General features: G+C 61.0%; 62 protein-coding genes and 1 tRNA gene (1 of these 63 running past the window's edge). 28 read left to right on the plus strand and 35 right to left on the minus strand.

Annotated features, from left to right (window positions below; all coding sequences use genetic code 11):
- A partial coding sequence (locus ACQ7C1_RS24710; RefSeq protein WP_430960162.1) for a hypothetical protein occupies window positions 1-228 on the plus strand: 228 nt, incomplete at its 5' end.
- Window positions 229-488: 260 nt separating this feature from the next.
- Entirely contained in the window at window positions 489-2,429 is a 1,941-nt protein-coding gene (locus ACQ7C1_RS24715; RefSeq protein WP_430960163.1) for a M23 family metallopeptidase, read from the plus strand.
- Window positions 2,430-2,484: 55 nt separating this feature from the next.
- Here the strand turns inward: ACQ7C1_RS24715 and clpB are convergent, their stop codons facing one another.
- The 6 genes from clpB to ACQ7C1_RS24745 all read right to left on the minus strand — a co-directional run bounded on the left by clpB (window position 2,485) and on the right by ACQ7C1_RS24745 (window position 12,004).
- Entirely contained in the window at window positions 2,485-5,085 is a 2,601-nt protein-coding gene (gene clpB / locus ACQ7C1_RS24720) for an ATP-dependent chaperone ClpB (RefSeq protein WP_183705409.1), read from the minus strand.
- 250 nt (window positions 5,086-5,335) lie between these two features.
- Window positions 5,336-6,064, minus strand: coding sequence for a DUF4167 domain-containing protein (locus ACQ7C1_RS24725; RefSeq protein WP_430960164.1), 729 nt, complete (start codon window positions 6,062-6,064; stop codon window positions 5,336-5,338).
- Between the two features lie 343 nt (window positions 6,065-6,407).
- Entirely contained in the window at window positions 6,408-7,268 is an 861-nt protein-coding gene (prmC, locus tag ACQ7C1_RS24730) for a peptide chain release factor N(5)-glutamine methyltransferase (protein ID WP_085779599.1), read from the minus strand.
- Window positions 7,265-8,344: a peptide chain release factor 1 gene (prfA, locus tag ACQ7C1_RS24735; RefSeq protein WP_097601642.1), complete on the minus strand. Its 1,080-nt coding sequence runs from the start codon at window positions 8,342-8,344 to the stop codon at window positions 7,265-7,267. The genes prmC and prfA overlap by 4 nt, the downstream gene beginning before the upstream one ends.
- A 28-nt stretch (window positions 8,345-8,372) precedes the next feature.
- Window positions 8,373-10,640, minus strand: a complete 2,268-nt coding sequence (ptsP, locus tag ACQ7C1_RS24740) for a phosphoenolpyruvate--protein phosphotransferase (RefSeq protein WP_430960165.1) — start codon at window positions 10,638-10,640, stop codon at window positions 8,373-8,375.
- A gap of 89 nt (window positions 10,641-10,729) precedes the next feature.
- Window positions 10,730-12,004 (minus strand): aspartate kinase, encoded by a 1,275-nt coding sequence (locus ACQ7C1_RS24745; RefSeq protein ID WP_011426959.1) that lies wholly within the window; start codon window positions 12,002-12,004, stop codon window positions 10,730-10,732.
- A gap of 294 nt (window positions 12,005-12,298) precedes the next feature.
- Here ACQ7C1_RS24745 and ubiG point away from each other — a divergent pair, with 294 nt between their 5' ends.
- On the plus strand, window positions 12,299-13,045 hold the full coding sequence (gene ubiG / locus ACQ7C1_RS24750) for a bifunctional 2-polyprenyl-6-hydroxyphenol methylase/3-demethylubiquinol 3-O-methyltransferase UbiG (protein ID WP_430960166.1): 747 nt from the start codon (window positions 12,299-12,301) through the stop codon (window positions 13,043-13,045).
- Window positions 13,046-13,118: 73 nt separating this feature from the next.
- Here the strand turns inward: ubiG and ACQ7C1_RS24755 are convergent, their stop codons facing one another.
- The 4 genes from ACQ7C1_RS24755 to ACQ7C1_RS24770 are packed head-to-tail and all read right to left on the minus strand — an operon-like array spanning window position 13,119 to window position 15,478.
- Window positions 13,119-13,547: a DUF1178 family protein gene (locus ACQ7C1_RS24755; RefSeq protein ID WP_430960167.1), complete on the minus strand. Its 429-nt coding sequence runs from the start codon at window positions 13,545-13,547 to the stop codon at window positions 13,119-13,121.
- Window positions 13,544-14,401, minus strand: coding sequence for a carbon-nitrogen hydrolase family protein (locus tag ACQ7C1_RS24760; RefSeq protein ID WP_430960168.1), 858 nt, complete (start codon window positions 14,399-14,401; stop codon window positions 13,544-13,546). Before ACQ7C1_RS24760 ends, ACQ7C1_RS24755 begins: the two co-directional genes overlap by 4 nt.
- A 10-nt stretch (window positions 14,402-14,411) precedes the next feature.
- Window positions 14,412-14,669, minus strand: coding sequence for a glutaredoxin 3 (grxC, locus tag ACQ7C1_RS24765; RefSeq protein WP_085779605.1), 258 nt, complete (start codon window positions 14,667-14,669; stop codon window positions 14,412-14,414).
- 32 nt (window positions 14,670-14,701) lie between these two features.
- Entirely contained in the window at window positions 14,702-15,478 is a 777-nt protein-coding gene (locus ACQ7C1_RS24770; protein WP_430960169.1) for a ComF family protein, read from the minus strand.
- A gap of 77 nt (window positions 15,479-15,555) precedes the next feature.
- On the opposite strand from ACQ7C1_RS24770, the gene ACQ7C1_RS24775 reads away from it, so the two are divergent.
- The gene (locus tag ACQ7C1_RS24775; protein WP_430960170.1) at window positions 15,556-16,440 is read left to right on the plus strand and encodes a methyltransferase domain-containing protein; all 885 of its coding nucleotides are present in this window, start codon (window positions 15,556-15,558) and stop codon (window positions 16,438-16,440) included.
- A 15-nt stretch (window positions 16,441-16,455) separates the two neighbouring features.
- Here ACQ7C1_RS24775 and ACQ7C1_RS24780 read toward each other — a convergent pair whose 3' ends face one another.
- The 6 genes from ACQ7C1_RS24780 to ACQ7C1_RS24805 all read right to left on the minus strand — a co-directional run bounded on the left by ACQ7C1_RS24780 (window position 16,456) and on the right by ACQ7C1_RS24805 (window position 20,582).
- Window positions 16,456-16,623, minus strand: a complete 168-nt coding sequence (locus ACQ7C1_RS24780; protein WP_430960171.1) for a Flp family type IVb pilin — start codon at window positions 16,621-16,623, stop codon at window positions 16,456-16,458.
- An 81-nt stretch (window positions 16,624-16,704) separates the two neighbouring features.
- Window positions 16,705-17,022, minus strand: a complete 318-nt coding sequence (locus ACQ7C1_RS24785) for a hypothetical protein (RefSeq protein ID WP_064697586.1) — start codon at window positions 17,020-17,022, stop codon at window positions 16,705-16,707.
- A 126-nt stretch (window positions 17,023-17,148) separates the two neighbouring features.
- On the minus strand, window positions 17,149-17,562 hold the full coding sequence (gene mutT / locus ACQ7C1_RS24790) for an 8-oxo-dGTP diphosphatase MutT (protein ID WP_085779608.1): 414 nt from the start codon (window positions 17,560-17,562) through the stop codon (window positions 17,149-17,151).
- Complete coding sequence (locus tag ACQ7C1_RS24795) at window positions 17,559-18,365, minus strand: GNAT family N-acetyltransferase (RefSeq protein WP_085779609.1); 807 nt, start codon at window positions 18,363-18,365, stop codon at window positions 17,559-17,561. Before ACQ7C1_RS24795 ends, mutT begins: the two co-directional genes overlap by 4 nt.
- Window positions 18,346-19,587: a bifunctional glutamate N-acetyltransferase/amino-acid acetyltransferase ArgJ gene (gene argJ, locus ACQ7C1_RS24800; RefSeq protein ID WP_430960255.1), complete on the minus strand. Its 1,242-nt coding sequence runs from the start codon at window positions 19,585-19,587 to the stop codon at window positions 18,346-18,348. Before argJ ends, ACQ7C1_RS24795 begins: the two co-directional genes overlap by 20 nt.
- Window positions 19,588-19,700: 113 nt before the next feature.
- On the minus strand, window positions 19,701-20,582 hold the full coding sequence (locus ACQ7C1_RS24805) for a peptidylprolyl isomerase (protein WP_085780207.1): 882 nt from the start codon (window positions 20,580-20,582) through the stop codon (window positions 19,701-19,703).
- Between the two features lie 246 nt (window positions 20,583-20,828).
- Between ACQ7C1_RS24805 and secA the strand changes: the two genes are divergently transcribed.
- From secA to ACQ7C1_RS24820, 3 genes are all read left to right on the plus strand, one after another.
- On the plus strand, window positions 20,829-23,543 hold the full coding sequence (gene secA / locus ACQ7C1_RS24810; RefSeq protein ID WP_430960172.1) for a preprotein translocase subunit SecA: 2,715 nt from the start codon (window positions 20,829-20,831) through the stop codon (window positions 23,541-23,543).
- A 177-nt stretch (window positions 23,544-23,720) separates the two neighbouring features.
- A complete protein-coding gene (locus ACQ7C1_RS24815) occupies window positions 23,721-25,136 on the plus strand; it encodes a lipopolysaccharide biosynthesis protein (RefSeq protein WP_430960173.1) in 1,416 nt (471 codons plus the stop codon).
- The gene (locus tag ACQ7C1_RS24820) at window positions 25,137-26,414 is read left to right on the plus strand and encodes a GNAT family N-acetyltransferase (protein WP_430960174.1); all 1,278 of its coding nucleotides are present in this window, start codon (window positions 25,137-25,139) and stop codon (window positions 26,412-26,414) included.
- Between the two features lie 16 nt (window positions 26,415-26,430).
- Here ACQ7C1_RS24820 and ACQ7C1_RS24825 read toward each other — a convergent pair whose 3' ends face one another.
- A complete protein-coding gene (locus ACQ7C1_RS24825; RefSeq protein ID WP_430960175.1) occupies window positions 26,431-28,059 on the minus strand; it encodes an AMP-binding protein in 1,629 nt (542 codons plus the stop codon).
- Window positions 28,060-28,251: 192 nt separating this feature from the next.
- Between ACQ7C1_RS24825 and ACQ7C1_RS24830 the strand changes: the two genes are divergently transcribed.
- On the plus strand, window positions 28,252-29,232 hold the full coding sequence (locus ACQ7C1_RS24830; RefSeq protein ID WP_430960176.1) for an aldo/keto reductase: 981 nt from the start codon (window positions 28,252-28,254) through the stop codon (window positions 29,230-29,232).
- 65 nt (window positions 29,233-29,297) lie between these two features.
- Here ACQ7C1_RS24830 and ACQ7C1_RS24835 read toward each other — a convergent pair whose 3' ends face one another.
- Window positions 29,298-29,876 (minus strand): TetR/AcrR family transcriptional regulator, encoded by a 579-nt coding sequence (locus tag ACQ7C1_RS24835; protein ID WP_285196097.1) that lies wholly within the window; start codon window positions 29,874-29,876, stop codon window positions 29,298-29,300.
- Window positions 29,877-30,004: 128 nt separating this feature from the next.
- Here ACQ7C1_RS24835 and ACQ7C1_RS24840 point away from each other — a divergent pair, with 128 nt between their 5' ends.
- The 3 genes from ACQ7C1_RS24840 to ACQ7C1_RS24850 all read left to right on the plus strand — a co-directional run bounded on the left by ACQ7C1_RS24840 (window position 30,005) and on the right by ACQ7C1_RS24850 (window position 32,041).
- On the plus strand, window positions 30,005-31,300 hold the full coding sequence (locus tag ACQ7C1_RS24840; protein ID WP_430960177.1) for an MFS transporter: 1,296 nt from the start codon (window positions 30,005-30,007) through the stop codon (window positions 31,298-31,300).
- A gap of 123 nt (window positions 31,301-31,423) precedes the next feature.
- A tRNA-Leu gene (locus tag ACQ7C1_RS24845) sits at window positions 31,424-31,508 on the plus strand.
- A gap of 350 nt (window positions 31,509-31,858) precedes the next feature.
- The gene (locus ACQ7C1_RS24850) at window positions 31,859-32,041 is read left to right on the plus strand and encodes a hypothetical protein (protein WP_430960178.1); all 183 of its coding nucleotides are present in this window, start codon (window positions 31,859-31,861) and stop codon (window positions 32,039-32,041) included.
- 422 nt (window positions 32,042-32,463) lie between these two features.
- Here ACQ7C1_RS24850 and ACQ7C1_RS24855 read toward each other — a convergent pair whose 3' ends face one another.
- The 14 genes from ACQ7C1_RS24855 to ACQ7C1_RS24920 all read right to left on the minus strand — a co-directional run bounded on the left by ACQ7C1_RS24855 (window position 32,464) and on the right by ACQ7C1_RS24920 (window position 39,260).
- A complete protein-coding gene (locus ACQ7C1_RS24855) occupies window positions 32,464-33,561 on the minus strand; it encodes a tyrosine-type recombinase/integrase (protein ID WP_430960179.1) in 1,098 nt (365 codons plus the stop codon).
- Window positions 33,545-33,826, minus strand: a complete 282-nt coding sequence (locus tag ACQ7C1_RS24860) for a hypothetical protein (RefSeq protein ID WP_430960180.1) — start codon at window positions 33,824-33,826, stop codon at window positions 33,545-33,547. The genes ACQ7C1_RS24855 and ACQ7C1_RS24860 overlap by 17 nt, the downstream gene beginning before the upstream one ends.
- A gap of 1 nt (window position 33,827) precedes the next feature.
- A complete protein-coding gene (locus tag ACQ7C1_RS24865; protein WP_430960181.1) occupies window positions 33,828-34,196 on the minus strand; it encodes an HNH endonuclease signature motif containing protein in 369 nt (122 codons plus the stop codon).
- 70 nt (window positions 34,197-34,266) lie between these two features.
- Entirely contained in the window at window positions 34,267-34,863 is a 597-nt protein-coding gene (locus tag ACQ7C1_RS24870; protein ID WP_430960182.1) for a hypothetical protein, read from the minus strand.
- A gap of 3 nt (window positions 34,864-34,866) precedes the next feature.
- Window positions 34,867-35,472, minus strand: coding sequence for a YfbR-like 5'-deoxynucleotidase (locus tag ACQ7C1_RS24875; RefSeq protein WP_430960183.1), 606 nt, complete (start codon window positions 35,470-35,472; stop codon window positions 34,867-34,869).
- On the minus strand, window positions 35,469-35,996 hold the full coding sequence (locus ACQ7C1_RS24880; RefSeq protein WP_430960184.1) for a hypothetical protein: 528 nt from the start codon (window positions 35,994-35,996) through the stop codon (window positions 35,469-35,471). The genes ACQ7C1_RS24875 and ACQ7C1_RS24880 overlap by 4 nt, the downstream gene beginning before the upstream one ends.
- Window positions 35,996-36,247 carry a hypothetical protein gene (locus tag ACQ7C1_RS24885; RefSeq protein ID WP_430960185.1) on the minus strand — a complete coding sequence of 84 codons (252 nt, stop codon included), beginning with the start codon at window positions 36,245-36,247 and terminating at the stop codon, window positions 35,996-35,998. Before ACQ7C1_RS24885 ends, ACQ7C1_RS24880 begins: the two co-directional genes overlap by 1 nt.
- Complete coding sequence (locus tag ACQ7C1_RS24890) at window positions 36,247-36,810, minus strand: DUF1643 domain-containing protein (RefSeq protein WP_430960186.1); 564 nt, start codon at window positions 36,808-36,810, stop codon at window positions 36,247-36,249. The genes ACQ7C1_RS24885 and ACQ7C1_RS24890 overlap by 1 nt, the downstream gene beginning before the upstream one ends.
- Complete coding sequence (dnaN, locus tag ACQ7C1_RS24895; RefSeq protein ID WP_430960187.1) at window positions 36,807-37,958, minus strand: DNA polymerase III subunit beta; 1,152 nt, start codon at window positions 37,956-37,958, stop codon at window positions 36,807-36,809. The genes ACQ7C1_RS24890 and dnaN overlap by 4 nt, the downstream gene beginning before the upstream one ends.
- Complete coding sequence (locus ACQ7C1_RS24900; protein ID WP_430960188.1) at window positions 37,951-38,139, minus strand: hypothetical protein; 189 nt, start codon at window positions 38,137-38,139, stop codon at window positions 37,951-37,953. The genes dnaN and ACQ7C1_RS24900 overlap by 8 nt, the downstream gene beginning before the upstream one ends.
- The gene (locus ACQ7C1_RS24905; protein WP_430960189.1) at window positions 38,132-38,503 is read right to left on the minus strand and encodes a hypothetical protein; all 372 of its coding nucleotides are present in this window, start codon (window positions 38,501-38,503) and stop codon (window positions 38,132-38,134) included. Before ACQ7C1_RS24905 ends, ACQ7C1_RS24900 begins: the two co-directional genes overlap by 8 nt.
- Entirely contained in the window at window positions 38,503-38,808 is a 306-nt protein-coding gene (locus ACQ7C1_RS24910) for a hypothetical protein (RefSeq protein ID WP_430960190.1), read from the minus strand. Before ACQ7C1_RS24910 ends, ACQ7C1_RS24905 begins: the two co-directional genes overlap by 1 nt.
- Before the next feature lie 2 nt (window positions 38,809-38,810).
- Window positions 38,811-39,008 (minus strand): hypothetical protein, encoded by a 198-nt coding sequence (locus ACQ7C1_RS24915; RefSeq protein ID WP_430960191.1) that lies wholly within the window; start codon window positions 39,006-39,008, stop codon window positions 38,811-38,813.
- 72 nt (window positions 39,009-39,080) lie between these two features.
- The gene (locus ACQ7C1_RS24920; protein ID WP_430960192.1) at window positions 39,081-39,260 is read right to left on the minus strand and encodes a hypothetical protein; all 180 of its coding nucleotides are present in this window, start codon (window positions 39,258-39,260) and stop codon (window positions 39,081-39,083) included.
- A gap of 234 nt (window positions 39,261-39,494) precedes the next feature.
- On the opposite strand from ACQ7C1_RS24920, the gene ACQ7C1_RS24925 reads away from it, so the two are divergent.
- Complete coding sequence (locus ACQ7C1_RS24925; protein ID WP_430960193.1) at window positions 39,495-39,743, plus strand: hypothetical protein; 249 nt, start codon at window positions 39,495-39,497, stop codon at window positions 39,741-39,743.
- Here the strand turns inward: ACQ7C1_RS24925 and ACQ7C1_RS24930 are convergent.
- Entirely contained in the window at window positions 39,740-40,453 is a 714-nt protein-coding gene (locus ACQ7C1_RS24930) for a LexA family protein (RefSeq protein ID WP_246828124.1), read from the minus strand. The two genes, ACQ7C1_RS24925 and ACQ7C1_RS24930, sit on opposite strands and share 4 nt — an antisense overlap.
- A gap of 77 nt (window positions 40,454-40,530) precedes the next feature.
- On the opposite strand from ACQ7C1_RS24930, the gene ACQ7C1_RS24935 reads away from it, so the two are divergent.
- The 7 genes from ACQ7C1_RS24935 to ACQ7C1_RS24965 all read left to right on the plus strand — a co-directional run bounded on the left by ACQ7C1_RS24935 (window position 40,531) and on the right by ACQ7C1_RS24965 (window position 45,770).
- A complete protein-coding gene (locus tag ACQ7C1_RS24935) occupies window positions 40,531-40,782 on the plus strand; it encodes a hypothetical protein (RefSeq protein ID WP_430960194.1) in 252 nt (83 codons plus the stop codon).
- Between the two features lie 204 nt (window positions 40,783-40,986).
- A complete protein-coding gene (locus tag ACQ7C1_RS24940; RefSeq protein WP_430960195.1) occupies window positions 40,987-41,463 on the plus strand; it encodes a phage regulatory CII family protein in 477 nt (158 codons plus the stop codon).
- A gap of 211 nt (window positions 41,464-41,674) precedes the next feature.
- Window positions 41,675-41,869 (plus strand): hypothetical protein, encoded by a 195-nt coding sequence (locus ACQ7C1_RS24945; RefSeq protein ID WP_430960196.1) that lies wholly within the window; start codon window positions 41,675-41,677, stop codon window positions 41,867-41,869.
- Window positions 41,866-43,344, plus strand: coding sequence for a Spo0J and IME4 domain-containing protein (locus ACQ7C1_RS24950; RefSeq protein ID WP_430960197.1), 1,479 nt, complete (start codon window positions 41,866-41,868; stop codon window positions 43,342-43,344). The genes ACQ7C1_RS24945 and ACQ7C1_RS24950 overlap by 4 nt, the downstream gene beginning before the upstream one ends.
- A complete protein-coding gene (locus ACQ7C1_RS24955; RefSeq protein WP_430960198.1) occupies window positions 43,341-43,634 on the plus strand; it encodes a hypothetical protein in 294 nt (97 codons plus the stop codon). Before ACQ7C1_RS24950 ends, ACQ7C1_RS24955 begins: the two co-directional genes overlap by 4 nt.
- A gap of 28 nt (window positions 43,635-43,662) precedes the next feature.
- Complete coding sequence (locus ACQ7C1_RS24960) at window positions 43,663-45,534, plus strand: DNA cytosine methyltransferase (protein ID WP_430960256.1); 1,872 nt, start codon at window positions 43,663-43,665, stop codon at window positions 45,532-45,534.
- Window positions 45,531-45,770, plus strand: coding sequence for a hypothetical protein (locus tag ACQ7C1_RS24965; RefSeq protein ID WP_430960199.1), 240 nt, complete (start codon window positions 45,531-45,533; stop codon window positions 45,768-45,770). The genes ACQ7C1_RS24960 and ACQ7C1_RS24965 overlap by 4 nt, the downstream gene beginning before the upstream one ends.
- Before the next feature lie 17 nt (window positions 45,771-45,787).
- Here ACQ7C1_RS24965 and ACQ7C1_RS24970 read toward each other — a convergent pair whose 3' ends face one another.
- Together ACQ7C1_RS24970 and ACQ7C1_RS24975 are read right to left on the minus strand one after the other, a co-directional pair.
- Window positions 45,788-46,135, minus strand: a complete 348-nt coding sequence (locus ACQ7C1_RS24970) for a helix-turn-helix domain-containing protein (protein WP_430960200.1) — start codon at window positions 46,133-46,135, stop codon at window positions 45,788-45,790.
- A gap of 12 nt (window positions 46,136-46,147) precedes the next feature.
- Window positions 46,148-46,390, minus strand: a complete 243-nt coding sequence (locus ACQ7C1_RS24975; RefSeq protein ID WP_430960201.1) for a type II toxin-antitoxin system RelE family toxin — start codon at window positions 46,388-46,390, stop codon at window positions 46,148-46,150.
- Window positions 46,391-46,473: 83 nt separating this feature from the next.
- Here ACQ7C1_RS24975 and ACQ7C1_RS24980 point away from each other — a divergent pair, with 83 nt between their 5' ends.
- From ACQ7C1_RS24980 to ACQ7C1_RS25020, 9 genes are all read left to right on the plus strand, one after another.
- The gene (locus ACQ7C1_RS24980; RefSeq protein ID WP_430960202.1) at window positions 46,474-47,661 is read left to right on the plus strand and encodes a helix-turn-helix domain-containing protein; all 1,188 of its coding nucleotides are present in this window, start codon (window positions 46,474-46,476) and stop codon (window positions 47,659-47,661) included.
- Window positions 47,645-48,301 (plus strand): transcription termination/antitermination protein NusG, encoded by a 657-nt coding sequence (gene nusG / locus ACQ7C1_RS24985; RefSeq protein WP_430960203.1) that lies wholly within the window; start codon window positions 47,645-47,647, stop codon window positions 48,299-48,301. The genes ACQ7C1_RS24980 and nusG overlap by 17 nt, the downstream gene beginning before the upstream one ends.
- 210 nt (window positions 48,302-48,511) lie before the next feature.
- Window positions 48,512-49,048 (plus strand): hypothetical protein, encoded by a 537-nt coding sequence (locus ACQ7C1_RS24990; protein WP_430960204.1) that lies wholly within the window; start codon window positions 48,512-48,514, stop codon window positions 49,046-49,048.
- 125 nt (window positions 49,049-49,173) lie between these two features.
- Window positions 49,174-49,827, plus strand: coding sequence for a MarR family transcriptional regulator (locus ACQ7C1_RS24995; RefSeq protein ID WP_430960205.1), 654 nt, complete (start codon window positions 49,174-49,176; stop codon window positions 49,825-49,827).
- Window positions 49,824-51,842 carry a phage terminase large subunit family protein gene (locus ACQ7C1_RS25000; RefSeq protein WP_430960206.1) on the plus strand — a complete coding sequence of 673 codons (2,019 nt, stop codon included), beginning with the start codon at window positions 49,824-49,826 and terminating at the stop codon, window positions 51,840-51,842. The genes ACQ7C1_RS24995 and ACQ7C1_RS25000 overlap by 4 nt, the downstream gene beginning before the upstream one ends.
- Window positions 51,842-52,042, plus strand: a complete 201-nt coding sequence (locus ACQ7C1_RS25005) for a phage head-tail joining protein (protein WP_430960207.1) — start codon at window positions 51,842-51,844, stop codon at window positions 52,040-52,042. The genes ACQ7C1_RS25000 and ACQ7C1_RS25005 overlap by 1 nt, the downstream gene beginning before the upstream one ends.
- Window positions 52,042-53,499: a phage portal protein gene (locus tag ACQ7C1_RS25010; RefSeq protein ID WP_430960208.1), complete on the plus strand. Its 1,458-nt coding sequence runs from the start codon at window positions 52,042-52,044 to the stop codon at window positions 53,497-53,499. The genes ACQ7C1_RS25005 and ACQ7C1_RS25010 overlap by 1 nt, the downstream gene beginning before the upstream one ends.
- Complete coding sequence (locus ACQ7C1_RS25015; RefSeq protein WP_430960209.1) at window positions 53,492-54,118, plus strand: HK97 family phage prohead protease; 627 nt, start codon at window positions 53,492-53,494, stop codon at window positions 54,116-54,118. Before ACQ7C1_RS25010 ends, ACQ7C1_RS25015 begins: the two co-directional genes overlap by 8 nt.
- An 80-nt stretch (window positions 54,119-54,198) precedes the next feature.
- Window positions 54,199-54,335: the 5' portion of a hypothetical protein gene (locus ACQ7C1_RS25020; protein WP_430960210.1), read on the plus strand. It continues 1,489 nt past the right edge of the window; only the first 137 of its 1,626 coding nucleotides appear in the window; its start codon is at window positions 54,199-54,201; its stop codon lies off the right edge, out of view.

Genomic DNA, 54,335 nt, shown 5'->3' on the forward strand with positions numbered 1-54,335 from the left:
GGCCCGAAGCAACAAACCAGCAATCCGCCAATCCGCTTGAGTTTCTTAAGAACGAGAGACTTCGTCGCCAGCAGCGCCGCCGCCCTCGTCAGTGAGTGGGCTTATAGAGCTAACCCCTTTTCTAAGTCAACAGCGCTTTTCGAAAAAAATCATTTTTCTTTCAAGCCATTGTTTTTTCGGAAGAAGTTTCTGTGGAGCCCGTCGGTGCGGTCATTTTCCGGTTTCTGAGCTGTCTCCACCGAGCCGGAGAAGTGAACATTCGTCGGCTTTTCGTGGAAAGAGCGCCCTTTCGTCTGTCGCGCCCCGACATGATCACAATCTGCTGGTCTTTACGGACACATGATTCACACAGGCAAAATGCAGATAGGCTGCCTTTCCAGTGCACGATTTGACTTCGGTGCCCAAAATATGCACATCTTTCGCCCCAGCCAGGATGGCCGAGACATGCTTCCAGAGACGTCAAATGTAAGGACGCGGACCCGACTGCCATGATGACGGAGAAAATGATGATCCGCTCGTTGGGCAACGAGCCTCCGCTTCTGGCTGACGGCAGGCGTGCGCCTGACAAGCGAGAAGTGTCCCTGCGCTGGCTGTCGGGCACGTTCCTCACCGGCATCACCTCCTCTGTCCTGATGGGCGTCGCCCTTTTTGCCGCACTTGATGGCCGCCAGCAGCTTGCGATTCCTGCCGAGGCCTATGCGAGTGCCGTCGCAGAGGCGCATGTGGACACGAGCGTCGTCCGTGGCGGTCGGCTGATCGCGCCCGCCATCGCCGCAAAACCTTCGGACCGGGCGATCATGGAAGTATCGACCGTTGTCCACGACGGCGAGAAGGAGGTCGTGCGCCGCCAGCCCTTCGCGCATGTGAAGATGACGCTGGCCGCCAACCATGTGGCGACCGAGGACTACCCCGATTTCGATCCCCTGGCGATATTTTCCGCGGACGAACCGCAGCCCGCCCCGCAGAGCCGCACCGGCGCACTCTATGGCTCCGACGTTGAATCCGAAGTCAGTCTGAAGACCGTTCCCTTCCCGACCGCCAAGACCAGTATGAAAATGGCCTCCGGCCTGTCGCTCGAGGAGGTCGAGGAAAACGTCCGCTCCAACGGCTCCGTGCTCACCGACGGCAATACGCAGCTTGCGGCCCTTTATTACGTCGATCCGCGTCGTTTCTCCAACGAGGAAACCGATGTCGATTTGACCGCGGGCCTGTCCGCCCGCGTGCTCGAGCAGAACATGACGGTTTCTGCGCCGGAATCGATCACGCCGCAGACCGAAGAATTCGCCGACGACATCCTTCCGGTGCGCGCGGATACATCGATCGCCAAGGCCCTTGCGGATTCAGGCTATCCACAGCAATATGCCGATGGCATTGCCAATTATATCTCGCAGCAACTCGGCGCCAGCGATCTCGAAAAGGGCGACGTGCTGCGCATCGGCATTATCCAGAAGGGCGAACAGGCAAAGATCATCCGCGCCAGCGTCTACCGCGGCACCCGCCATCTGGTCACCGTGGCCCTGGACGACAAGGGCAAGTATGTGCCGGGCAGCGAGCCGCCGATGCTGGATGCGATCGCCACGGCCTTCGATGACAATACATTCGCTCCGCCGCCTGGACAGAACCTGCCGCGCGTCTATGACGGAATCTATCGTGCCGCCCTTTCCTACGGCATGACCAAGGATATGACCGCGCTGATCATCAAGTTGCTCGCAAGCAACGTCGATTTCCAGGCGCAGCTGAGACCGACCGATAAGCTGGAGGCTTTCTTCTCCGTCGCCGACAGCAGCGGCCAGGCGACCGAGGATTCCGAACTGCTCTACGTCAATGCTCGTTTTGGCGATACGCAAACGCGCTTCTATCGCTTCCAGGATCCCGATGACGGGACGGTCGATTACTTCGACGAGAACGGCAAGAGCATTCGCCAGTTCCTGTTGCGCAACCCGGTTCCGAACGGCATTTTCAAATCCGGCTTCGGCATGCGCCGCCACCCGATCCTCGGTTTCGCCCGAATGCATACAGGCGTCGATTGGGCCGCGCCACGTGGCACCGCGATCATCGCCGCCGGCAATGGCACAGTCGAAAAAGCCGGTTGGGATTCCGGCGGATACGGCAATCAGACGATCATCCGCCATGCCAATGGCTACGAATCCTCCTACAATCACCAGAGCGCCATCGCCAAAGGCGTCGTTCCCGGCGCGAAAATACGTCAGGGCCAGGTGATCGGCTGGGTCGGCACCACGGGAGAATCAACCGGCCCGCACCTGCATTACGAGCTGATCGTCAACGGCACCAAGGTCGATCCGTTGCGCATCCGCCTTCCGGGCGGGAAATCGCTACAGGGCGAGGCGCTGGCGAAATTCGAAGACGAGCGAAAGCGTATCGATACGCTGCTGAACAACCCGACGCCGGAGCAGGTGGCGAGCAAGTAATCTCTAAACGAAATGGCGGCCGAAGCCGCCATTTCTCATTCCGAAGCAAACTAAATTAAGCCGCAGCGCTGACCGTCTGCCGCGTGCTGAACTGCAGCCGGTCCGAGCCGTTCGTCACCTTGACAGTCGATCCGTCCGGCACCTGGCCCGACAGGATCTGCTCGGCCAACGGGTCCTGCACGAACTTCTGGATAACCCGCTTCAGCGGCCTTGCGCCGTAAATCGGATCGTAACCCTTGTTCGCCAGCCAGTGACGAGCGTCCTCGTCAAGGTCGATGACGATCTTGCGTTCGGACAGCAATGCCACCAGCCGCTTCAGCTGAATGTCGACGATCGCACCCATCTCCTCGCGTTTCAGGCGGTGGAAGAGAATGATCTCATCGATGCGGTTCAGGAATTCCGGCCGGAAATGCCCACGCACGACATCCATCACCTGCTCGCGAACCGTATCGCTATCGTCGCCGTCCCGGAGCTGCGTCAGATATTCGGCTCCGAGGTTCGAGGTCATGATGATCATCGTATTGCGGAAATCGACTGTCCGGCCCTGGCCGTCTGTCAGCCGTCCGTCGTCAAGCACCTGCAGCAGGATGTTGAAGACGTCGGGATGTGCCTTCTCGATCTCGTCGAACAGCACGACCTGATACGGCCGTCGGCGTACGGCTTCCGTCAGCGCTCCGCCTTCGTCATAGCCGACGTAGCCGGGAGGTGCACCGATCAGTCGGGCGACGGAGTGTTTCTCCATGTATTCCGACATGTCCATGCGCACCATCGCCGTTTCGTCATCGAAGAGGAAGCGGGCGAGCGCCTTGGTGAGCTCCGTCTTGCCGACGCCGGTCGGGCCGAGGAAGATGAACGAGCCGATAGGCCGGTTCGGATCTTGCAGGCCGGCGCGGGCGCGGCGGACGGCGCGCGACACGGCCTGAACCGCATCGCCCTGGCCGATCACCGATTTTGCCAGCTCGTCTTCCATCCGAAGCAGCTTGTCACGTTCGCCTTCAAGCATCTTGTCGACCGGGATGCCGGTCCAGCGGGAAACGACATGGGCGATATTGTCGGGGCTGACGACCTCCTGCACCATCGCGCCGCGCTCGCCGTCCTGCTTCTCAGCTTCGACCAGTTGCTTTTCGAGATCCGGAATGACGCCGTAGGTCAGTTCGCCGGCGCGCTGGAACTCGCCCTTGCGCTGGGCGATCGCCAGTTCGTTGCGGGCATCGTCGAGCTGCTTCTTGAGATCGGCGGCAAGGCCGAGCTTCTGCTTTTCCGCCTGCCAGCGGGCCGTAAGCGCATCGGCCTCCTCTTCAAGCGCGGTGAGTTCGGTCTCAAGCCGCTTCAGCCGGTCGGCGGAAGCAACGTCGGTTTCCTTCTTCAGCGCCTCGCGCTCGATCTTCATCTGAATGATCCGGCGGTCGAGTTCATCGAGTTCTTCCGGCTTGGAATCCACCTGCATGCGCAGTCGCGCCGCTGCCTCATCCATCAGATCGATCGCCTTGTCGGGCAAAAAGCGATCCGTGATATAGCGGTGGGACAGCGTCGCGGCGGCGACCAGCGCCGCATCGGCGATGCGCACCTTGTGATGTTGCTCGTATTTCTCCTTGAGGCCGCGCAGAATCGAGATCGTGTCTTCGACCGTCGGTTCGTCGACGACGACGGGCTGGAAGCGGCGCGCAAGCGCCGGATCCTTCTCGACATGTTTGCGATACTCGTCGAGCGTTGTCGCGCCGACGCAATGCAGCTCGCCGCGGGCAAGGGCGGGCTTCAGAAGGTTCGAGGCATCCATCGCCCCGTCCGCTTTGCCGGCACCGACCAGCGTGTGCATTTCGTCGATGAACAGGATGATCTCGCCGTTTTCCGCCTGCACTTCATTGAGCACGGCCTTCAGCCGCTCTTCGAATTCGCCGCGGTATTTTGCGCCGGCAATCAGCGCGCCCATGTCGAGCGCCATCAGCTTCTTGTCCTTGAGCGATTCCGGCACGTCACCGTTGACGATGCGCAGAGCCAGACCTTCGACGATCGCGGTCTTTCCGACGCCCGGCTCGCCGATCAGCACCGGATTGTTCTTGGTGCGGCGCGACAGGACCTGGATGGTGCGGCGGATCTCATCGTCACGGCCGATCACCGGATCGAGCTTGCCCTCGCGGGCCTCGCCAGTGAGGTCGCGGGCGAACTTCTTGAGTGAATCGAAGCCCTGCTCGGCACTGGCCGAGTCCGCCGTCCGGCCCTTGCGGATATCGTTGATGACCTGGTTGAGGCCTTGAGCCGTCACTCCCGCATTCTTCAGCGTCGAATAAGTCGAAGCCGAGGTCTCGATCGCCAGCGCCTGCAGCAGACGTTCGACCGTGACGAAACTGTCGCCGGCTTTCTTGGCCGCCTCTTCCGCGGTCGAAAGCACCTTGGCGAGCGGCTGCGCTAAGTAGATGTTGCCGTTGCCGCCTGATATCTTCGGCAACTTGGCAAGAGCCGCGTCATTGGCGAGGCGAGCAGCCTTGACATCACCGCCGGCACGCTCGATCAGCGACGCGGCCATGCCCTGATCGTCGTCGAGCAGCACTTTGAGCACATGCTCGGGTGAAAATTGCTGATGCCCCTGCGCCAGCGCATAGGTCTGGGCCGACTGGATGAAACCGCGCACCCGCTCGGAATATTTCTCGATATTCATATTCTACCTCCATTGATCGCCCTGCCCTTACGAGGCGCAGACCGATGATTGAGATCGACCCCCTGAAAAGGCAGGTCGCGCTTGGCCCGTCTGGGATTTGGGCGAAGCAGTCGAAGAGAATATGGTACGCTGTTCCGGGAGTTTAAAGAGCCCATAAGACGAAAATCCCCGGTACGAAGGCCGGGGATTTTCAAGGAAATTCGAACAGATGGCATAAGTACCCGGCTCTCCCCGAAAGGAGCCAGATCCCTTATTCCGATGCGGCATCCGCCAGAACCGGTGCCTCGGCGGAAGCACCCTCGCCTTCGGAGGCTGCATCGCCGTCTGCGCCGCGACGCGGGCGACGGGGACGATTGCCGGGGCTACGACGACGGGGCTGGCGTTCGCGTGACTGGCCGGCAGAGCCTTCCTCATCCATGGCGACCTCGGCGGGAATGCCTTCGATCTCCGGCTGTGGGCCGGTTCCGTCGATGATTTCGGGCTGGGGTGCCGAGGCAGGCGCCGCAACTGGTGCCGGCGCGGGCTTTGTCTGCGCCTGCGGCTGATGCTGTCTGCTCTGCGGCGGCTGGACGACGACGACATCGTCGCCATCGTTGTCGCTGACATCGATGTCGTCGCTGTCGCGATCCGTCGCGTCGCGGTCATTGTAGTCGCTGCGGTCGTCGCGCTGGAACCGCTCCTGCATCTGCGCCTGAGCGCTGGCAATGATCCGATTGTAATGCTCGGCGTGCTGAAGATAATTCTCGGCTATCACACGGTCGCCGGAGCTCTGGGCATCACGGGCAAGCTGCGCATATTTCTCCGCGATATGCTGTGCAGTACCGCGAATCTTCACATCGGGGCCGGAGCTGTCATAGGTCCGGGTCAGCGGGTTGCCGCCCTTGCGGTTGAAATTGTTGTTATTGTTATTTCCGCCGCCGCCATTGTTATTGTTGTTACCACGCCCTCGACCGCGCTTGTTTTGCTGTCCTGGCCTCATAGATCGTTCACCTGAATTCTCTGTTTGTGATGGATACATGGCACCAACCGCCATGACCGGAAAACCGGGTCAGGACCTTTGTGCCGCGAGCATACTGCGCCTTTGCGCCGACCTGCCGCTTGGTTCTCAAGTCAGTTTGACTGATTCACGCGTTGGGTCGTGTTCAACCGTTGAAACTCTCGTTTAAAAGAGCGGACCCCCGAGGCAAACCAAGTACCGAACGAATCTCGTTCATTCCTATCTGCCCAACACGTGTCCGCAACCTATATTGCTTCCCTGGGAAATCCAAGCCTTTTCTTCGCAATAGCAATAATGTCCCGCCCAATGCCGCAATTATCGCCTTTTACGCGAGCGCGAAAACGAGCGCCCTGTCGTTCTGACCATAATCTTTCACGGATTTGAGGCACCTGAAGCCTTCCGCTTCGAAGATCGCCGTCACATCGTTTCGCTGATCGTAGCCGATTTCCAGTCCCACGACCCCTTCGGGCCTCATGAACCTTGCCGCATCCTTGGCTATGGCTTTGTAAGCGTCAAGCCCATCCGGGCCGCCATCCAGCGCTGCAACCGGATCAAATTTCGTCACTTCAGGAGCGAGATCGTGAATGACATTGGAGGCAATATAGGGCGGATTTGAGACAATCGCGTGAAACGAGCCCTGGATGTTCTCGAACCATCTCGACTGCACGGCCTGAAAGCGATCCTGCAACCCATTTCTTTCTGCGTTTGACTTTGCCGTCCGAAGTGCATCCGACGATATGTCGCTGCCGATACCTGACGCCTCGGGACATTCGCTCAAAAGCGCAAGGCATATCGCCCCAGTCCCGGTTCCGATATCAAGAATATGGAGATGGCGTTGCGCCATTGCAAGGTCCTTCAGATAAGGAAGCACCGTATCGACCAGGATTTCCGTATCCGGACGCGGCTCCAGAGTTTCCGCCGACAAGCCAAGCGGCAGACCATAAAATTCCCGCTCGCCCAGAATACGATGCACCGGCTCATGGCCGAGCCGGCGTTCCACCGCCTTGAAAATCACATCAATCTGCTCAGGTGAAAGCCTCTCAGCCGACCGCGTCAACAGCTCCGTCGACGACAGCTTCAAAAGACCTGCGACAAGCAGCCGCGCATCGGTCGCCGGATCGACAATACCCGCCTCGGTGAAACGACGGCGCGCTTCGGCAAGCGTATCGGCGACCGTAGCGCTCACTGCTGTTCGCCGAGCTGCGCCAGCTGGCTTGCCTGGTAGTCGGCCATCAGCGCGTCGACGACCTCCTCGATCTCGCCTTCCATCATCCGGTCGAGCTTGTAAAGCGTCAGATTGATGCGATGGTCCGTGACGCGCCCCTGAGGGAAATTGTAGGTACGGATGCGTTCGGAACGATCACCGGAGCCGACCTGGCTCTTGCGATCGGCCGAGCGCTCGCTGTCGGCGCGCTGCCGCTCGGCGTCGTAAAGCCTGGAGCGCAGCACCTGCATCGCCTTGGCGCGGTTCTGATGCTGCGATTTTTCCGAGCTGGTGACGACGATGCCTGTCGGCAGGTGGGTGATGCGCACTGCCGAGTCCGTGGTATTGACGTGCTGGCCGCCGGCTCCCGAAGAGCGCATGGTGTCGATGCGGATGTCTTCCGGCCGGATCTCGATGTCGATCTCCTCAGCCTCCGGCAGCACCGCCACCGTTGCGGCCGACGTGTGAATGCGCCCGCCCGCCTCGGTCTCCGGCACGCGCTGCACGCGGTGCACGCCAGATTCGAATTTCAGCTTAGCGAAGACGCCCCTTCCGGTGATCGTCGCAATGATTTCCTTATAGCCGCCGGCTTCGCCCTCGCTTGCCGAGAGCACTTCGACTTTCCAGCCCTTCTCGGAGGCGAAACGCTCGTACATGCGAAAGAGATCACCGGCGAAAAGTGCTGCTTCCGAGCCGCCGGTGCCGGCGCGGATTTCGAGGATTGCGCTTTTCTCGTCGGCCGCATCTTTCGGCAGAAGCAGAATTTGCATCTCCTGCTCCAGCGCCTCGATCCGCTCCTTCACCTCGGGCAGTTCGAGTTCGGCGAGGTCTCGCATCTCACGATCGACCGATTTGTCCTCGAGCAGCGTTTCGAGATCGGCAAGCTCGGCGACAGCCTTTTCATAGGCGCGGATCTTCGTCACGACAGGCTGCAGCTCGGAATATTCGGATGCAAGCTTCACATAAACATCGGCGGCTGGACCGGCCGACATGCGCGCTTCGATCTCGCCGAAACGGCGTTCCAGCTCGCGCATCTTTTCAACGGGAAGCTTCGCCACCCTGCACTCCGATTCTTCTTATATTTCTCTAAAGGGGAATATTGTGGCTCTCGGCGAAGCGGGCAAGCACCTCGCGCATCGGCACCGTGCTGCGATGATCGTCCAGCACTTCGTCCATCGCCTTCGCCAATGCCCCGACATCAAGCCCGAGCAGCATTGCCTTTACCGGACCAATCGAGGCCGGCGACATCGAGATCGAGCGAAAGCCGACGCCAAGCAGCGCCATTGCCGAAAGTGGCTTGCCGGCAAGCTCCCCGCAAAGCGTCACGGGCGTCTTGTTCCGATCCGCCCCACGCACGATATCGCGGAGGATCCGCAGGAAAGGCTTGCCAAGAGGGTCGAAGCGATCCGACACCCGCGCATTGCCACGATCGACCGCCATAGAAAACTGGAAGAGGTCGTTGGAACCGACCGAGACGAAATCGACCGCCTCCATCAGTTCGTCAAGCTGCCAGAGCAGCGCGGGTACCTCCAGCATCGCTCCGAATTGCAGCTTGCGCGGCAGCCCATGCCCGAAGCGCGATAGATGCTGCACTTCCTTCTGCAGGAGCTCGCGCACAATCTTCAACTCGGAAACCTCGGTCACCATCGGCACCATCAGCTTCAGCTCGGTGCCGGCCGATGCCTTCAGCAGGGCGCGCAGCTGGGTGCGCAACAATCCCGGCCGGTCGAGCGACAGCCGGATCGCGCGCCAGCCGAGCGCGGGATTTTCTTCCTCATGGCCTCGGAAATAAGGCACCACCTTGTCGCCGCCGATATCGAGCGTGCGGAAGGTGACCACGCGGCCTGCCGCCTGTTTGATCACATTACGGTAGAACTGCTCCTGCTCTTCCGCCTTCGGCATGGTCGAAGCGATCATGAACTGCAGCTCGGTGCGGAAGAGACCGATACCCTCCGCACCCGATTCCGAGAGCTGCGGCAGGTCGACCAGCAGGCCGGCATTCATCATCAGCGAAATCCGCTGGCCGTCCTTGGTGACCGGCTCGATGGCGCGCAACGCCCGGAACTGCTCCTGCCGCCTCGCGCGGAAGCGCACCTTTTCTTCATAGGAGCGCCGGTGATCGGCCATCGGGCGAAGATGCACATGCCCTTCGTCGGCGTCGATGATCACGGCATCGCCATTCTCGGCGAGCGCCACAACGCCCGCCGCCTGGCCGATGACGGGAATGCCCATGGCGCGGGCGACGATCACCACATGGCTTGTCACCGCCCCTTCTTCCAGCACCAGTCCGCGCACATTGGCGCGGGGATAATCGAGCAGCTCGGCCGCTCCCATGGCCCGCGCCAGGATAATCGCGTCATTGGGAAAACCTTCGGCGGTCGTGCGCCCGGTATAACCCGTCAACTGCCTGAGCAATCGGTTCGCCAGATCCTCGAAATCATGCATGCGTTCGCGCAGATAAGGGTCGGTCAACCGCATCATCCGCGCCTTGGTGTCGCTCTGCACCTTTTCGACCGCCGCTTCGGCCGTCAGGCCGTTGCGGATCGCCTCCTCGAGCTTGCGCACCCAGCCCTGGTCATGCGCGAACATACGATAGGTTTCGAGCACCTCGCGATGCTCGCCCTCCATCGACACGTCACGGCGCGACAGCATGTCGTCAATCGAGATCCTCAGCGACCCCATGGCCTCCGCCAGCCGCCGGATCTCCTTCTCCGTATCCTCGTTCAGCAGGTTGGTGACGACGATGCGCGGCTCGTGCAAGACGACATAGCCGAGGCCGATGCCGTCATTATAGGTGTCGCCGTCGATCGTCACCGAGCGTGTCAGATCGAGTTCGAGGCCGGGCTTGGTGATCTTCTTGAGCTCGCCGGTGGCGATCATCTCGGCAAGCACCATCGCCGTCGTTTCGAGCGCTTCCACTTCCTCGTCGCGATAGTTGCGGCTCGCCTTGTTCTGCACGACGAGAACGCCAAGCGAGCGCCCGGTCCTGAGGATCGGCACACCGAGGAAGGAATGGTAGATTTCTTCGCCCGTCTCCGGCAGGTAACGGAAGGCCGGATGCGACTGCGCGTCGGAAAGGTTCAGCGGCTGCGCCGAGGCCGCAATCGTGCCGACCAGGCCCTGTCCCATCTTCAGCTGCGCCAGGTGCACCGCCTCTCGGTTCAGGCCTTCGGTCGCATAGAGTTCGAGCACACCGTCGGCGCGCAGCACGTAGACGGAGCAGACTTCCGCCACCATGTTGCTGGCAATCTGGCGGACGATCCGGTCAAGACGATCCTGCGGCTCCAGCGGCTCTGCCATCAACTCGCGCAGCCGCCTGAGCAGCACGCGCGGACCGCCGGAAAGGTCTCTCATGGCGTCTCAAGCTCCCGAAACAACGCACTCAGTCCCGGCAGGCCGGCCCTCGTCTACTCAACCTGAAGGGGCAGGCCGCCCACTGGGAATCAATTCTTATCCAGACCGTAGCAGGAATGCAAAGTCCTGACAGCGAGTTCTGCATAGGGACCGTCGATCAGGATGGAAATCTTGATCTCGGAGGTGGTGATCGCCTTGATGTTGATGCCTTTTTCGGCAAGTGCACGAAACGCGGTGGCAGCAACACCCGCATGGCTGCGCATGCCGATTCCGATGACCGAGACTTTCACCAGCCCCGATTCGTTCTGCACGACATCGTAACCGATCTTCTCCTTATGGTCGCCGAGCACCTTGATCGCCTTCTCGACGTCGCCTGACGGCACGGTGAAGGTCATGTCGGTCTTCGATCCGTCCTCGGAGATATTCTGGACGATCATGTCGACATTGATATGGGATTCGGCAAGCGGCCCGAAGATCGCGGCGGAGACGCCCGGCCGGTCGGCAAGACGGCGAAGCGAGATCTGAGCCTCATCCTTGGCATAGGCGATGCCGGTGACTACTTCCTGTTCCACGATTTCATCCTCGTCACAAATCAGCGTTCCGGGCGGGTTCAACAGATCGCCCATGCCCGGAGCATCGGGATCTTCGAAAGACGATCGCACAAAGGTACGCACCTTGTGCACCATGGCAAGCTCGACCGAGCGCACCTGCAGCACCTTGGCGCCGAGCGAGGCCATTTCGAGCATTTCCTCGAAGGCGATCTTCTTCAGCCTGCGCGCCTGCGGCACGATACGCGGATCGGTCGTATAGACCCCGTCCACATCAGTATAGATATCGCAGCGATCCGCTTTGACAGCCGCGGCAATGGCGACGGCCGACGTGTCCGATCCGCCGCGTCCCAGAGTGGCGATGCGGTTGTCGGGTCCCAGCCCCTGGAAGCCGGCGATGACGGCGACCTGTCCCTCGCCCATGCGTTTGATGATGTCGGAGCCGTCGATTTCCAGAATCCGGGCAGCGCCATGCGCATTGTCCGTGCGGATCGGAATCTGCCATCCCTGCCAGGACCGCGCATTAATATCCATGGCCTGCAATGCAATCGCCAACAGCCCCGAGGTCACCTGCTCGCCGGAGGCGACGACGGCATCATATTCCCGTGCATCGTAAAATGGCGAATTGGCGCCGATGACCTTCGGCGTACCCTGCACCCAGCCGACCAACTCATTGGTCTTGCCGGACATGGCCGAGACCACCACCGCGACCTCGTGGCCGGCATCGACTTCGCGTTTCACGTGGCGGGCAACATTCTTGATGCGGTCCAGGTCAGCGACGGACGTGCCGCCGAATTTCATTACGATGCGTGCCATATGCCTCTACCACGACTGGCGCCGGACAGCGGAAACCCGACCCGGCATCACGAAAGCTCTGGGGCGAACCGCTTGGCGAAAGAGCCGGGCTTCCATTTCTGGAACCGCTCTAAAGCCCAGGCCCCTGAAGGCCCCAAGTTGCGGCGTCTCTTAGCGAGTTTGGCGGGGGGAGGCAAGCGTACACGATAAAAGCAATTACCGGCCATTTGCACGCTCGCCCCTCCCTTATGCGCCGCCCCTTGACTTATGCCCCCGATCGTCCGACTTCACATGACATGAACGATGGAGAACACCATGACGGAAACCGCCAGAAGCACGATCGACCAGGGCGAAGTGGACCGCTTCTCGGCGATGGCGGCGGAATGGTGGAGCCCGACCGGCAAGTTCAAGCCACTGCACAAGTTCAATCCCGTTCGCCTCGCCTATATAAGAGACAAGGCCTGCGAGAATTTCGGACGTGATCCGAAAAGCGCCCGGCCGCTCGAAGGTCTGCGCGTGCTCGATATCGGCTGCGGCGGCGGCCTCCTGTCTGAGCCCGTCGCGCGCATGGGCGCCTCCGTCGTCGGCGCCGATCCTTCCGAGAAGAACATCGGCATTGCTTCGACCCACGCTAAGGCGTCCGGCGTCCCTGTGGACTATCGCGCCGTCACTGCCGAGGAGCTTGCAGATGCCGGCGAGACCTTCGATATCGTCTTGAACATGGAAGTGGTCGAACACGTCGCCGACGTCGAACTCTTCATGACGACCTGCGCGAAAATGGTCCGCCCCGGCGGCCTGATCTTCGTCGCCACCATCAACCGCACAATGAAGGCGGCGGCCCTTGCCATCTTCGCCGCCGAGAACATCTTGCGCTGGCTGCCGCGCGGGACGCATCAATATGAAAAGCTGGTGCGCCCCGAAGAATTGGAAAAGCCGCTCGCGGCAAGCGGTCTCGAGATCACCGACCGCACCGGCGTCTTCTTCAACCCGCTGTCGAACCAGTGGAATCTGTCCCGAGATATGGATGTGAACTATATGTTGCTGGCGAAGCGTCCGGCATAATTCCCGGAGGTAATAAGCCGGCTACACTTTAGCGGATGCTCCCGCCAAGAAGGCCGGGTGCACTGACTGCATCTTAGTTTACGTCCTCCGGCAGCACTGGAATGGCGGCGATCTCAATGCCCTCTTCGACGAGCGCCTGGGCCTCGTCGACCGTCGCCTGGCCGATGATGCCGCGGGCATCCGTCTCGCCATAGTGGATCTTGCGGGCTTCCTCAGGGAACTTCGCACCGACATCCTCGGAATTGGCCTTGACGGCCGCGACCGCCTCTTTCAGCTTTTCCAGGGCCTCGCGGCGCATGGCGTCCATCGCCAGCGTCTGCCGCTCGTCCTTCTTGCGCGCGGTCGACACCGAAGGCGCCATCAGGAGCTTGGAGACGGCGGCGGAATGGCAGACCGGGCAGGTCAGAAAGCCGCTGGCGACCTGGCGGTCGAAATCGGCGCTTTCCGAAAACCAGCCTTCGAACTCATGGGCATTGTCACAGGTAAGGGAATAGCGGATCAAGCGGCGACGCCTCCTGCGACTGCCCCCGCGATCTTCTCGACCGAGAATTCCCGGCCATTCCTCAGGTTCGGGATCTTGTCACGGGCGGCCTTGACCGCGCCGGGATCGATCTCGGCGAGGATGATCGCCTCGCCGGTCGCGCCGGCGGACACCAATACCGTTCCCCAAGGATCGATAATCATCGAATTGCCAAAAGTCTCGCGTCCGTCCTCGTGGCGGCCGGCTTGCGCAGCAGCAATGACGAAGACGCCGTTCTCGATCGCGCGTGCCCTCAGCAGGATTTCCCAATGCGCCTCACCGGTCTGCCTGGTGAACGCGGCGGGAACCGTCATAACCTCGGCACCGGCGATCGCCTGCGCACGGAAGAGCGCCGGAAATCGAACGTCATAGCAAATGGCGAAGCCCATTTCTGCGAAGGGCAGCGACAGGACGCGCGCTTCCGAGCCGGCCGTATAGGCCGCACTTTCGCGCCAGCTTTCGCCATTGTCGAGATCGACGTCGAACATGTGGATCTTGTCATAACGATTGAGAATCCGCCCATCGGGACCGAACAAGAACCCGCGGTTGGCAATCTTGCCGTCGGCAAGCGCGATCGGCGTCGATCCGACATGCATGTAGATGCCAAGTTCCGCTGCAAGCGCCGAACCGGTCTTGACGATGATATCGCGCGTCTCGTCGGCAAGCACGGCGCGTGCCGCCGCCCGATCACGCTGCAACATTCCGGTCATTTCGGGCGTCTGCACATAGGTCGCGCCTTGAGCGGCAGCCTCGCGCACCAGCCGCGCCATCGCTGCGGCGTTCTTTTCCGGATCGACCCCGGAGCACATCTGGACGGCGGCGGCCTTGAAGCTCATCGGTTCGTCCTCAGGCCGCCAGCATCGGATCGAGCTTGCCGGCCCGGTCGAGCGCGAAGAGGTCGTCGCAGCCGCCGACATGTTTGGTGCCGATGAAGATCTGCGGAAATGTCGTGCGCCCGTTCGCCTTGCCGATCATCTCCTGGCGAAGATCCGGCGAATAAGTCGCGTCGTGCTCGACGTAGTCGACACCCTTCTGTTCGAGAAGGGATTTGGCGCGGCTGCAATAGCCGCAGAACTGCCGTGTATAGATCGTGACGGGTACCATGATATCTCCAGACGAATGCCGGGTATTTTCTGTCATATAGGCTCGGAGAGAGCCCTTGCAAAGGTCAAAACCGTTATCTCGGCCGCACCCGCTTTGCGCAGCGTCCGGCTGGCGGCGGCGACCGTCGCCCCGGTCGTATAGACGTCGTCGACAAGCACAATACGCTTGCCGAAAACGTCGTTCTCGCAGCCTTTGGCAATCGCGAAAGCGCCCCTGACATTGTCCTCGCGCGCCTTGGCGCCGAGGCCGACCTGCTGACTGGTGCGCTTGACGCGGATGAGCGTTGCGGCAAGCAGCGGCTTGCCCGATAGGCTCGCCATATGGCGGGCAAGTTCGGCAGCCTGGTTGAACTTACGAGCCAGCATGCGGGTGCGGTGCAACGGCACCGGGATCAGCGCATCGCAGCTTTCCACCGCGCCGTCGGAGGCGCGCAGCATCCAGCCGGCCATCATCGGCGCCAGATCGGTACGATCGCGATATTTCAAACCGTGAACGAGATCTCGGATGGCATGATCGTGCGTCGCCGCTGACCGCAACCGGTCGAAAGGCGGCGGATTGGCGATCGCCTCGGCGCTGAGGATGCCGACGCCGAGATCATGCGAGAAGGGAATGCCGAGCACTTCGCAATAGGGCCGCTCGATGAATCGGATGCCGGACCAGCATTTCGCACACAGTCCGCGATGGTCGCCGGTCGAAATGCCGCAGACGGAACAGGCGGGCGGATAGAGAAAATCGGCGAGCGCCGAAAACGGTCGCAGGAGATGCGCCCGGAGCAATTCTGCCGGACATTCGGGTTGGATCCGTTTCATAAGGTCGAGACTAGCCTGTTCTCTTCGAAAGGAAAATCGCCTTGCCGCTTCAGCGAGCCGGGACTATGGACATTCCCATGGAAACGATCTTCGACAGAGCCCTGATCGCCGCACATCGCCATCGCGCGCTTGTTAACAACGACCTGAAAGCCGCTTTCCTGCTCGACATCGCGGCCCAGGAAATGGCCGAGAGGCTTGATGTCGTCGAGCGGCGCTTCGACACCGCCGTTGAATTGCATGGCACGACCGGTGCAGCCGCCCGCGCGGCGCTGGCGACGGGCAAGATCGGCGCGATGATCCGTGTCGAGAGCGAAAGGGCCTATGCGGTCCCTGTCGAAACCTTGATCGAGGCGCCGCTCGAGGAGGTGCCGCTTGCGCCGCAATCGGTCAATCTCATCCTCGCGCCGCTCAACCTTCATCTGACCAACGATACGCCCGGCGTTTTCATCCAGATTCGTCGTGCCCTGAAGCCGGACGGCCTGTTCCTGGCGGCCATTCCCGGCGCCGGCACGCTGCAGGAACTGCGTGAAGTGCTTTTGGCAGCCGAGGTCGAGATGACGGGCGGCGCAAGCCCGCGCGTCATTCCTTTCGCCGATGTGCGCGATATCGGCAGTCTGATGCAGCGCGCCGGCTTCACCCTTCCGGTGATCGACGCTGAGAACTATACGGTCCGATATGACTCGCTCTTTCCGCTGATGCGCGATCTCAGGGCGATGGGCATGAGCAATCCGCTTGCAGCCCGCAGCCGCATGCCGCTGACGCGCGCCTTCTTCCTGCGCGCCGCAGAGATCTACGCCGAACGATATTCCGATCCCGACGGACGCATTCGCGCGACATTCTCGATCATCTATGTCTCCGGATGGGCTCCGCACGAGAGCCAACAGAAGCCGCTCCAGCCGGGCTCGGCCAAAGCACGCCTTGCCGACGCGCTGAAAGTGGACGAACACAGGCTCAAGCAGTGATCGTCCGCAGCTTCTTCAATTGACGGTGATATTGTTGCTGACCACGTTGAAGACGTTCTGCAGGCTGCCGGTGAAGATGCCGAGACCGGAGACAAGTGCCGTGCAAATGATGGCGGCGATCAGGCCGTATTCCACCGCCGTTGCACCGATGTCATCTCCAAGAAATGCTTTCCAAAGACGCATTACCCCAACCTTCTGCGTGAGCCGCCTGCAACGATCAATTCCACAGCCACCGAGCGATGGCCGTCATTCCAGCGTCCGGCTTCAGCAACCGGCGCCGACGCCGTAGCCTTGGACGACGCAGACTGAGCCGGGCGTGTCCTGAAGGACGCTACGACGAATCGTATAGTGCTTGCCGCTTTCGTTCTTCGGAATCGATCCGGTCGTGATCGTATCGAAATCGACAGGTGCGCTCGCAAAGACGCTTTTCTTCGAGGAATCCGCAAGCATGGGCGTCAGAATCAACGTCAACGCGACCACCGCCGTGCCGAACAGAAGGGCGATATTGAGCGCACCCGTCCTGCGCGAGGCAGACGAAGCCCGTTCCTTTTCCCGGACAGCTTTCCAGAAATCATCGTCCATGACGTCAAGCCTTTTAATACACGCACGCCAGATGCTTGATTGAGGCCGATCTTTGGCAGAAGGTGTTAAACGATCCATTAATATCCACAGCCGAAAATGCCGCGGCGAGACAATAATCAGCCAATGCTAAAGTAAATCCTGCAACATCGGGATCAGCGGCTCATCGGCCGGCGGCATCGGGTAATCCCGTAGCGCCTGCGCACGCACCCATTTCAGAGCCTGCCCCTCGCGGCCCTGGGCAATCCCCTCATAGCGCCGGCAGATATAAAGCGGCATCAGCAGGTGGAACGTCTCGTAGGAATGGCTGGCAAAGGTGAGCGGCGCCAGGCAGGCGATCTTGGTCTTGACACCAAGCTCCTCCTCGAGCTCGCGCACCAGCGTCTCCTCCGGAGTCTCGCCGGGCTCGACTTTCCCTCCGGGAAACTCCCAGAGCCCCGCCAGCGACTTTCCCTCAGGACGCTGTGCCAATAGGATACGCCCGTCGGCATCGATCAGCGCACAGGCGGCGACCAGCAATATCTTTCGGCCTGCCTCGCTCATCGCGACCCTCGCTGCCAATAGCAGTAATGATAGGCGTCGCGAAACCCGAGGCGCTCGTAAAGCGCGATGGCCGGGCGATTGGAAAGCTTGACCTGCAGCCAGGCCGAACGGGCGCTACGCATGCGCGCCCAGCGTAGCGCTGACGTCAAGATTTCGGTGCCGAGCCCTTCGCGCCGTCGCGTTTCGCAGACCGAAAGCGACATGATGCCGGCAAGATCGTTATCCTGGACGCAGAGCACGGTCGCGAGCGGTCCCTCCACGGCATTCTCGATGAGGAAAAGCCCCGACGGCGGCTTGATCGCCGAAATGATTTCGGCAAGCGCCGGTTTCAGGCTCACTGGCGCCCCGTCGACCGCCAGGTTGGCATCGACGAAACGACCGACATCGTGGGTCGGAAGATGATCGAGAGTGTCCGGCAGCTCGGCCTCGGTGAGATCGCAGGTCATCACCACGGTCTCGTCGAACCGTGTCCAGTTCCGGGCGCTGAGAAGCTCGATCAGCACCGGCGAGGCGAGCGGTGTCTGACGGACCACGGCGGCGCGGCCATAGGCCTCGAACTTCCGGCTCGCCTTTTCCAGACGGATCTCGACATCGCGATGGTCCGAGGGGTCGAGCGGCACAATGGAATTCAGCCGGTTGGAGGGGTGGCCCGCCGTCAGCCGCACCTGCCAGCTGCCGTCATATTGCACAGACGCCGCCGGCCAGGCGCGAAAGCCGACGGCCTCCAGCCTGCGGACCAGCGGCAAATTCTTTGAAGATATGGATGCCTGGCCCAATGGACGATCAGCTCCGATAGTCGCCATTGATTGCAACATATTCCTTGGTGAGGTCGCAGGTCCAGACGGTTGCCGACCCCGTACCGAGGCCGATATCGACTTTAACGGGGATGTCCTGCGCTTTCATCACATTCGAGGCGGCTGCCTCGGAATAATCCGGGTCACGCTCGCCGTTGACGGCGACCCTGATATCACCGAACCAGATGGCGAGCCGGTCACGATCCGCCATCTCCCCGGCTTTGCCGACGGCCATGACAATACGGCCCCAATTGGCGTCTTCGCCGGCGGCCGCCGTCTTGACCAGCGGCGAATTGGCGATCGACAGCGCAATGCGCTTGGCGGCGGCATCGCTCTCGGCGCCCGTTACAGTGATTTCGAGCATCTTGGTGGCGCCTTCGCCGTCGCGCACAACCTGCAGCGACAGGTCCTTCAGCACTTCGTTCAGGGCGGCGCGGAAAGCTGCTAGGCGCGGATCGTCGGCGCGTTCGATGTGGGCCTGGCCGTCCTCGGCCGCAGCCCCCGTCGCAAACAGCATCAGCGTATCGGAGGTGGACGTGTCGCTGTCGACGGTCATGGAATTGAAGGTCGGCCCGACGCCGTCGGACAGAAGCGCCTGTAGCGCTTCGGAGGCGATATCGGCATCGGTGACGACGAAGGAGAGCATAGTCGCCATGTCGGGCGCAATCATGCCTGCGCCTTTGGCAATGCCGTTGATCGTCACGGCCACGCCGCCGATCTCGGCGCTGCGGGTCGAAACTTTCGGATAGGTATCGGTCGTCATGATCGCCTTGGCGGCTTCGAACCAGAAATCGCCGATCGCCTCGGCCTGCATCCTGTCAAGAACGCCAGCGAATTTGGTGGCATCGAGCGGCTCACCGATGACGCCGGTCGATGCCAGATAGATCTCGTTTTCGCCGCAGCCGACGGCCGCAGCAGCCGACTTCGCCGTCAGCGCGGTCGCCTGACGGCCCTTCATGCCGGTAAAGGCATTGGCATTGCCGGAATTGACGACGACGGCGCGCGCAGTGCCGTGGGGCAGGTTCGCACGGCAGAAATCGACTGGCGCGGAGGGGCATTTGGAACGGGTGAAGACGCCCGCGACCGATGCCGGCTTATCGAAGACCATCATCAGCACGTCGGTGCGGTTCTTGTACTTGATGCCGGCCGAAGCCGTCGCCATGCGCACGCCGCGCAGCGAAGGCATCGGAACGAAGGATTTCGGGGCGAGCGGCGAAACGGAACCGGACATGATGAAACCTGCCAATGAGCATTTCCCGGCGACTGAAAGAACCGGCTCGCCGGCCGGAAATGCGACAACAACGATAAGGAAGGGCCCGGAAGAACCGGGCCCTATGCGAATATTTACTGCTTCGGCGCCGGCTGGGCGGGCTCGCTGCCCGGCTCCGGCTGCTTGTTGGCCTCGTCGTAACCCTTGCGCAAAGTCTCGTCCGAGATCTCGATCTTGGCAGAAGACTTCGCCTGATTGAGCAGGGCAAGATACTTGTCGCGCATGACGAGCTGACGAACCTGGTCCTGCACCTGATCGAAAGGCGGCGGCGGAGCGTCGCGCTTGTCCTCGACCTTGATGACATGATAGCCGAAATCAGTCTTGACCGGCGTTTTCGAATAGGCACCCTTCTCGAGCGCGAAGGCCGCGTCCTCGAATTCCTTCACCATACGGCCGCGCGAGAAATAGCCGAGATCGCCACCTTCCGACTTGTTGGGGTCGGTGGATTTTTCCTTGGCGAGTTCGGCGAAATCCTTGCCGGCGTCAAGCTGCTTGATGATGTCCTTGGCTTCGTCCTCAGTCTTGACCAGGATGTGGCGGGCGTGGACTTCTTCCTGCTTCGGCAGGGCTGCGACTTCCTTGTCGTAACGAGCCTTGATTTCGTCAGGCGTCACTGTGTCGACGACGTGCTTCTTGAAATAGGCGTTGTGAAGCTCACGATCGGTGAGATACTGCATGCGCTTCTTGAATTCGTCGGTCTGGTCGAGCTTCTCAGTCGTGGCGCCGGTCGCAAGCAGTTTCACATCGATGGCTGCGGAGAGCGCCGCGACCTTCTTCTGGTCATCGGGAAGCTGCGCCAGCTGCGGATCGAGGTTGGCAACGGCGAGATCGAGTTCAGACTGGTGGATCTCCAGATTGCCGACCATGGCGACGACGGCGTCCTCTGCATGGGCCGGAGCCTGGAATGCAACAAAAGTTGCAAACGCCAGCACGGCGAATTTATTGGTGCTCAACATCAAATAACCCTTCACAGTTACATCGCCGGCTTCAGCATCGCCTGTTCCAGCTCAAAATAGCCATCAACACCGGATTGTGGCCTTTCTGTATCCGCCAAATCCGTTGACATCATTCGACCCCCCTCTTATCTGTCACGCAACCTCGCGTCCAGAACAGTTTCCGGGCGTTTCAAGGCGTGCGCCTGATTTTCGGCTGGGCCACGGACAAGAAACGTCGCGGATGAATATTGAGAAAGGACCAGTCACATGGTCAGCTTTGGCGGTATAGCCCGCAAGTTATTTGGGTCGTCCAATGATCGCCGCGTGCGGTCCTACCAGCCGAACGTCGCCGCGATCAACTCCATCGAAGAGAAGACGAAGGCGCTGACGGACGAGCAGCTCGCGGCAAAGACCGTCGAATTCCGCGCCCTTCTCGCCGAAGGCAAGACGCTCGACGACATTCTGATTCCCGCCTTCGCCGTCGTGCGCGAGGCGTCGCGCCGCGTTCTCGGCCTGCGACCTTTTGACGTACAGCTGATCGGCGGCATGATCCTGCATTCGAATGCGATCGCCGAGATGAAGACCGGCGAAGGCAAGACCCTCGTCGCCACCCTGCCGGTCTATCTGAACGCGCTTTCCGGCAAGGGCGTGCACGTCGTCACCGTCAACGACTATCTGGCTCAGCGCGATGCCGCGACCATGGGCCGCGTCTACAGCTTCCTCGGCATGACCACAGGCGTCATCGTCCATGGCCTCTCCGACGAGGAGCGCCGCGCGGCCTATGCCTGCGACATCACCTATGCCACCAACAACGAGCTTGGCTTCGATTATCTGCGCGATAACATGAAGTACGAGAAGAATCAGATGGTCCAGCGCGGCCACAATTTCGCGATCGTCGACGAAGTCGACTCGATTCTCGTCGACGAGGCGCGCACGCCGCTGATCATTTCCGGTCCGCTCGACGACCGTTCCGAGCTCTACAATACGATCGACGCCTTCATTCCGCTGCTCGCGCCCAGCGATTACGAGATCGACGAGAAGCAGCGTTCCGCCAACTTCTCCGAAGAGGGCACCGAGAAGCTGGAAAACCTGCTCCGCCAGGCTGGCCTCTTGAAGGGTAACGCGCTCTACGACATCGAGAACGTCGCAATCGTCCACCACATCAACAATGCGCTCAAGGCCCACAAGCTCTTTCAGCGCGACAAGGACTATATCGTCCGCAACGACGAAGTCGTCATCATCGATGAATTCACCGGCCGCATGATGCCGGGGCGGCGCTATTCGGAAGGCCAGCACCAGGCGCTCGAAGCCAAGGAAAAGGTGCAGATCCAGCCGGAAAACCAGACGCTGGCTTCGATCACTTTCCAGAACTACTTCCGCATGTACGATAAGCTCGCCGGCATGACCGGCACTGCGCAGACGGAAGCGGAAGAATTCGCCAACATCTATAATCTCGACGTGGTCGAAGTCCCGACCAACCTGCCGATCAAGCGTATCGACGAGGACGATGAGGTCTATCGGACCTTCGACGAGAAGTTCAAGGCGATCATCGACGAGATCCTCGATGCTCATAAGCGCGGTCAGCCGGTGCTCGTCGGTACGACCTCGATCGAGAAGTCGGAGCTGCTTGCCGAGCGCCTGCGCAAGCAGGGTTTCAACGACTTCCAGGTGCTGAACGCCCGCTACCACGAGCAGGAAGCCTATATCGTTGCCCAGGCCGGTGTACCGGGCGCCGTCACGATCGCCACCAATATGGCCGGCCGCGGCACCGACATTCAGCTCGGCGGCAACCTGGAAATGCGTATCGAGCGCGAGCTCGGCGATGTCGAAGCCGGTCCGGAGCGCGACGCAAAGGTCCAGGCGATCGTCGAGGAAATCAAAACTCTCAAGGAAAAGGCGCTTGCTGCCGGCGGTCTCTACGTCATCGCCACCGAACGCCACGAAAGCCGCCGTATCGACAACCAGCTGCGCGGCCGCTCCGGCCGTCAGGGCGACCCCGGCCGCTCGAAATTCTACCTTTCGCTTCAGGACGACCTGATGCGCATCTTCGGCTCCGACCGCATGGACAGCATGCTGACCAAGCTCGGCCTCAAGGAGGGCGAGGCGATCGTCCATCCGTGGATCAACAAGGCTCTCGAGCGCGCGCAGAAGAAGGTCGAAGCCCGCAACTTCGATATCCGCAAGAATCTGCTGAAGTATGACGACGTCCTCAACGATCAGCGCAAGGTGATTTTTGAGCAGCGTCTCGAGCTGATGGAATCGACCAATATTTCCGAGACCGTGTCCGACATGCGCCGCGAAGTGATCGAGGATCTGGTTGAAAAGCATATCCCCGAGCGCGCCTATGCCGAACAATGGGATGCCGTCGGCCTGAAGACCGGTGTTGCCAATATTCTGAACCTCGATCTGCCGATCGAGGAGTGGTTCAAGGAAGAAGGCATCGGCGAAGACGACATTCGCGAGCGCCTGACGCAAGCCGCCAACGCCGCCTTTACCGAAAAGGCCGAGCGCTTCGGCGACGACATCATGCATTATGTCGAACGCTCGATCGTCATGCAGACGCTCGATCATCTCTGGCGCGAGCATATCGTCAACCTCGACCACCTGCGCTCCGTCATCGGTTTCCGCGGCTATGCCCAGCGCGATCCGCTGCAGGAATACAAGTCGGAAGCCTTCGAACTCTTCACCGGCCTCCTCAACAATCTGCGCGAGGCCGTCACGGCCCAGCTGATGCGCGTCGAGCTGGTGCAGCAGGCGCCGGCTGAGCCGGAACCGCCGCTGATGCAGGCCCATCATCTCGATCCGACGACCGGGGAGGACGATTTCGCCCCGATCTACCAGGCCTCCGAAGTCATCGTCTCGCCTGAAAACCGCAATCCGGAGGACCCCACCACCTGGGGCAAGGTCGGGCGCAATGAGGCCTGCCCTTGCGGCTCCGGCAAGAAATACAAGCATTGCCACGGTGCTTTCGAGCAGGTCTGAGGCAAATTGCGAGAAAGCTGAAAATGCCGCCTCCGAGGCGGCATTTTCTTTTCTGCGGCAGCACCGAAACCCGGATTTCGCAGCCGAATGGCGACCTGGTCCGGAACCGTTTCTTAACCCTGCTCTGTCAAGACTTCAGAGACGATTTGCCTGACCTCAGAGTTTTGCGTGTTCATCATGGCGGTCATAGAAACAGCGGAGAAACTGCTGCCCGCGGGCCTGCGCCCGGTCGGCGGCCGCACGCTGCGCATGTTTGCCGCCATGCTCACTGAACGCGGCGAAAAGGCCGCGGCCCGGCGCATGGCGCTGACGGCCTTCTCGATCCGCATCCTCAGCGCCGCGCTGGCCTTTATCTCGCAGATCGTGCTCGCGCGGCTGATGGGCGAATATGAATATGGCATCTTCGTTTTCGTCTGGGTGCTGATCGTCCTCGTCGGCGATCTCTCCTGTCTCGGCTTCCACACCGCCATCGTCCGCTTCCTGCCGCAGTACAAGGCAGCGGGCGCCTTCGAGGAAATCCGCGGCCTGACCGGCACTGCGCGTATCTTCGCGATGCTTTCCGGCACGGTGATGCTCGCCGCCGGCATGATCGGGCTGCATTTCTTCGGCGATATGATCGAAACCTATTATCTCGTCCCGATCTTCCTCGGCCTGCTTGCCATGCCGATGATCGCGCTCGGCGATATTCTGGAAGGCACCTCGCGGGCGAACCATTGGCCGGTGATGGCGCTGAGCCCGGTCTATATCGTCCGGCCGATTCTCATCATCGTCTTCATGCTGATTGCGATTGCGATGGGCGCAGCGCATACGGCCGTCACCGCCATGCAGGCAGCGCTTGCCGCCACTTTCGTCACCGCGCTGGGCCAGTATGGCGCGACACTCTATCGCCTTCGCCGGCACTATGACGAAGGTCCGCGCAAGGTCGATTTCCTCGCCTGGCTGAGCGTCGCCTTCCCGATCTTCATCATCGAGGGTGTGAGTTTCCTGCTCACCAATTCCGATGTCATCGTCGTCGGCATTTTCCTTGAACCGCACGATGTCGCCATCTATTTCGCCGCCGCCAAAACCATGGCGCTGGTGCATTTCATCAATTTCTCGGTCAAGGCCGCGTCCGGCCCGCGCTTTTCCTCGATCATCGCCGAAGGCGATCAATCCCAGCTCGCCAACGCCGCCGCCGACGCCGCCCGCTGGACCTTCTGGCCAGCGCTCGGGGTCGGTCTCGTCGTCCTCGCGGCCGGCCATCTGCTGCTGTCGCTGTTCGGCGGCGCCTTCACGTCAGGTTATCTTGTCATGGCGATCCTGCTCGCCGGCATCCTTGCCAAGTCACTGGTCGGCCCGGCTGAAACGCTGCTGATGATGGCGGGCAAGCAGAACCTCTGTGTGGCGCTCTATGCCGGCGCATTGGCTGCCAATGTCGGCCTCAACCTCGCTTTGAGCCCGCACTACGGCATCGAAGGCACCGCCATCGCCACGGCCTCGGCCATGGCAGTCGAGGCTATCCTCCTGCATGTCGCCGTGCGCCGCACGCTCGGCATCGCCCTCTTCGCCTTCGCCAGCCCCTCCGCCGCAACGCCAGAAATGAGAGTTCGATAGATGGTGCGCCTGCCCCCCGTCACCGAAAGCACCGACAGCATCAGCAACCGCATGATCCATGAGCTCGCGGCGCTGCATTTCGAAGCGCCGCAGGCCGAGGCCCGTGCCGAGATCGGCCGGCCGGGGCGCGAGCTCTGCCTCTATCCTGGCAAGCTCGGCTACGAACTTCAGGATGAGCTCGACTTCCTGTCCAACCGGGCGATGGAACCGAACGTCTTTTTCTCCGGCCGCTTCCTTGCGCCCGCCATGCCGCGGATCGAAGACCGGCAGGTCAATTTCGCCCTGATCCGCGATCACGGCGCCGGCCGTAGCCGCATGCGTTTCCTCCTGCCGTTTTCGGTCGACAGACCGGGCTTTGCCGTCGGCCCCTCGATTATCCGCGGCTGGTCGAACAGCTTCGGCCCGCTCGGCACACCGCTCGTCGACAGCGAAGACGCGGCCGAAACCCTCGACAATCTCTTCGAGGGGCTGACTGCTCCCGATCTCAATCTGCCGAACACACTGGTCTTGCCCGACCTGAGATTGAACGGCATTTTCGTGCGTATGCTCAAGGCCGTGGCGCTCGGCCGCAATCTTCCGCTCACCGTGGCCAATCCCTATCTGCGCCCCATGCTGCAGAGTGAGGAAGAGGCGCCCGCCTATCTCGGCAAAACAATATCCTCGTCGCATATGCGCGAGATGCGCCGACAGTGGCGCCTGCTTGAGGAACAGGGAACGGCGGTCTATGCCGTCGCCCGCCAGCCGCGCGACGTCCACGTCCGCTTTGAGGAATTCCTGGCGATGGAGGCCGGCGGCTGGAAGGGCAAACGCCGAAGTGCTCTCGTCACCGATCGCTACCATACCGCCTTCGCGCGCGAAGCCGTCTCGAACCTTGCCGCCGTCGACGCCGTGCGCATCCATACGATCGATCTCAACGGCAAGGCGATCGCCGCCATCGTCGTTCTGATGATGGGCGGCGAGGCCTATACCTGGAAGACGGCCTATGACGAGAACTATGCCCGCTATTCGCCGGGCAAGCTCCTGATGAGCGAGCTCACGGAATGGCACCTCGATGACGCCAATATTGTGCGCTCGGATTCCTGCGCCGTCTCCGACCACCCGATCATGAGCCGCTTCTGGCAGGAGCGCGAGGAGATGGGAACTTTGGTCATCGGTCTGACGCAGAATGGCGACCGCGACATGCGCCAGGCCGCCGCCCAGCTGCACATGTATCGCAGCACCCGCAACATGGCGAAAATGCTGCGCGAGAAGATCATGTCGCTCGCCGGCCGAGGCTAAAGCATCTCCGGGATGCTTAGCCCTCAGCCGCAGCCTTCTCCCGCAGCAGCCGGCGGATGACCTTGCCGGTTGTCGTCAACGGCAATGACTCGACGAATTCCACCTCGCGCGGATATTCGTGCATCGAAAGCCGCATCTTCACCCATTCCCTGATTTCGGCGGCCAGCGCCTCGCTCGGCGAATGACCGGGTGACAGCACGATATAGGCCTTGACGATCTCGGTGCGCACCGCATCGGGTTTGCCGACGGCCGCGGCCAGCTGCACGGCGGGATGGCCGATCAGGCAATCCTCGATCTCGGCCGGGCCGATGCGATATCCGGACGATGTGATCACGTCGTCGTCGCGGCCTTCGAAGGTGACGTAGCCGTCTTCGTCCTGCCGGCCGATGTCGCCGGTAAGCAGCCAGCCGTGGAGAAATTTTCGTTCGGTCGCCGCCGCGTCGTTCCAATAGCCGAGGAACATGACGGGATCGGGACTGGCGATAGCGATCTGACCGGATTCGCCCGCCGGCAGTTCGTCACCGGCCTCGCTGACGATCGCGACACGATGGCCGGGCACCGCGCGTCCGATAGCGCCGGCCTTGGTGACGCCAAAGGCGGCACTCGACGACAGCACGAAATTGCATTCCGTCTGGCCGTAGAATTCGTTGACGGTGATGCCGAGCGTGCGCTGCGCCCAATCATAGGTCTCGCGGCCGAGTGCTTCTCCCGCCGAGCCGATGGTGCGCAGCACCAGATCATATTTCGACCTGGGGTCGGAAACCGACCGCATCAGCCGAAGCGCCGTCGGTGGAATGAAGGCATTGCGCACCTTCATCTCTGCCATGATCCGATAGGCCATCTCGGCATCGAATTTCTGCGCCGGCGACGAGACGACGGGGACGCCGAGCAGAAGGCTCGGCAGCAACGCGTTGAGCAGCCCGCCGGCCCAGGCCCAGTCGGACGGGGTCCAGACCTTGTCGCCCGCCTTGGGAAACCCTTCATGGGCGAACTGCATGCCAGGGACATGCCCGGGCAGAACACGGTGGCCATGCAATGCGCCCTTGGGCGACCCCGTCGTGCCCGAGGTGAAGATCATCAGCGCCGGATCGTCGGGCGTTGTCTTCTCTCCCTCGAAGACCGGCGCATGCGAGGCGGTCAGATCGGCAAAGGAGAGGGCGTCGGCAGCGTCGCTGACGCTGATCATTTGTCGCAGCTCCGGCAGGCGATCGCGGATTTGCCGGACCCGATCAAGGCCGAAATCATTGGTGATGATTGCCGCCGCGCCTGAGATTCTGAGCCGATATTCGAGCGCCTCGACGCCGAACAGCAGTGCCAGTGGCAGGGCGATTGCACCCATTTTATAGATCGCGACGTGCGCAATCACGGTCTCGAAGGACTGGGGCATCAGCAGAGCGACACGATCGCCACGCTTGATGCCGAGCGACGCCAGCGCATTGGCGAACATGGAGGAAGTACCGGAAAGCTCGCCATAGGTCAGCGAACGATGATTGCCGTCCGGACTGAAATGCTCCAGACAGACGCGCTCCGGATGTCGCACCGCCCATTCGTCGCTAACGGCGCGGCCGATATTGAAATCCTCCGGAATCCGCCAGGAAAAATCACGGTAGAGATCGCCATAACGATCGAAGGACGGCAGTCGCATAGTCGGATTCCGGTGAAATGCTGCACCAGCTAACACCTTGCGGCGCGGATACGCAAGCTGCAGGGAAAAACGGCAGATCACGCACCAGTGGGGGCATTGTCCGGAGATTGTTTATTCAGCCCCTGCGACTTTCGCGGTTGCGCACTAGATCATGAAACGCGCGCGGGGTTATCTCAAGTCTTGGAGTTTTTCATGGAATACGTCAAATTCGGAAAGACCGGGCTCGAAGTCTCGAAAATCTGCCTGGGCTGTATGACCTTCGGTGATCCCGGCCGCGGCAATCATGCCTGGAGCCTGCGGGAAGAGGAAAGCCGGACGATCATCAAACAGGCGATCGACCTCGGCATCAATTTCCTCGACACCGCCAATACCTATTCCAACGGTTCCTCGGAGGAGATCGTCGGCCGCGCGATCAAAGACTTCGCCAAGCGCGAGGACATCGTGCTGGCGACCAAGGTGTTCAACCGCATGCGGCCGGGCCCGAACGGCGCCGGTCTGTCACGCAAAGCGATCTTCGACGAGATCGACAATAGCTTGCGCCGTCTCGGCACCGACTATGTCGACCTCTACCAGATCCATCGTTTCGACTATATGACGCCGATCGAGGAAACGCTGGAAGCACTGCATGACATCGTCAAATCGGGCAAGGCGCGTTATATCGGCGCCTCGTCGATGTATGCTTGGCAATTCGCCAAGGCACTCTACATCTCTCGGCTGAACGGCTGGACCGAGTTCGTCAGCATGCAGAACCACCTGAACTTGCTTTACCGGGAAGAAGAGCGGGAAATGCTGCCCTTCTGCGAAGACCAGAAGATCGCCGTCATCCCCTGGAGCCCGCTGGCCCGTGGCCGCCTGACCCGCGACTGGGACGAGACGACGGCGCGTAGCGAAACCGACGAATTCGGCAAGACGCTTTACACGCAGTCCGTCGATGCCGACCGCAAGATCGTCAATGCCGTCGCCGAAATCGCCGGAGCCCGGGGCATTTCCCGCGCCCAGGTCGCCACCGCCTGGATCCTGCAGAAGAACGTGGTCACTGCGCCGATCATCGGCGCATCCAAACCGAACCACCTGACGGACGCCGTTGCCTCGCTGTCGGTCAAACTCACCACCGAGGAAATCGCGGCACTCGAAGCGCCCTACATCCCGCACGCCATCGCCGGCTTCAAATAGCCGCCGGCATCTCGATCGGCAGACTGGCGTGGAGAGGGTCGGAACATCGGCATCGGCGCTCGGGATTATGCCCGGCTGGCGGGATCGAGCTGCCGACGCATCGTCACCAGGAACTGCTCGGCAAGTCCCCTGTCCTCGACGGCGCGCGCAAGAATCACGGCACCCATCATCGATGAGAGCGTCGTCGCGGCATTGGCGCGGCGCTCCTCTTCGGTCTCGCCGGGAACGATATCGGCAAGTGTGTCGACCAGTACGGACAACCCATCGCTGAAGACCGCGCGGACCGCGCCGCGGCTGCGGCTCACCTCCTGGATCAAGGTGGCGAAGACGCAGCTGCCGCCTGGATCGTCAACAGTGCGCCAGTGGATATAATGGTCGAGAAGCGCTTGCAGCGGCCTGTCCGGAGACTCGGCAATATGTTCCTTCCAGCGCCTCTCGACCTTGTCGATCAGCTTGCGGCTGACCTCAAGTGCCAGCTCGTCCTTCGAACTGAAGTGGCCGTAGAAGCCGCCATGCGTCAGCCCCGCCGCCTTCATGATGTCGGCGACGCCGACACCGTCGAAACCGTTCTCGCGAAAGAGCACGCCGGCAACAGTGAGGATCCTCTCGCGGTTCTCGGCAAATTTTTCGCGGCTGACCCGCATCTTCATTCTCCAGAAATCGTCGCTTGACAAAATATATGATGTCCATCATGAATAAGCAAGAAATATGATGACCATCATGTAAATTGGTTCTGTACCTTCCCCAACCTGAATTCGAATGGAATCCCCTCATGGTTTCAACAGTTCTTGCCTCCTCCCTTGCGCGGCGCAACATTCATTACGGTTGGGTCGTCGTTGCCGCCACCTTTCTGACTATGCTGGTGACAGCAGGCGCCATGGGCGCGCCCGGCGTCCTCATCAAGCCGCTCCAGGACGAGTTCGGCTGGGAAACGTCGCAGATTTCCTCTGCGCTGGCGATTCGCTTGATCCTTTTCGGCTTCATGGGTCCGTTCGCCGCTGCCTTCATGAATTATTTCGGCGTCCGTAAGGTTATCGTCTTTGCGCTGGCGCTGATCGGCGCGGGCTTTGTCGGCTCGCTGTTCATGACAAAGCTTTGGCATCTGCTGGCGCTGTGGGGTGTCGTCGTCGGCTTCGGCACCGGCCTGACGGCGATGGTGCTGGCGGCGACGGTTTCGACGCGCTGGTTCGTCAAGCATCGCGGACTTGTCGTCGGCATGCTCTCGGCAAGCTCGGCGACCGGGCAGCTCGTCTTCCTGCCGCTGATGGCGGAACTGACCGAACGTTACGGCTGGCGTGCCACCGTGTTCTTCGTCTGCGCCATGATCATGGCGGCCGCCCTTCTCGTCCTTCTCTTCATGCGTGACCGCCCCTCGGACGTGAATCTGCCATTATTGGGAGAAGCCCATGTGGCGCCGGCGCCGACCCGAACGACGCTCGGCGCTGCGCTGATGACGCCGATCACCACGCTCCGTGAAATCTCGACGACCTCGACTTTCTGGATATTGTTTGCCACCTTCTTCATCTGCGGCCTCAGCACCAACGGCCTGATCCAGACCCATTTCGTCACCCTCTGCGGCGATTTCGGCATCGTGCCGGTTGCCGCCGCCAGCGTCCTTGCCGTCATGGGCATCTTCGATTTCTTCGGCACCATCGGCTCCGGCTGGCTCTCCGACCGCTTCGACAATCGTTGGCTGCTCTTCTGGTATTACGGCCTGCGCGGTCTCTCGCTGCTCTATCTGCCGTTCAGCGATTTCAGCTTCTACGGCCTCTCCATCTTTGCCATCTTCTACGGCCTCGATTGGATCGCCACCGTGCCGCCCACCGTCAAGATCGCCGCCGATCGCTTCGGCCGCGAAAAGGCCGGTCTCGTCTTCGGCTGGGTCTTTGCCGGCCACCAGCTGGGCGCTGCCACGGCAGCCTATGGCGCCGGCCTGTCTCGCACGGAATTATCGAGCTACCTGCCCGCCTTTTTCGTCGCCGGCGCCTTCTGCCTGCTGGCCTCGATCCTGGCGATTACGCTGAAGAAGTCCGGCCTGCCCAATGCGGCACCCGCTGCCGCTCATTGAGATCGACAGGATCCGGCCTCGTAACGAGGCCGGATTCCCGCGGCATCGCCGCGATAACTTCGCTCGCCCGTCTTGCGCGCTCGCCCGCTCGCATGTTAGACACCCGCCTCGTCTGGATCCGTTGCCCCATTGGCGGAATTGGTAGACGCGCTCGACTCAAAATCGAGTTTCGAAAGAAGTGCTGGTTCGACCCCGGCATGGGGCACCACTCACAAAAACGAGAGCTGTTTTTGTTTGGATTTTTTGCTGGTTTTGTCCCACAAACTTCAATGCTGGAAAGTGTGGGACAAATTTGATCCAGTTTCGTTCCAGATTGAGTGGTTACTACAAAGGTAACGTGATTAGGGGAGTTGGCATAATTGCCACACCCTCCTTGTACGTCTAGAGTGGTATTGCCATCTTAGACGCAGTGTGCAACTTGTATCAGCGGCGCCGCCATTAACGTGAGGTTAACGGAAGAAGCGCCATAATCGCGGTAACATCGAGAGACATATGAGCGGAACTCTTTCCATCTCCTGTCGTTCAGACCCGATGTATAACGTACCGCAGGGAGATATCATGTCTAGAATCCCTCAACCCGCGCCTCATGCGTACGGGGTCAGGCCGGCGTGGCGCCCCCAGATAACGCCAGCCGATTACAGCGATGAGGTCTCCGACGCCGAACTGGAGGCGTTGCGTAACCTCTCCTCAAGAGAGATCGACGAAAAAGATCTCGACCTGGTCGATGGCCCGGCCTGGTGAATCGTGGCAAGAGAGTGCTATCCGGTAGCCACATTGCCGCAACAACTCGACATCGTTTGGTGTCGCTTTCCTCTTGAAGAGATGCCAAAGAAGCCTGGGCCGAAGCCCAGGCCAGCTTTGGTTCGCGCCGTATTTCTATCGAAAGATCAATCATGGGGCGCGATCGAGGTAACGTACGGGACATCTAGGTATAGTCCGCGAGAGAAACCATTCGACCTCCACGTATACAACGCGGCTGAGATGGATGATTGCGGACTGCCTCAGGCAACGTGCTTCATCTTGGACAAAACTTTGAAGCTGCTGTGGGGTCCTGATTACTTCTGTAAGCGCGACGATGGTACCGGTCCAATCATCGGGCACCTTTCTCAGAGCGCCCTCATGCAGCTTGAGGCCGTCAAGGTCGCTCGTCGGCGCGAGGGCTACTAACTTTCCGGAACAAGCTTCTGGATAGCGCCTGCTGCAATCTTCTTGCGGCGGGCTTTTTTCGTATAGACAGTCGTTTGGTTTTTCGTCGTCCAGCCGAAGATCGCCATCAGCTCCTCGTCCGTCGCTCCGTTTTCGGCTGCGATTGTGGCGCCGGCTTTGCGCAGTCCATGGGTGCTGCAGTGGAACAATTCGGCCTGATCGCACCAGTCTCGCATCTTGTTGCCGAGGCCGTTCGTCGTGAACGGCTTGCCGAATTCTGTGATTAGGAATGTCAGATTGCCAGTCTGGCTTTCGTCGATCGTGCGCTGCAGCTCAGGCAGCACAGGAATCTCGACAACGACGCCGCTGCTCTTCTTCGTCTTCCCCGGCCTCATGGTCAGCACGCCGTCACGGATATGCTGGCGGCCGAGGACGGCGAGGTTGTCGAGGCGCAAGCCGGTGTAAAGCGCCAGGTGCAGCATCAGCCGCGCTTTAGACCCTGCCGGATGCTTTGCCTCATACTGGCGAACCTCGGGCACCGTCCATGTGTGATAGCCATCGCCTGAATAAAGAAGCTTGATCTTGGCGGCAGGATTGGTCTCGGCGATATCGTTGTCGATCGCCCAGGAGAACATCGCCGAGATCGCGCGCTTCACCTCGTTCTGCGCACCTGGTGTCGAGCGTAGCTCGTCGCGGATCTTCAGGACGTGCCTGCGCTTCAGATCCAGGAACGGTAGGCCGCCGACGCGAGCTTTCTTCTTGCCGAAATGAAACTCGGCAATCTCCTCCAGCATGTTGGCGCGACGAGTCCACTTGCCTTGGCTGATCTTACCAACGGTCCTGCGCTTGTATTCTGCTATCAGCCAATCGATCGTTCCGGCCTTGACGTCCTTCGGTGCCTCGGGCTTCGGCCTCGGCTTTTCGTCCAGCGGGACGTAGGGAATACCGAGGCGGGCGCACGCAACCTCATCCTCGAAATTCTGCGTTCCCGGCTCCTGGTGTAAGCGCACCTTCTTGCGCCCGGCTGCGCGAAAATAGTAACGGGGCTCTCTCGTCCGCCAGTCGCGATCGAGGGTAACGCCCTTCGGCAGCTTGGTTTCAATCTTCTTCTGCATCGTCAAAAGCATTGCCCGCAACCGGTTCGTCGTCAAGATCGCCGGCGGCCTGACCCTTGTGAGGGAGAGAGCGGAAGGCCCGAATGACTTCCTCGACATCGTAGACGAGCCGCCCACCGATGACGCGCGGGCCTGGCATGGTACCCGCGGCGACGCAGCGATCGTAGAGCGTCGGGCCAATACCTATGAGGGCGGCCGCCTGCTCACGGCTGATGCCGATTGGCGGCAGGGATGACGGCAGAATTTCCATGCGCTGCAGCTTCACATCAAGCCTCCTCGCAGATCGGCGGCCCGCCGCTGTGGCCGATCATGGCGGCGGCCTTGCGCGCCTGCCATTGGCGAATGATGTTGCGCTTGCGGGTGACGAGCTGCAGGTGCTCTTCCGAATCGTAACGGACGCAGAGCCGATTTCTGCAGACGTGATCAAGTTCCTTCTTGCCGGGAATGTAGCCGTGCTCGTTGGTCCAGAGGACGATGTGCACGGCGACCGTCTGGCCTCCCAGGCTCATGCGGGGATAGCCAGCCCCTCGGCCCTTTTCGCCCGAAGTCGGGCCGGTCCAGAGCCAGCAGCCGGTTTTCTCGTCGACGTGGACACGGGCCATGATCTTTTCGCGGATGCGGTCGCGCCGGGTCATTGGGTACCCTTCGAAGCGTAAAAGGCGAGCCGCTGCTCGATGCCCGGTATCAGGCGGACGGTGACGCGCTTCATCGCTGACCCTCCGACTCCAGTCCCAGCTGCTGCGCATTGTGGATGAACAGGCGGCGGTTCTGGTCAAGGACGATGTAGCGGATGGCTCCGCCATCGCCTTTCGGGAACGACAGCAGCAGCCGGCCTTCATAGGTATAATCGCCGCCGGTCACGGTGATTGGCTTATCAATCCAATGGAAACCCGCAGGTGGCGAGCCCGCCAACCTTCCGGCCTCCAGCGCTTCCGCGAGTTGCTTCGCCTCGCCGCAGGCTTGGCGATGACAGGCTAGGGATTCCTCCAGCATGTTGTAGAGATCGGGGATGACCTCCGCCGGGCTCTCGGCCGGCGTCCAGTCCTTTAGCGGGCCGTCCTGTTGCGTAAGATCATCGAGCCAGTTCATGACCGAGGTGCCGATCGACGCAAGCTCGTCTTTCGTGGGATGACCCTCGCCGTCGTCGGCGGTGCCATATGCCTCTTCGGAGTCGACGACACGCTCATATTCCGTACCGTCAGACCGCCGGACAGTCTGACTTACGCGGCCGTCTTTCAATTCGGCCTGTTCAAGAACGACGTGGCCGGCGGGCAATTGATCCTGGCAAGTGCTTGCAGTCATGGATTACACCCTCCCCGTCAGGAACGCGTAGCGCGCAAGGAAGGCCTCCGCCGCCACGTCTTGCGTCCAAGGGATGATCTCGAAATCGTATGGGGAGACTTCGTGATCGTCGATGCCCCAGCGCTCGCCCATCCAAGGCAGGAGGTCGCGCCGCTCGGTTGCGAGCATGCGGAGATCGGCGCGTTTGATCTCGACCGGATCTGTGATCGTAATGCCGAACTTCTTCAGGATCGCGGCTTCGCAGCGCTTCTCGACCTCCCTAAACGAGGGGTTCAGGGATTTCAGCGGCGCGTTCATATCGCCGCAGACAGCCTCGCCAGCCTCATGCATCAGAGCCTGCAATGCCAAGTGCTCCGGCACGGCAACACTCATCCGGACGCAATGCTCGGCGACGGAATAGAACACGCGCTTTCGGAGGATACGGCTATAGCTCTGCCCGGAGTTTCGGCCTTCGAAGGCAAGGCCGTAGGCTACGTCTTCAATCGTGATGTCAGAGTTTTCCGGATCTTCGAAATCGAAATAGGTTCCCGAGCCCAGCAGGATCGTCGGACCGATTGCCCGCCTGATCGCGCATTCGCGCATGCTTTCAATGGTGGAAATATCGTTCAAGGGTGTGCCCTCCAGGCTTCGAATGAGGCGCGAAAATCCAGCCAGCGGGCTTGCGCGGCCGGATCGGTATTGAGTTCGCCGCGGGACTTGATCCGCAGGATACTGCGGACGCTGACAACGATGCGTTCAGGGTCGTCAACGTCGGGAACGTTGTGGCACTCGGTCAGCCAGCGGCGGAAAAGCCGGTCATTGCACTTCATGGCGCATTCGGCGGCGTAATCCTTCGGCTTCGCCTGGCGCTCGACCGGATGCGGATTATGCCGGGGCTTGAGGCGGCGGATCTCGGAGAAAGCATCGTTCAGTAGCCGCAGCAGGAATTCGATATCAGCATGTGCGCCGATCAGGAAATCGCGGTCCGGCCAGTCGCAATCACCCGTCGTCTCGATGATGGCAACCGGCGCCGTTCCCGGCACTACGCGCGCAAAGATCGCCTTGCCGTCTGCCGAGAGCGACCAGTCGATACTGGCGTCGGCGTGACGGGAGCGGATCTGCGCCAGGCGCTGGACGTCGGCGGGAGAGGACATCAGCGCGTCGTCCTCGCAAGAAGCGCGTTAAGGCGCTCATCGAAATCCTGCTGCGCCGCGGCCTGAGCGGAAGCCCGATCTTTATGCGAGTGATAGATGTAGGGATCGTGCGCCATCCATAGAGTGCCGTCTTTGACAGCTTGGTAGTGACCGCCGAAACCCTCAGCCCACAAAGACTGCGGATCGTAATCATGGCTTGGGGGCGCTTTCTTCGTCCACTTCAGAGGGACGGATATTTTGCTTTCGCTCATCACAGCCCCCTTGCAAACATAACCGGCTGCTGATCGCTCGGAACGCGATGCTGGCCGCGCGCCATCGGATGCTTGGGAAACCCGCCTAACGTCGTTCCGAGGCAGACGAGATTGACGAAGTGATGTCTGGCACGCTCCATCAGTCGGGTGCTGACGATCGTCAGGTGCGGTGGCAGGTTTCCCCATGCAGCGAGTGCAGGCGTGTTGCGATGGCGAGCAAGATTGAAAGCGCCGTCAACATATTCGTTGTTCTTCGGGCCGATCGCCCGATCGAGATCGGCCGGCAGATCCTTCGGGCTCGGAGAGCGGAAAGCAAAGAGGTTGACGACAACCAAGCCACCATAACCCCAGTTCGTCGCAAACTCGATCAGCCGGCGGATTGTCGGGTCGTTCTTCTCGTGATCGGCCGTCGATGGGTTTAGCATGCAGCAGGGGAGTATGGGCTTGGCTTTATCCCAAGTTCGGCGCAGCTCGTAACGATAGGCGCCGTCGATAACGGCGCTCATGTCCATCGCCGGCGCCGGCTCCGGCAGAGTTGCTCCGAAGAGATCGACGTGGCTCATGCCGCCACCTCACTCCGAACGCGCAGCGGGGATATGACGAATGTCTCGTCAATATCGGCGATAGGCCTAAAAACGACGTTGGCCTGACTTCCTCCGAAAGAGATGCGGACATCCTGCGTCGACAGGCTGGCGAGCGTGTCGGCCAGCGTCTTGCGGTTGAAGCCGGTATAATATCCGTCTTCGCCCTCATATTCGATCGGCACATAATCAACGGCCGACTCGCCTTCCTTGCTCGACAGCTCGACGCGCATCATGCCTTCGCCGAGCGTCACATAGATCGAGTCCTTATCCACCTCGGTACCGACAAGGGACACTCTGGTGACGGCTGCGGAGAGCGCGGCAACCGTGGTCACTGCAGTGCGCTCCGGATCGGTCGGGATGATCTCCATATAATTATGCGGGAAGACGGCGTCGATCAGCCGAGAAAAGAGCGTGGTTCCGCTGCAGGTGACGCGGATCATGTTCGGGCCGATCTCGATCTGCGCCGGCTCGCGGGCTTCTGAGAAAATCTTGCGGATGGCGCCTGCAGTCTTCAGCGGCAGCAATATGCCGGCGAAATCCACCTCCCCTCCGGTATCTATCCGCACCAGCGCCATGCCGCGCCCATCGGCTGCAACGAAGTCGATCTTCCGGCCCGCCTCGATCGGCCGCATGTGGATACCGGAGAGATAGGCGCGGCCGACCTCGACCTTGAGGACGGCATAGGCGACCTTGGCGAGCGCATGGCAGACCTGCGCCATATCGACCTGAAAGACCGAGCCGGACATGGCGCTCGCGATCGAAGGGAAATCAGCTTCCGGCAAGCTGGCAATTGAGAACTTCGCGCGTCCGGCCGCGATCTCCACCTGGCCGTGATGGCGGCTGGGCCGAAACTCAATCTCGGCATTCTCCGGAAGGTTCTTGACGATATCGCGCAGATCCGCTGCCTTGAGTGAGATGGTCATGCCGCTGCCCTCGTCGAGGAGATCGCAGACTGTTTCGATTTCGATATCGAGATCCGTGCCGCGCAGGAGGAGCGTTTCGCCCTGCGGCTTGAGCAGGAGATTGGCGAGAACCGGAATCTTGGCGCGGTGATCGACTGCCTCGGATGCGGCGGCGATCGCCGGCAAAAGCTGGCTACGGTGGACGCGGAAATAAGGTTCAGCCATGGGCCATACCCCCCCCTGCTCGGCAGCGATCAGCAAGCCGGATCTCGTCGCGGGGCGGACGCAGATTGCATGACGGTCCCCAGATGTCGTGCATCATCTGCAGGATTTCAAAACGCGGCTCGCCATCGGCAACGGCGCGATAAAGCTTCTCGATCTCCTCATGCGTGGCTGATCTAGGCATTGCGCACCTCCGTTATTTTGATCTTCTTTGCGGTAAGTGCAGCGAGAAACATTCCGACTCGCGGGAGCGACATCGGGCGGACCTCAAGCCCGCCTTCCGGTCCTGCGGTGTCGCGCATGAAGGTGATGCGATCAGGATGGAGGAACACGCCGCGTTTGCTTCGGGAGACCGGCCCCGGCCCCTTGCCTGCCATGTCGAGCGGTATGCCTTTCGGTCTAACGGCCATCAGGCCGAGATGCTGCAGCTTGCGGCGGACCGCTTCCACGCGGCAGTCGTAAGTCTCGGCGATATGGTCGACGGTCATGCCGGCGTCCAGGTGAGCGGCGAGCGTCGCCGTATCGGGAAGCTTTCTCTTGAAGGGCATCAGCGTCTGGACCTTTCGATGTCGCGCTCGGCAAGCAGGCGGCGCAGCGGCAGATCCGCCTTGTTGCCTCCCTTCAGCGTCAGCAGGTGAAAAAGGGCGGCCTCGATGCCTTCGGCGGATGCCGCAATTAGGGTTTCTTTATCTGCCGACGGCGCAAAGGCGGCGGACAGCAGCATCTGGCCGGCGTCCGTCATGTGGCGAATGGCGGCCTGGAATTCGCACTGATCGCGAACGTCGTGCAGGCTCGTCGAGCATGCGAGGCGCGGCCCTACCGGCGATTTGGGAAAGTTGACGATGTCGGCCATGGTCACATCCTGAGCGCAAACGTGAGCGCGATGGTGAAGCCGATCGAGACGAGGAGCGCGGCCTCGGCGATGCGCTGGGCGCGCTGACGCATTCGCACCCTCTCCAGTAGGCGAGTTTCCAGATCGGCGCGGCGTTCATCGCTGATGCGGCTGACATTGATCAGCGCCTCGGCCGGCAGGAATGGCGTGAAATGGTTCATCGGGGTGCCCTTTCGCATCCGTTTCGGAACCCGCCGCGTTCCTGGTCGCGGCGGTGACCGAAGCGGACGCCTTCAGGCGGCCTCGGCGAGCTTGACCTGTTCGGCCACCCACGGCGCGTTGCGCGCCTGGCTTTCCAGGCTAATGCCGGCGGCAAGGAGGTTCTTTTCCGTCTGCGCGCCGCGCTCCTGATAAAGCCGGAGCATGGTTTGGCGGTCGCGCTGATCTTCCTTGGTGATCTTCATCTGCTGCATGATTTCTCTCCTGAAGCCTCCCTGCTCCCGCGCCCCGCCGCCGGCCGCGAGAGTGCGGACCGGCGGCGTCTCTGCGCAGCCCGTCCGATGAGGGAGGAGGATCACCGGACGATGTGGAAATTAAATCTACATACTAACGGCGTCAATAGGTAGATAGAAATAAAATCTATATCGCTGATTCGACTCGACTCCGGGAGGGTTCTCGGGAATTAATGAGAACCAAAGGAGAACATCATGCAACTTTTAATTAGTGAGGTCTCACGGGAATTTGAATTGCAGATCCGGTGCGAGAACTGCATGCGCGAAACTACGCGGGTTCTTTCCGTGCCAAGGATCGACGACGCGCCAGGCGATGTCGAGGAACTATTAGAAAGCGGATTTTTGAGAAGTTTACGATTCTCCTGCGTCAGGTGCGAGAGCGCCATCGGCCTGCTGGTCGGCGCGTCACTGCGCCGGGAGGTCTGCGCCAATGCTTCGCACTAGAAGGGGAGATCGTTGACGACCCTTCTCACCAGGCCAATGATCTCGACCATCGTTCCCGTATCGGCGGACATGTCCCGCGGAACGATAATCGGCTTGTGCTTCGGGTTCGTCGAGCGCGGATGATATTCCGTACGGTCCTGATAAAGCTCGATCTGCTTCACGGACCATTCCCGCGTCTGGCCGCCGTCACGCGTTCGCTCGACGACGACGACCATTCCATCACGCAAGGGAGCCTCGTGCGCAACGTCCTCGTAGGAAACGCAGATGACGCGATCGCCGGGGAGAATCGGGCGCGGCCGCAGGTCATTCATGGAATCGCCAGAGACATCGAACGCCATCAGGCGAGCGCTGGGGAAGCGATCGTCCGCAGGAAGGGAGAGGAATTCTCGTTCTGACTGGTCCATGTCGTCAACTTCGCGGAACGTGCCCGCCTCGACCTTTCCGGCAACAGCCACCGGCAGAAGCCGGCCCTCGACAGGCGCCGCCTCAACATCGCTGAGTTCGAGACCGTCGCGCAGCCACAGCAGCGACTTGCCGATTGTCGATGCCAATTTCTGCATCTCTTCGCCGCGCGGCTGCTCAATCTTGCCGTTCAGATATTTGTTTATGTTCGCATAGGGAATACCCGCGCGCCGTGCAAGTTCCGCACCGCTCCATCCGAGTTCCTGCCGCCGCTGGTCGAGCCGTTTCCACCAAGTCATAAAACGCATATTAAATCCGGAATTTTTTTCTGGTGTAGATTTCCCGTGGCTTGAACATAGATTTAAAATCTAGTAGAGCTGCGAGCATGGATGCGGAAATCACGGTCACGAAAATCATCAAAGAGGCCGGCGGCGCGGCAGCGGTCGAACGCGCATGCGCCGAGGCCGGAGTCGTGATCACCCGTGATGCGATCTACAAGTGGCGACTGACGGGAATACCGGATCGCCATTGGCGAGTGCTCATTCCGCTCACCCAGCTTGGGCCGGAGGATTTCTATCGAGCCAACTGTACGGCTCGCGACACCCCCTACCCCGAACCGCAAGAGGCTGCGGCATGAACGTTCCCAAGCGCGACGCACTGAATAGCCAGCGCCGCGCCGATTGCTGCCGGGGTGGCGGACCGAACTTCCCCGGCGGCTCTTTTCTTCTGCTGCGTTCATGCGGACCTCCGTTGTGATCGCAATGTGATTACGGCGCCGGGGCGCGCCGTTCACCGAATCCATTCCAGCTTTTGTTTCCTTGCTTTCCGAGGGGGATTTCGCATGCGCACAATTTCCGAGGTCGATATCCGCGCCATCAAGGGAGCGACGGAGGCGGCCTATCAGCTCGGCGGCGGCGTAACCGCCTTTCCGGACCTGACGCGCGTCAACGTCTCGACGCTCTCGAAATACGCGTCCTTCAATGACGACTACCGCGAAAGTGTCATTCCCTGCGACGTGGCGGTCGAGGCCGACCGGCGGGCGAAGAGCCCGGTGATCGTCTCCGCCATGGCTCGCCTGCTCGGCTACCGCCTAGTGCCGGAGGCGGAAGAAGCAAAGCCGGCCGAGGCCGGCGATCTTCTCGGTGATCTTCTGAAGGTCATCGACGAATTCGGCGACGTCGTACGCGAGGCACGAAAGGCGCTGGCCGATGGCAGCGTCGATGCCGCCGATCGCAAGGCATTGAATCCGGAAATTTCCGAGGCTTTCCGGGCGCTGGAGCAATTCCGCGACCGGATCAACGGAAGGGCGGCGGGATGACGATGGAGCCTGCCGTTGGCGAAGCTGGGCGCGCACTGCTGCGCCGCATTCGCTTGTGCGCCAACAGATATCCGGTCGCGCAAGAGCGAGATCAGTCGACAGTTCATGAGATGGGCGGGCGCGGATACCTGCAGAAGCATGGCGAGCACCGTGCGCTGCTGGCTTTGACAGCCAAGGGTGAAGCCTTTCTCGACAGGCTGAGGAGGTGCGAATGATGAGCCTCCTCAACGTTTTTCGCCCTGTGGGGGCGCGCATGCTGGAAATTGCCGAGCGCGATGGCGTCGTCGTCGACCGGACGCCGGCGGAGCGCCAGGCATGCCTGCGGCTGAACGCCAAGGGCCTGCTGCGGCGCGACCGCAGGGATGCGGCGACGTGGTATCCGGTAATTCGGAGGGCTAGCCGATGAACGCGCACGCTACCTCGGGCGAACGCGCCGCCGCTATCCTTGCCGAGGCGATTGCCTCGGGCTTTTACATCAGCCCCAGCATTACCGATCGGCGCTTCTGCCTGAAGCTCAATAGCCGGGGCCTGCTTTCGCGGGACAAGAAGGACGCCGATCGGTGGTATGCGACAGACAAGGCGCGCGCAAAGCAGGCGGCGCAGCCTGCAGCCACGCCGGCGCCCGAGATGCGCCCACCCAGAAGCGGCCCAGTTCCCTCCTATCCAGAGCGCATTCCGCATCATCCGCTCGCCGCGCTCTTCCCGATGTTCTCCGACCAGGAGCTGGCGGAGCTGGCCGACGATATCGCCACGCGCGGGCAGGAACAGCCTGTCTGGCTGCTCGGCGGCCAGATCCTCGACGGCCGGAACCGTGACGAGGCATGCCATCGGCTCGGCATCGATCCCTGGACGAAGGATTACGATGGCGACGATCCACTCGGTTTCGTGCTTTCGCTCAACCTGCGCCGGCGGCACCTGACGGAAAGCCAGCGGGCAATGGTCGCGGCAAAGATCGTCGATTGGGACGTCGGCATGAACCAATCGACCGCCGGGCCTGCAAATTTGCAGACCCGCGAAGCGGCACGCCGGCTTTCGATTTCGGAGCGGGCGGTGGCGGCGGCAAAGCGTGTGCGCGACCAAGGCGCGCCGGCGCTGATGGCAGCGATCGAGAGCGGCAAGGTCTCTGTCCATGCCGGCGAGGCGATCAGCCATCTTGCGCGCCAGGCGCAGGAAGAGGTTTTGCGGGCCGAGAAGAAGGCGATCATTGCGAAGGCAAAGGAAATCCGCAGCGACAACCAGCGGCATTCTCGTCTGGTGCGCACGGCGCTGATCAACTCCATCGCAGAGCGCGGCACGATCGAGGCCGGACGAATGCCGATGGCGGCCTTCCCCGTGGGATACTGCGACTTTCCATGGGTGCAGGAGGCCTGGAGTGACGAGACCGGGCAGGACAAGGGGCTGAAATATCCGGCCATGTCCGTCGAGGACGGCATGGCGCTTTGTTCCGGGGCGGCAAGTCCCTTCACGCGGGACGCCATCCTCTACTTCTGGACGACGACGAACCGTATCCGCGATGCGATCCGCATCATCGAAGCGTGGGGCTTCGAATACGTGACCGCCATCACCTGGGACAAGGTGCATATCGGCATGGGCCGATGGGTACGGGACCGTACCGAGCACCTGTTGATCTGCAAGCGCGGCAACTTCCCCGGAATCGATCTCTACACGGCCAAGCCGGAAAGCCTCTACAGCGAGGCGAAGGGCGAACATAGCCGCAAGCCGGTCTGGTTCGCCGAGGAGATCGAGCGACTTTTCCCCGACATGCGCAAGCTGGAGCTTTTCCAGCGCAAGGAGAGCCTGGCGGCGGACGACATCCGGCTGAACGGCAAGTGGGAGTTCTGGGGCAACCAGGCGGGCGCTCCAGAAAGCGGGGTCGCATGATGTTCGACCTTCGCGAAGATATCGACGAATGCACTGATGACGCCGCGCGGGCGCGTTGGCTGCTGACAGCCTCTATCGATTGCCTGGTGCGCGAGCAGAGTTTCATCCGCCTCGTGCTGCGCCAGAGCGGCTTTCTGGCCGGCCTCGAATACCTAGACGCCGAGCTTGCGAACTTCCGCGCTCCGCGCACCGACGACGGCGAGATCGTCGATCTCATCACCATCAAAACCGCCCGCGGGCGAATGGACAGAATTGCATGCGGCCTGAAGCCGCGGGGAATGGGGGCGTGACGTGCTGCAGGAAAGACTTTTCGACGGGATGTCGGTCGACGACATTCACGCCTTTGCGGCCGAACGCGGCTGGGGCGAGCCGATCATATTCGACAGTTTCGCCGGCGGCGGCGGGGCAAGCGAGGGTATAAAGCAGGCGCTCGGCCGCTCGCCTGACTACGCGATCAATCACAGCAAGCCGGCGCTAATGCTGCATGAGGTGAACCATCCGGAGACGGTTCACCTCTCCGAAAACGTCTACAAGGTCGATCCGCTCCAGCATTTCTACGGCAAGCACATCGGCCTTGCCTGGTTCTCTCCCGACTGCAAGCACTTCTCGAAAGCCAAGGGCGGCAAGCCGGTGGAGCGCAATATCCGCGATCTCTGCTGGATCATCCCCGGCTGGATCGAGCGCATCCAGAAAAGCGGCGGCAAGGTCGATGTCGTCATCATGGAAAACGTCGAGGAATTCTGGGATTACGGCCCGCTGATCATGACGCCAAAGGGGCTGATGCCTGATCCGGATCGAAAGGGCGAGACGCGGCAGAAATGGTGCAAGGTGCTACGCAAGCTCGGCGGCAGGATCGAGAAGCGCGAGCTGCGCGCCTGTGACTACGGCGCGGGCACGATCCGCAAGCGGCTGTTCATCATCATCCGCTTCGATGGCCAGCCGATCGTCTGGCCGGAACCGACGCACGGCGCGCCCGATGATCGCGACGTGATCGCCGGAAGGAAGCTGCCCTGGGTGACGGCGGCCGACAATATCGACTGGTCGCTGCCCTGCCCTTCGATCTTCGACACGTCGGAAGAGATCATGGTCAAGCTCGGGCTGAAGGCTATACGGCCGCTTGCGGAAAACACCCTGGCGCGCGTGGCGCGTGGAGTGAGCCGGTACGTGCTGATGGCTGCACGGCCATTCCTCGTCAACCTCACGCACGGCGCACGGCTGGAGGGCATCGATCGCCCGGCGAACGTCATCACGGGCGCGCACAGGGGCGAGAAAGCATTGATCTCGCCTCTTGTCACCGCGGCGCAGCATGGGGGATCGGTTCGACCGGCAACCCTGCCGGTGCATACGATCGCGGCGAGCCGAAAAGACCAGAATGGCGTCGCCGCCGCGTTCGTTGCGCAGCATAACAACAACGGTCGCAGCGCAGATCCGATTAATCCCGGAAGGGCAGCTGACGCCCCGCTTTCGACGATCACACAGCGGGCGACGCAGCAAAACGCGATCACGGCGCATCTGATGAGCATGAAAGGCTCTAACCGGCGCGACAGCGACATCACGGAACCGCATCCGGCAATATTGGCTGGCGGCGGTCACTCGGCCGTCGTTGCGCCGCATATCATGACTATGCGCAATTCCGGAAAGCCCTATAACGAGGTGGACAAGCCGGCGCACGTTATCACCGCCGGCGGCGCTGGCCTTTCGCTCGTATCACCGCACCTGCATGCCTATTACGGCTCCGATCAGGACACGCCCGAGACGGAGCCTTTCCATACGCTCACCACCAAGCCGCGCTTCGGCCATGTGCAAGCCTCGATCGACATTCCGCCTTTCACCGACGCGCAGGCCATGAGGGCTCGGCAGGTCGCCGATTTCATGCGCATGCATGGTCTTTGGGACGAGCGGGAGTTCGTGACATTCGAGGTCGACGGCGTGACGCTCGTCATCGTCGATATCGGCATGCGGATGCTGACACCGCGCGAGCTATATAACGCGCAGGGCTTCCCGAGGGATTACATCATTGACGGCGGATGGGCAGCGCCTGAGGGCAGCGGCGAACCGGAATGGGTGCCATTCTCCAAGAGCCTGCAGGTCTCTTGCGTTGGCAACTCGGTGTCGCCGCCGGTCGCAAGGGCGCTGGTCGCGGCGAACTGCAATCACCTTGCGGTCGAGGATCGAAGGGTGGCGGCATGATCTGGCGGCAAGAGACTTATCGCGCCGTGATGCAGATCGGCGACGTGGACGTGGGCGCAGTCTATCCACCGGCCGGCGGCGGGCGCATGTGGCGCTGGCGCATTTGGGTGACCGTGAGCGGCCATCCAAACGGCGGGCGCGACGGACACGAGGCTAAGGCAAAATCGCACGTGGAAACCCGTTTCCGCGCCTTCCTCAGCGCGGCGCGACTGGCGCCGATCGGGGGTGACGCATGATGGGCGTTTGCACCGTCTCAGGCGATATCGTCCAGATCGACGCCGAGGACACGCGCGATTGCCTTCAAGGCAGCGATCGAGCCCTCCTTCTTGCCGGTCTCGATCTGAGATACGAAGGGCTGGGAAAGACCGGCCTTCGCCGCCAGTTCCTCGATCGTCAGTCCGCGATACTTGCGGAAGACACGGATGGCGTTTTCGCCATCGATGATGGCGTTGACGACCTCGGAGGGCCAGGTCTCCTCGCCGGCATCGATACGCGCCTTGATGGCGCTAGCTTCGCTCGCGTCGACGAGGTCCTGGTAATCGTCTTCAGGCAGCAGGACATATCCCTTGCCTTCGATGGTGATGCGCTGGACTGCAGTCATGGTGTGCTCCTATTAATTGTAGATGTCGCCGCGCGGACCGGCCTTGACGACCAGAACAAGCATCGTCTGATCGTCGATGATAACCCGATCCTGCCCGACGCGGATGCGGAAGAATTCGCTCCCCTGCAGCTTCTTGAGATCGACCGTCTCGCCACGGGCGAAAGCCTCGACCTTGGCGACGATGGCGGCCGCGCGCTTGGGCTGCATCTTGCGGAGGGCCTTGGCGGCGGCTTTGCTGTAGGCAATCTTTTTCATGAGTTTTTTATAGCTTATAGCTATACGAATAGCAATGGAAAATATTGCTGCTGGCTATATTTTTTCATCGCAGGAGGGGCCGCATGAGCCACGAAGCCACCATGTGGGCGGTGAAGGTTCGCGGAATCAGCTGTGCTGAGGCGCGCGTTCTGTGGCACCTGGCCGACTGCCATAACCCGATCTATGGCTGCTATCCCAAGCAGGATTACCTGGCGGATGCCTGCGAGATAGACGAGCGGTCGGTGCGCCGCTCGCTCGTGGCGCTGCGGGAAAAGGGCCTGGTCAACTGGATCGAGCAGCGCGAGGGGAAAAACCGCAAGGCAAACCGCTACAGCCTTGCTTTCGAACAGGGATTCCGCCCGCACTCCTTCGAAAATGAACCGGACAATTTGTCCGCCTCAAGCGAGGCGTCAACCGGACAAAATGAGGGGTTTGAACCGGACATTTCCGACAGTTTGAACCGGACTCAGGAGTCCTCAATAGAACCTGTAAGGGAACCTGTAATAGAACCCGTAAGGGAGAGAGGGAGCGCGCGCGAGCTTTCGGAAGAAGGCGATACGGCGATCGTCGAGGACCGGAAGAAAGTCGAGCGCGATTTCAAGGCTTGGTATCGCACATGGCCTACCTCGCTCTCCGACAGTGAGAAAGCGGCGCGGGACGCATGGGCTGCGCTTTCGAGAGAAGAGCGTGCTGCCTGCATTGAGCGGACGCCTGCCTACATCAGCGCCGTGAACGCAAACAAGGGCAAGTTCACCTTCTCCAGCGTCTATCTCCGGGGCAAGGCTTGGGAGAAGCTTGACGATCCAAAATCCGACGTGGCGCTCCCATCCGTCCACAATCCGTTCAGCAAGGCGTGGATGGCGGGGATGCTGGCGCAGCTGCTGAAGCCGGCAGCTACGGCGATGCCTGTGCCGACGAAATACCAACAGCTGCAGCTGGCGCAAGGCGGCGAAGCAGCGGAGGCCGTCAGGCTCGACCGATTGCAGAAATATGGCTGGCCGCGAGTCAACACCATGCACCAGCGGGCGTTCGATCGACAGGGCGTCACCGTCCCTGCCCCGCTCGCCAGCATCTCGGAAAGCTTTGTGCAAGTGCATCGGGATGCCGAGACGGCGAGGCGCTGGAAACAGGCCTTCGACAGGCGAGGATGGCCTTGGCTGCCGAACACCGGCCACGAGTGGTTTTTCTTCCCGCCCGGCGAGCCGGAAGAGGCATTGAGCGAATTTGCAGCGGCGACAGCGAGGGAACGAGGCGATGACGATGCAGCATAAGCGCGGCGAATTCGAAGGCAAAGTCTCGATCAAGGGTCTCCTGAAGTTAGATAAGATCGCCGACGAACGGCGAATCAGGATCAGCAATCTCGCCATGGCGAGCCGCCGAATCATCGCGGACTATCCCGAACTGTGTTCCTGGTACTGCCTACAGGTGATGACGAGGAGCGAGTTCACTGTGGAAAAATACCTGTACGAGGAAAATGTTGAGGCCTTGGTGCCAACCCGCAGAGGAGAGGAACGCCGCCTCAGGCACCGGGTGATTCCCGCCCCTCGCCTGCCCGTCATGCCTGGCTATGTGCTGGTCCAGTGTATCGCCAAGGCTGAATGCTTCGTTGCATTGAGGAGGGTAAAACATGTTATCGGGATCATTGGCGGGTGCGAAAAGCCCTATCGTATCCCTTTCGAATATGTCGAGAAATTCAGAAAGCGCGCTCAGGAAGGAACCTATGACAGCCGCGAAGTTCTGCTCACGTATAAGCTCGGCGAAACCGTTCGGATCACCGATGGGCCGTTTGCTTCGTTCGACGCAATGGTGACTGCGATCGACGGTGTGAAGCATCGCGTCACGGTCGAGGCGAGCATATTTGGGCGCAGCACGCCGGTCGAATTAGATGTTGCGCAGATCGAAAAAGTGTGAGTAGAAATCGCCTCACGGACAAGCTGATGATCCTGAAGTGAGCCTCTGAGAACGCAGTAACATGCGGGGACGATAGTCCTGAGGTCGGTACGCCGGTCAGCCCCAGCTCTGATAGCCTCGCAGCCGAGGCACCGATTCAGGGTCAGTGCGCAAGCTATGAGCAAATGATGGGCGGCCTTCGGGTCGCCTTTGTCATTTAGGGCAATAGGCATGGTTGCTGAACTTCGCTTAGACGCATCTGAGATCGAGCATCTTTCGCGAGCGATCGCGAACCTGCCGGGACAGATCAAGGCAAAGGCATTCGCCAGCGCGATGCGACGCATGCGCGATATGGCGAGGACCCGCATCGTCAAGCGGAGTGCCGAACGCACCGATCTTCCAACGCGCAAGGTCGCGGCGCTGACGAGAGCTTCGTTCAATGCCGGCAGCAACACAATCGACATCATCGAAAAGTCAGGATGGATTCCCCTCTACGATTTGGGTGCGACGCAAACATCGAAAGGTGTGCGGGTGCGGGCTCGGGGCTCGTATCGATCCGCCTTCATCGCCGAAATGGACAGTGGCCATCGTGGCGTGATGAAGCGCGTAGGCAAGGAGAGACTTCCGATCCGTGAACTGTTCGGTCCGAACCCCGCACACGATGTGACGAACAACCCCGAAGTGTTCATGCAGGTGCTGGCGCAGCTGATTGAGGAGAACCTGTTGCCCCGAACCCTGCACGAGATCGACCGCCTCCTCCCCCGGTGACCCCTCGCGGGTCCTTCCCGGCAACCCTCCCCAAGCGGGCCGGGGCGACCCCGATATTTCGCTAGTCTCACCGAGCAAAAAACTGACCTGACGGACCTGACTCAGCCTGACGCGACCTGACAATCATGAGCGATCTGTTTCAATCGATGGCAGCACCTGCGACGGGAAACGACGGCGTCTGGCTGACAGTTGCCGAGCTGGCAAAACGCAAGGGCATCAGTCGTCAATCGGCGTCTGAGCGCATTGATCGCCTGGAGCGCGAAGGCCTGATCGCGACAAGGCGCGATGGTCGCTCTCGATTGGTTGAGCTGGCGACCTTTGATCGCGTGGTCGGCCAGACGGGGAACGCGTTTCGCGAGCAAGGCGTGCAGACCAAGCGCGAGATGGCTGAGACGCAGCCTGCTGCGCAACTGCCCGTCAGTGCGGCGCTTCGCGATGCTCAGACCGAGCGGGCTCAGTACGAGTCGAAGCTGAAGGCACTGGATTATGCCGAGCGCACCGGCCAGCTCGTGGCGATCAAGGGGGAGCATGGCGTCGAAACTGCCTTGGTTAAAGCAACCGAGGCAATCATCCGTGAACTAGGCGCTCCACTCAACTGGGTGAGTGAGATCCTTGAAACTGTTCGCGAAGGGGAACCTGCTCTTCGCCGACTGTTGCGGCGGAAGATCCACGAACAGCGCGAAGCAATTGCAACGCGCCTGGCCATAGTCGCCGGAGAGGCTGCGGAAGCGGAAAAGATCGGCGTTCAGGCCGACATCGATTTCGGGGGCGAGGAATGAAGGTGACCTTGAAGCGGTCGGCCGTCGCACTCGTTGCGAGCGTGTTGGCCGCCGCTATTGTGCCGCCTGAGCAACTTTCCGCGGCCGAGTGGGCGCGGCAGAACCTTGTCGTTCCGGACGGTCCGCGCGCTGGCGAGCTTTGGGACGACAGCTTGACGCCGTATATCGCCGAGCCGCTTGAAATGTGCGCCACCGAAAGCGGCGTCAATGAGATTGCGGTGCGAAAGTCGGCGCAAACCGGCTTCACTACGCTGATGATCGCAGCAATAGGGCACTTGATCGCGACAGATCCGTGCCGCGCAATGATCGTGCAGCCGACATCGGGCGCGCTAAAGGAGTTCAACGCCGAGAAGCTCGATGTTGCGATCAAGGGATCGCCGGTGCTGGATAAGCTCGTTAGGGAGCAGGCGTCCCGATCGGGTGACGGTTCGACCGCCGTTAGAAAGAAGTTTCGAGGCGGATCGCTAAAGCTTGCGATTGCCAGCTCGGCCGCAGACCTGCGATCGTCGACAATCAAGAAGGCATTTCTGGATGAGATCGACGAATATCCCGACGATCTCGACGGCCAGGGTGACCCCTTCGGCATGGTTGAGGCCCGGCAAGAATCTTTCCTGATGTCCGGTGAATGGCTTCGCGTCTATGTGTCGACGCCGACGATTAAGGGTGGCTCAAAGATCGATAGCTATTTCGAGGGCGGCGATCAGCGCTACTGGTATATGCCCTGCCCAGGCTGCGGCGAAAAATTCAAGTTCGTCTTCGATCGCCAGCATTTCAAGTTCAATGACGAGTATCCGCATGAGCCGCACTACGCGACGCCGTGCTGCGGGACGATCGTCGAGGCGTACGAAAAGGTTTCTTTGATGAAGAAGGGAGTGTGGGTACCAGAGGCCACGCGGCCGGGCGCCTATCCTTCCTATCACTTCGATGCACTGACATCCCCGTTCGTGCCGTGGGAGAAGATCGCGTCCCGCTTTGTCGAGGCGAATGAAGATCCTCTGAAACTCAAGACGTTCAGCAATCTGACGCTCGGGCTGTCTTTCGATATGAAGGGTGATGCGCCGGATCACGTCCGGCTAATGGAGAGGCGTGAAGACGATCTCATGCGCGGCTTCATCCCTGCCCTCGGCCTGGTGTTTGTTGGCACTGCCGACGTGCAGCTGAACGGGATCTATTACCTCTTCAAGGCTTACGGTCCGGACCGCCAGTCATGGCGTGTCGACGCTGGTTTCATCGAGGGTGCGACGGACGATCCGCACGGCGGCGCGTTCGTCAAGCTGGAGGAGCTGCGCGTAAAGGAGTGGCCGGATGCATTCGGCCAGCGCCGCGCCGTCGATCTTTTCGGGATCGATTCCGGCTACCGCAGTCACGTGGTCTATACTTGGGTACGCGGCAAGTCGGCGACCTTCGCGCTCAAGGGCTTGGACGGATGGTCCCGCCCGCCTATCGGGCAGCCGTCGGCGGTCGATATCGACTTCAACGGCCAGCGCATTCGCAACGGCGCGATGGTTTGGGGCGTCGGAACCTGGTCATTGAAGGGGGGCTTTTACGCCAATCTGCATAAGCAGGGCAGAGTTTCCGGCCAGCCAGTCGATCCGCCTGGTTATTGCCACTTCGGCTCATGGATGGACGAGGTCTACTTCAAGCAGATCACGGCCGAATATCTGGGAACAGAAAAGTTCAAGGGGCGCACCCGCAGAATCTGGATGCCGCGCGCCGGTTACCAGAACCATTTTCTCGACTGTGAGATCTACGGTGATGCGCTTGGTGATTATCTCGGCATATCCAGAATGATGCCCGATGAGTGGGCAACGCTGGCCTCCATGCGCGGCCTTCCTGAGGGAGTGCTGGATCCGGGCCTGTTCGCGCCGGCGCCGCTGTTAGCTGCCCAAGCAGCAAGACCGGCCGCCGGCATGGCCGACCCAAGAGTCGGCGACAGCGACGATGCAGAATACCGGCCTGGCCGCCTCTTCAGCTCTCACCATGGCATCAATGACAGAGACTGGGAGGACGGCTGATGGCGTGGACGCAAACCGATCTTGACGCAATAAACGCAGCGATCGCTGTTGGCGCCAAACGCGTGCGGTTTCAGACGCACGAGGTCGAGTATCACAGCATGACCGAACTGCTGAGGGCGCGTGATCTGATAAAGGCAGAGATCGAGGGAGAGACTTCCTCCGGCGGTCCGATCTTCACAGAATATTGCGGCGGCTATTGATGGGCATTTTCGAAAGCATCCGCACCTGGCTCGGAAAGCGCGATTATAATTCGGCGCAATTCGGTCGCCGTAACAGGTCGCATGTCGCCAGGGCAACGTCAGCCAATGCGGAGATCGCAAAGGCGATCGGCACGTTGCGCGACCGCTCGCGCGACTTCGTGCGCAACAGCTGGGCGGGCCAACGCATACTGGACGTCCTGACATCCCACGTTGTCGGAACCGGCATCATGACGGTTCCGAATACCGGGAATGACAAGATCGACAACGTTTACCGTCTCCTCAGGGAAGAGTGGGAGGAAACGAGCGACGTAGAGGGCGTTCTCGACTACGGCGCGCAACAGTCCCTGCTCTTCCGGTCAATGGTCGAGGGCGGTGACAGCGTCCTCAGAATGATAACCGTGAGTCTTGCTGACTCTCCGCGAGCGGTCCCTCTGCGTCTGCAGGGCCTGGAGGGCGACCAGATCGATACGACACGGGACAGCGTCCTCGCCTCGCCTGGCCAGACATCATCCGTTCGGCTCGGCGTCCAAATCGGCGATTGGGGGCTTCGGGAAGGTCTCTACCTCTGGAAAAACCACCCTGGCGAGATGGTCGTCGGGAACGTTGACCCTTCAGTTCTGGTCGATTGGAGTGATCTCTGTCACCTGTATCGGCCACTGAGGCTTGGTCAATTGCGCGGCATTTCCTGGTTTGCGCCGGTGCTGCTGACCGCAAGGGAAATTCAGGACCTGATGGAGGCGGCGATCATCCAGCAGAGGACGCAGGCAACTTATGCCGGCTTTCTCAAGCGAGCGCCAGGCGCTCAAAACGTTCTCGCGGCAAAGCGTGATGACAAGGGCGACAAGGTCGTAAGGATCGAGCCCGGCACCATTCAGGACATCGGCGAATCTGAAATCACCTTCGCCAACAATTCGTCGCAGTCGGTTTTCGGAGACTCCTACAAGGCCGGGCTAAGGGCGATGGCCGCAGGTGCGGGATTGACCTACGATCAGCTGACCGGAGATCTGACACAGGCGAATTACTCGTCATTGCGCACTGGAAAGATCGAATTCCGCAGGCTCGTCGAGCAAATACAATGGTCCGTCTTCGTTCCCATGGTTTGCCGCAAGGTAGACAGGCGATTTCTCGACTACGCGATCATGGCCGACAAGCTGCCGAAGCGTCCCGAAGGCTACCCGGTTGATCACATCATGCCGGCGATCGAGCCGATTGATCCGCTGAAAGATCTGCAGGCTGACATCCTCGCCGTTCGCTCGGGACGAATGTCGCCGCAAGAATTCATATCGGCGTGGGGGCGTGACTGGCGGAAGGTTGTCAAGGATTTCGACGCCTTCTTCGCTTTCGCTGACGCCAATAACGTGCCGCTCGACATCGATCCGCGCCGGCCCGCAGGCGGAGTAGCTCCGGCGGATACGGACAAGGAAACCAAAGCAAACAAGGAAGACGCTGATGCCTGAAGTCATCCAATTGCCGCAGCTCCTGCGCGACGCAGAGGTGCGGGCAGGCTCTTTCGATGAGGCCAGCAACACGATTGATGTGATTTTCACAACCGGCGCGACGGTGCGCCGCGTTTCCTGGATGGACGGGGAATTCGACGAAGAGCTGGTCGTCAACAGCAAGAGCGTGAGGCTTGACCGCCTCAACGCCGGCGCCCCTTTTCTGGACACTCATGGCCAGTGGAGCCTTCAGGATGTGATCGGCGCCGTGGTGCGCGGCTCGGCCGTCATCAAGGGTGGAAAGGGGTACGCGAAAATTCAGCTCTCAAACGCGCCGGATGCCGCCGATCGCGTGGCTCGGATCAGGGAGGGTACGGTTTCCAACATCTCTGTCGGATACCGTATCCACACCGTCGAGACCTCGGACCGCAAAGGGAAAATCCCCCTCCGACGCGTGATCGATTGGGAGCCGTGGGAGATCTCGGCCGTACCGATTCCGGCCGATCCCGGCGCGCAAGTCAGGTCGGGTAACAGTGGCGCTCTCTTCGCGTGCCGCGTCACGCCGTCCGTCGCAGATCAAAACGAAATTCGCCGGATGCGTATGGCAATGACGCAACGGCAAATGCAATTGGCCCGCTAGGTTTCACCTGCAGCCATATCCGCCACGCAGGCGGTCGCCCTTTCTCGCCTGTGGGCTAGGCTCCTTTCTAGGATATCAACATGAAAACCCATAACGTCCTGGCGGTCGCCTGCACGCTGGCCATCGCCTTCCTCGCATTTGTCGCTGTGACGCCGAGTGCGTTCGCCGCGGTCCCTGACCCGCACGTCAGCCTCTCGGTTGCCGGCGATTTTTTCAC

Origin of the sequence: Rhizobium sp. Nf11,1, assembly GCF_050587665.1 — a bacterium.
Classification (GTDB): domain Bacteria; phylum Pseudomonadota; class Alphaproteobacteria; order Rhizobiales; family Rhizobiaceae; genus Rhizobium.

Coding starts and splice junctions, on each gene's coding strand:
- ACQ7C1_RS24715 (WP_430960163.1), top strand. CDS start 489: ATGATGACGGAGAAAATGATGATCCGCTCGTTGGGCAACGAGCCTCCG.
- clpB (WP_183705409.1), bottom strand. CDS start 5,085: ATGAATATCGAGAAATATTCCGAGCGGGTGCGCGGTTTCATCCAGTCG.
- ACQ7C1_RS24725 (WP_430960164.1), bottom strand. CDS start 6,064: ATGAGGCCAGGACAGCAAAACAAGCGCGGTCGAGGGCGTGGTAACAAC.
- ptsP (WP_430960165.1), bottom strand. CDS start 10,640: ATGAGAGACCTTTCCGGCGGTCCGCGCGTGCTGCTCAGGCGGCTGCGC.
- ACQ7C1_RS24745 (WP_011426959.1), bottom strand. CDS start 12,004: ATGGCACGCATCGTAATGAAATTCGGCGGCACGTCCGTCGCTGACCTG.
- ubiG (WP_430960166.1), top strand. CDS start 12,299: ATGACGGAAACCGCCAGAAGCACGATCGACCAGGGCGAAGTGGACCGC.
- ACQ7C1_RS24760 (WP_430960168.1), bottom strand. CDS start 14,401: ATGAGCTTCAAGGCCGCCGCCGTCCAGATGTGCTCCGGGGTCGATCCG.
- grxC (WP_085779605.1), bottom strand. CDS start 14,669: ATGGTACCCGTCACGATCTATACACGGCAGTTCTGCGGCTATTGCAGC.
- ACQ7C1_RS24770 (WP_430960169.1), bottom strand. CDS start 15,478: ATGAAACGGATCCAACCCGAATGTCCGGCAGAATTGCTCCGGGCGCAT.
- ACQ7C1_RS24775 (WP_430960170.1), top strand. CDS start 15,556: ATGGAAACGATCTTCGACAGAGCCCTGATCGCCGCACATCGCCATCGC.
- ACQ7C1_RS24780 (WP_430960171.1), bottom strand. CDS start 16,623: ATGCGTCTTTGGAAAGCATTTCTTGGAGATGACATCGGTGCAACGGCG.
- ACQ7C1_RS24785 (WP_064697586.1), bottom strand. CDS start 17,022: ATGGACGATGATTTCTGGAAAGCTGTCCGGGAAAAGGAACGGGCTTCG.
- mutT (WP_085779608.1), bottom strand. CDS start 17,562: ATGAGCGAGGCAGGCCGAAAGATATTGCTGGTCGCCGCCTGTGCGCTG.
- ACQ7C1_RS24795 (WP_085779609.1), bottom strand. CDS start 18,365: ATGGCGACTATCGGAGCTGATCGTCCATTGGGCCAGGCATCCATATCT.
- argJ (WP_430960255.1), bottom strand. CDS start 19,587: ATGTCCGGTTCCGTTTCGCCGCTCGCCCCGAAATCCTTCGTTCCGATG.
- ACQ7C1_RS24805 (WP_085780207.1), bottom strand. CDS start 20,582: ATGTTGAGCACCAATAAATTCGCCGTGCTGGCGTTTGCAACTTTTGTT.
- secA (WP_430960172.1), top strand. CDS start 20,829: ATGGTCAGCTTTGGCGGTATAGCCCGCAAGTTATTTGGGTCGTCCAAT.
- ACQ7C1_RS24815 (WP_430960173.1), top strand. CDS start 23,721: ATGGCGGTCATAGAAACAGCGGAGAAACTGCTGCCCGCGGGCCTGCGC.
- ACQ7C1_RS24820 (WP_430960174.1), top strand. CDS start 25,137: ATGGTGCGCCTGCCCCCCGTCACCGAAAGCACCGACAGCATCAGCAAC.
- ACQ7C1_RS24825 (WP_430960175.1), bottom strand. CDS start 28,059: ATGCGACTGCCGTCCTTCGATCGTTATGGCGATCTCTACCGTGATTTT.
- ACQ7C1_RS24830 (WP_430960176.1), top strand. CDS start 28,252: ATGGAATACGTCAAATTCGGAAAGACCGGGCTCGAAGTCTCGAAAATC.
- ACQ7C1_RS24835 (WP_285196097.1), bottom strand. CDS start 29,876: ATGCGGGTCAGCCGCGAAAAATTTGCCGAGAACCGCGAGAGGATCCTC.
- ACQ7C1_RS24840 (WP_430960177.1), top strand. CDS start 30,005: ATGGTTTCAACAGTTCTTGCCTCCTCCCTTGCGCGGCGCAACATTCAT.
- ACQ7C1_RS24850 (WP_430960178.1), top strand. CDS start 31,859: ATGTCTAGAATCCCTCAACCCGCGCCTCATGCGTACGGGGTCAGGCCG.
- ACQ7C1_RS24855 (WP_430960179.1), bottom strand. CDS start 33,561: ATGCAGAAGAAGATTGAAACCAAGCTGCCGAAGGGCGTTACCCTCGAT.
- ACQ7C1_RS24865 (WP_430960181.1), bottom strand. CDS start 34,196: ATGACCCGGCGCGACCGCATCCGCGAAAAGATCATGGCCCGTGTCCAC.
- ACQ7C1_RS24870 (WP_430960182.1), bottom strand. CDS start 34,863: ATGACTGCAAGCACTTGCCAGGATCAATTGCCCGCCGGCCACGTCGTT.
- ACQ7C1_RS24880 (WP_430960184.1), bottom strand. CDS start 35,996: ATGTCCTCTCCCGCCGACGTCCAGCGCCTGGCGCAGATCCGCTCCCGT.
- ACQ7C1_RS24885 (WP_430960185.1), bottom strand. CDS start 36,247: ATGAGCGAAAGCAAAATATCCGTCCCTCTGAAGTGGACGAAGAAAGCG.
- ACQ7C1_RS24890 (WP_430960186.1), bottom strand. CDS start 36,810: ATGAGCCACGTCGATCTCTTCGGAGCAACTCTGCCGGAGCCGGCGCCG.
- dnaN (WP_430960187.1), bottom strand. CDS start 37,958: ATGGCTGAACCTTATTTCCGCGTCCACCGTAGCCAGCTTTTGCCGGCG.
- ACQ7C1_RS24900 (WP_430960188.1), bottom strand. CDS start 38,139: ATGCCTAGATCAGCCACGCATGAGGAGATCGAGAAGCTTTATCGCGCC.
- ACQ7C1_RS24905 (WP_430960189.1), bottom strand. CDS start 38,503: ATGCCCTTCAAGAGAAAGCTTCCCGATACGGCGACGCTCGCCGCTCAC.
- ACQ7C1_RS24910 (WP_430960190.1), bottom strand. CDS start 38,808: ATGGCCGACATCGTCAACTTTCCCAAATCGCCGGTAGGGCCGCGCCTC.
- ACQ7C1_RS24915 (WP_430960191.1), bottom strand. CDS start 39,008: ATGAACCATTTCACGCCATTCCTGCCGGCCGAGGCGCTGATCAATGTC.
- ACQ7C1_RS24920 (WP_430960192.1), bottom strand. CDS start 39,260: ATGCAGCAGATGAAGATCACCAAGGAAGATCAGCGCGACCGCCAAACC.
- ACQ7C1_RS24925 (WP_430960193.1), top strand. CDS start 39,495: ATGCAACTTTTAATTAGTGAGGTCTCACGGGAATTTGAATTGCAGATC.
- ACQ7C1_RS24930 (WP_246828124.1), bottom strand. CDS start 40,453: ATGCGTTTTATGACTTGGTGGAAACGGCTCGACCAGCGGCGGCAGGAA.
- ACQ7C1_RS24935 (WP_430960194.1), top strand. CDS start 40,531: ATGGATGCGGAAATCACGGTCACGAAAATCATCAAAGAGGCCGGCGGC.
- ACQ7C1_RS24940 (WP_430960195.1), top strand. CDS start 40,987: ATGCGCACAATTTCCGAGGTCGATATCCGCGCCATCAAGGGAGCGACG.
- ACQ7C1_RS24945 (WP_430960196.1), top strand. CDS start 41,675: ATGATGAGCCTCCTCAACGTTTTTCGCCCTGTGGGGGCGCGCATGCTG.
- ACQ7C1_RS24950 (WP_430960197.1), top strand. CDS start 41,866: ATGAACGCGCACGCTACCTCGGGCGAACGCGCCGCCGCTATCCTTGCC.
- ACQ7C1_RS24955 (WP_430960198.1), top strand. CDS start 43,341: ATGATGTTCGACCTTCGCGAAGATATCGACGAATGCACTGATGACGCC.
- ACQ7C1_RS24960 (WP_430960256.1), top strand. CDS start 43,663: ATGTCGGTCGACGACATTCACGCCTTTGCGGCCGAACGCGGCTGGGGC.
- ACQ7C1_RS24965 (WP_430960199.1), top strand. CDS start 45,531: ATGATCTGGCGGCAAGAGACTTATCGCGCCGTGATGCAGATCGGCGAC.
- ACQ7C1_RS24970 (WP_430960200.1), bottom strand. CDS start 46,135: ATGACTGCAGTCCAGCGCATCACCATCGAAGGCAAGGGATATGTCCTG.
- ACQ7C1_RS24975 (WP_430960201.1), bottom strand. CDS start 46,390: ATGAAAAAGATTGCCTACAGCAAAGCCGCCGCCAAGGCCCTCCGCAAG.
- ACQ7C1_RS24980 (WP_430960202.1), top strand. CDS start 46,474: ATGAGCCACGAAGCCACCATGTGGGCGGTGAAGGTTCGCGGAATCAGC.
- nusG (WP_430960203.1), top strand. CDS start 47,645: ATGACGATGCAGCATAAGCGCGGCGAATTCGAAGGCAAAGTCTCGATC.
- ACQ7C1_RS24990 (WP_430960204.1), top strand. CDS start 48,512: ATGGTTGCTGAACTTCGCTTAGACGCATCTGAGATCGAGCATCTTTCG.
- ACQ7C1_RS24995 (WP_430960205.1), top strand. CDS start 49,174: ATGAGCGATCTGTTTCAATCGATGGCAGCACCTGCGACGGGAAACGAC.
- ACQ7C1_RS25000 (WP_430960206.1), top strand. CDS start 49,824: ATGAAGGTGACCTTGAAGCGGTCGGCCGTCGCACTCGTTGCGAGCGTG.
- ACQ7C1_RS25005 (WP_430960207.1), top strand. CDS start 51,842: ATGGCGTGGACGCAAACCGATCTTGACGCAATAAACGCAGCGATCGCT.
- ACQ7C1_RS25010 (WP_430960208.1), top strand. CDS start 52,042: ATGGGCATTTTCGAAAGCATCCGCACCTGGCTCGGAAAGCGCGATTAT.
- ACQ7C1_RS25015 (WP_430960209.1), top strand. CDS start 53,492: ATGCCTGAAGTCATCCAATTGCCGCAGCTCCTGCGCGACGCAGAGGTG.